The organism is Segatella oulorum F0390 (assembly GCF_000224615.1).
In the GTDB taxonomy this organism is placed as follows: domain Bacteria; phylum Bacteroidota; class Bacteroidia; order Bacteroidales; family Bacteroidaceae; genus Prevotella; species Prevotella oulorum.
Genome location: NZ_JH114215.1, coordinates 504,482 through 562,152, shown reverse-complemented (window position 1 = coordinate 562,152; position 57,671 = coordinate 504,482). Strand labels below are relative to the sequence as shown.

The 57,671-nt window shown below is 46.1% G+C and carries 46 protein-coding genes (1 of these 46 cut by a window edge); 17 read left to right on the top strand and 29 right to left on the bottom strand.

What is annotated here, in order from left to right; all coding sequences use genetic code 11:
• The 3 genes in view from metH to HMPREF9431_RS02370 are tightly spaced (at most 37 nt apart) and all read right to left on the bottom strand, a layout consistent with a single transcriptional unit that may run on beyond the window.
• Positions 1 to 2,369: the 5' portion of a methionine synthase gene (gene metH / locus HMPREF9431_RS02380; protein WP_004379483.1), read on the bottom strand. 397 nt of this gene lie to the left of the window's left edge; only the first 2,369 of its 2,766 coding nucleotides appear in the window; it begins with the start codon at positions 2,367 to 2,369; its stop codon lies off the left edge, out of view.
• A gap of 37 nt (positions 2,370 to 2,406) precedes the next feature.
• Positions 2,407 to 2,886 carry an SsrA-binding protein SmpB gene (gene smpB, locus HMPREF9431_RS02375; protein WP_004379482.1) on the bottom strand — a complete coding sequence of 160 codons (480 nt, stop codon included), beginning with the start codon at positions 2,884 to 2,886 and terminating at the stop codon, positions 2,407 to 2,409.
• Positions 2,879 to 3,388 (bottom strand): DMP19 family protein, encoded by a 510-nt coding sequence (locus HMPREF9431_RS02370; RefSeq protein WP_004379481.1) that lies wholly within the window; start codon positions 3,386 to 3,388, stop codon positions 2,879 to 2,881. Before HMPREF9431_RS02370 ends, smpB begins: the two co-directional genes overlap by 8 nt.
• A 230-nt stretch (positions 3,389 to 3,618) precedes the next feature.
• On the opposite strand from HMPREF9431_RS02370, the gene HMPREF9431_RS02365 reads away from it, so the two are divergent.
• From HMPREF9431_RS02365 to HMPREF9431_RS02350, 4 genes are read left to right on the top strand one after another with little or no spacing between them, the layout of a single operon-like run.
• The gene (locus HMPREF9431_RS02365) at positions 3,619 to 4,506 is read left to right on the top strand and encodes a glycosyltransferase family 2 protein (protein ID WP_040561056.1); all 888 of its coding nucleotides are present in this window, start codon (positions 3,619 to 3,621) and stop codon (positions 4,504 to 4,506) included.
• Positions 4,458 to 5,435 carry a glycosyltransferase family 2 protein gene (locus HMPREF9431_RS02360; RefSeq protein ID WP_004379479.1) on the top strand — a complete coding sequence of 326 codons (978 nt, stop codon included), beginning with the start codon at positions 4,458 to 4,460 and terminating at the stop codon, positions 5,433 to 5,435. Before HMPREF9431_RS02365 ends, HMPREF9431_RS02360 begins: the two co-directional genes overlap by 49 nt.
• Complete coding sequence (locus HMPREF9431_RS02355; protein WP_004379478.1) at positions 5,432 to 6,529, top strand: glycosyltransferase; 1,098 nt, start codon at positions 5,432 to 5,434, stop codon at positions 6,527 to 6,529. The genes HMPREF9431_RS02360 and HMPREF9431_RS02355 overlap by 4 nt, the downstream gene beginning before the upstream one ends.
• A complete protein-coding gene (locus HMPREF9431_RS02350; RefSeq protein ID WP_004379477.1) occupies positions 6,507 to 8,180 on the top strand; it encodes a bifunctional metallophosphatase/5'-nucleotidase in 1,674 nt (557 codons plus the stop codon). The genes HMPREF9431_RS02355 and HMPREF9431_RS02350 overlap by 23 nt, the downstream gene beginning before the upstream one ends.
• A gap of 109 nt (positions 8,181 to 8,289) precedes the next feature.
• On the opposite strand, the gene HMPREF9431_RS02345 is transcribed toward HMPREF9431_RS02350, so the two are convergent.
• Entirely contained in the window at positions 8,290 to 9,768 is a 1,479-nt protein-coding gene (locus HMPREF9431_RS02345; protein ID WP_004379476.1) for a Do family serine endopeptidase, read from the bottom strand.
• 80 nt (positions 9,769 to 9,848) lie between these two features.
• Here HMPREF9431_RS02345 and HMPREF9431_RS13355 point away from each other — a divergent pair, with 80 nt between their 5' ends.
• The 4 genes from HMPREF9431_RS13355 to HMPREF9431_RS02330 all read left to right on the top strand — a co-directional run bounded on the left by HMPREF9431_RS13355 (position 9,849) and on the right by HMPREF9431_RS02330 (position 14,849).
• Entirely contained in the window at positions 9,849 to 10,061 is a 213-nt protein-coding gene (locus HMPREF9431_RS13355) for a hypothetical protein (protein ID WP_155812916.1), read from the top strand.
• Between the two features lie 409 nt (positions 10,062 to 10,470).
• Positions 10,471 to 10,653 (top strand): hypothetical protein, encoded by a 183-nt coding sequence (locus HMPREF9431_RS02340; RefSeq protein ID WP_004379475.1) that lies wholly within the window; start codon positions 10,471 to 10,473, stop codon positions 10,651 to 10,653.
• Positions 10,654 to 10,704: 51 nt separating this feature from the next.
• Positions 10,705 to 13,494 (top strand): hypothetical protein, encoded by a 2,790-nt coding sequence (locus tag HMPREF9431_RS02335; RefSeq protein WP_004379474.1) that lies wholly within the window; start codon positions 10,705 to 10,707, stop codon positions 13,492 to 13,494.
• 431 nt (positions 13,495 to 13,925) lie between these two features.
• Positions 13,926 to 14,849 carry a DUF6261 family protein gene (locus tag HMPREF9431_RS02330; RefSeq protein WP_004379472.1) on the top strand — a complete coding sequence of 308 codons (924 nt, stop codon included), beginning with the start codon at positions 13,926 to 13,928 and terminating at the stop codon, positions 14,847 to 14,849.
• A 754-nt stretch (positions 14,850 to 15,603) separates the two neighbouring features.
• Here the strand turns inward: HMPREF9431_RS02330 and HMPREF9431_RS13135 are convergent.
• From HMPREF9431_RS13135 to HMPREF9431_RS02285, 9 genes are all read right to left on the bottom strand, one after another.
• Positions 15,604 to 15,960 carry a hypothetical protein gene (locus HMPREF9431_RS13135; RefSeq protein ID WP_196794574.1) on the bottom strand — a complete coding sequence of 119 codons (357 nt, stop codon included), beginning with the start codon at positions 15,958 to 15,960 and terminating at the stop codon, positions 15,604 to 15,606.
• Between the two features lie 694 nt (positions 15,961 to 16,654).
• Positions 16,655 to 19,225 (bottom strand): transglycosylase domain-containing protein, encoded by a 2,571-nt coding sequence (locus HMPREF9431_RS02325; RefSeq protein ID WP_004379471.1) that lies wholly within the window; start codon positions 19,223 to 19,225, stop codon positions 16,655 to 16,657.
• A gap of 50 nt (positions 19,226 to 19,275) precedes the next feature.
• Positions 19,276 to 20,175: a tRNA (adenosine(37)-N6)-dimethylallyltransferase MiaA gene (miaA, locus tag HMPREF9431_RS02320; RefSeq protein ID WP_004379470.1), complete on the bottom strand. Its 900-nt coding sequence runs from the start codon at positions 20,173 to 20,175 to the stop codon at positions 19,276 to 19,278.
• Positions 20,175 to 20,945, bottom strand: coding sequence for an acyl-ACP--UDP-N-acetylglucosamine O-acyltransferase (gene lpxA, locus HMPREF9431_RS02315; protein ID WP_004379469.1), 771 nt, complete (start codon positions 20,943 to 20,945; stop codon positions 20,175 to 20,177). The genes miaA and lpxA overlap by 1 nt, the downstream gene beginning before the upstream one ends.
• A 12-nt stretch (positions 20,946 to 20,957) precedes the next feature.
• Positions 20,958 to 22,349, bottom strand: a complete 1,392-nt coding sequence (locus tag HMPREF9431_RS02310; protein ID WP_004379468.1) for a bifunctional UDP-3-O-[3-hydroxymyristoyl] N-acetylglucosamine deacetylase/3-hydroxyacyl-ACP dehydratase — start codon at positions 22,347 to 22,349, stop codon at positions 20,958 to 20,960.
• Positions 22,350 to 22,352: 3 nt separating this feature from the next.
• Positions 22,353 to 23,396 carry a UDP-3-O-(3-hydroxymyristoyl)glucosamine N-acyltransferase gene (gene lpxD / locus HMPREF9431_RS02305; protein ID WP_004379467.1) on the bottom strand — a complete coding sequence of 348 codons (1,044 nt, stop codon included), beginning with the start codon at positions 23,394 to 23,396 and terminating at the stop codon, positions 22,353 to 22,355.
• Between the two features lie 388 nt (positions 23,397 to 23,784).
• Positions 23,785 to 25,140, bottom strand: coding sequence for a tRNA lysidine(34) synthetase TilS (tilS, locus tag HMPREF9431_RS02295; protein ID WP_004379465.1), 1,356 nt, complete (start codon positions 25,138 to 25,140; stop codon positions 23,785 to 23,787).
• Positions 25,130 to 26,311 (bottom strand): class I SAM-dependent rRNA methyltransferase, encoded by a 1,182-nt coding sequence (locus HMPREF9431_RS02290; protein ID WP_004379464.1) that lies wholly within the window; start codon positions 26,309 to 26,311, stop codon positions 25,130 to 25,132. The genes tilS and HMPREF9431_RS02290 overlap by 11 nt, the downstream gene beginning before the upstream one ends.
• A 37-nt stretch (positions 26,312 to 26,348) precedes the next feature.
• Positions 26,349 to 26,981 (bottom strand): 3'-5' exonuclease, encoded by a 633-nt coding sequence (locus tag HMPREF9431_RS02285; protein WP_004379463.1) that lies wholly within the window; start codon positions 26,979 to 26,981, stop codon positions 26,349 to 26,351.
• Positions 26,982 to 27,088: 107 nt separating this feature from the next.
• Here HMPREF9431_RS02285 and HMPREF9431_RS02280 point away from each other — a divergent pair, with 107 nt between their 5' ends.
• Positions 27,089 to 29,587 carry an FtsK/SpoIIIE family DNA translocase gene (locus HMPREF9431_RS02280; RefSeq protein ID WP_004379462.1) on the top strand — a complete coding sequence of 833 codons (2,499 nt, stop codon included), beginning with the start codon at positions 27,089 to 27,091 and terminating at the stop codon, positions 29,585 to 29,587.
• 220 nt (positions 29,588 to 29,807) lie between these two features.
• On the opposite strand, the gene HMPREF9431_RS02275 is transcribed toward HMPREF9431_RS02280, so the two are convergent.
• Positions 29,808 to 30,272 carry a MaoC family dehydratase gene (locus HMPREF9431_RS02275; protein ID WP_004379461.1) on the bottom strand — a complete coding sequence of 155 codons (465 nt, stop codon included), beginning with the start codon at positions 30,270 to 30,272 and terminating at the stop codon, positions 29,808 to 29,810.
• Between the two features lie 10 nt (positions 30,273 to 30,282).
• A complete protein-coding gene (locus tag HMPREF9431_RS02270; protein WP_004379460.1) occupies positions 30,283 to 32,034 on the bottom strand; it encodes a phospho-sugar mutase in 1,752 nt (583 codons plus the stop codon).
• A 111-nt stretch (positions 32,035 to 32,145) separates the two neighbouring features.
• Between HMPREF9431_RS02270 and HMPREF9431_RS02265 the strand changes: the two genes are divergently transcribed.
• Together HMPREF9431_RS02265 and rlmH are read left to right on the top strand one after the other, a co-directional pair.
• Positions 32,146 to 32,457 carry a DUF4491 family protein gene (locus HMPREF9431_RS02265; protein ID WP_004379459.1) on the top strand — a complete coding sequence of 104 codons (312 nt, stop codon included), beginning with the start codon at positions 32,146 to 32,148 and terminating at the stop codon, positions 32,455 to 32,457.
• Positions 32,457 to 32,927 (top strand): 23S rRNA (pseudouridine(1915)-N(3))-methyltransferase RlmH, encoded by a 471-nt coding sequence (rlmH, locus tag HMPREF9431_RS02260; protein WP_004379458.1) that lies wholly within the window; start codon positions 32,457 to 32,459, stop codon positions 32,925 to 32,927. Before HMPREF9431_RS02265 ends, rlmH begins: the two co-directional genes overlap by 1 nt.
• On the opposite strand, the gene HMPREF9431_RS02255 is transcribed toward rlmH, so the two are convergent.
• The 10 genes from HMPREF9431_RS02255 to thrA all read right to left on the bottom strand — a co-directional run bounded on the left by HMPREF9431_RS02255 (position 32,896) and on the right by thrA (position 44,942).
• On the bottom strand, positions 32,896 to 33,996 hold the full coding sequence (locus tag HMPREF9431_RS02255; protein WP_004379457.1) for a hypothetical protein: 1,101 nt from the start codon (positions 33,994 to 33,996) through the stop codon (positions 32,896 to 32,898). The two genes, rlmH and HMPREF9431_RS02255, sit on opposite strands and share 32 nt — an antisense overlap.
• Positions 33,997 to 34,920, bottom strand: a complete 924-nt coding sequence (locus HMPREF9431_RS02250) for a tRNA threonylcarbamoyladenosine dehydratase (RefSeq protein ID WP_004379456.1) — start codon at positions 34,918 to 34,920, stop codon at positions 33,997 to 33,999.
• Positions 34,921 to 35,226: 306 nt separating this feature from the next.
• On the bottom strand, positions 35,227 to 36,603 hold the full coding sequence (gene hisS / locus HMPREF9431_RS02245; RefSeq protein WP_004379455.1) for a histidine--tRNA ligase: 1,377 nt from the start codon (positions 36,601 to 36,603) through the stop codon (positions 35,227 to 35,229).
• 14 nt (positions 36,604 to 36,617) lie between these two features.
• Positions 36,618 to 37,895, bottom strand: coding sequence for an adenylosuccinate synthase (locus HMPREF9431_RS02240; protein WP_004379454.1), 1,278 nt, complete (start codon positions 37,893 to 37,895; stop codon positions 36,618 to 36,620).
• 211 nt (positions 37,896 to 38,106) lie between these two features.
• Positions 38,107 to 38,715 (bottom strand): DNA alkylation repair protein, encoded by a 609-nt coding sequence (locus HMPREF9431_RS02235; protein WP_004379453.1) that lies wholly within the window; start codon positions 38,713 to 38,715, stop codon positions 38,107 to 38,109.
• Between the two features lie 11 nt (positions 38,716 to 38,726).
• A complete protein-coding gene (locus HMPREF9431_RS02230; protein ID WP_004379452.1) occupies positions 38,727 to 40,661 on the bottom strand; it encodes a dipeptidyl-peptidase 3 family protein in 1,935 nt (644 codons plus the stop codon).
• An 82-nt stretch (positions 40,662 to 40,743) separates the two neighbouring features.
• Positions 40,744 to 41,244 carry a helix-turn-helix domain-containing protein gene (locus HMPREF9431_RS02225; protein ID WP_004379451.1) on the bottom strand — a complete coding sequence of 167 codons (501 nt, stop codon included), beginning with the start codon at positions 41,242 to 41,244 and terminating at the stop codon, positions 40,744 to 40,746.
• A 163-nt stretch (positions 41,245 to 41,407) separates the two neighbouring features.
• Positions 41,408 to 41,971 (bottom strand): hypothetical protein, encoded by a 564-nt coding sequence (locus tag HMPREF9431_RS02220; protein ID WP_004379450.1) that lies wholly within the window; start codon positions 41,969 to 41,971, stop codon positions 41,408 to 41,410.
• Positions 41,972 to 41,985: 14 nt separating this feature from the next.
• On the bottom strand, positions 41,986 to 42,465 hold the full coding sequence (locus tag HMPREF9431_RS02215; protein WP_040560702.1) for a hypothetical protein: 480 nt from the start codon (positions 42,463 to 42,465) through the stop codon (positions 41,986 to 41,988).
• Between the two features lie 41 nt (positions 42,466 to 42,506).
• The gene (gene thrA / locus HMPREF9431_RS02210; RefSeq protein WP_040561053.1) at positions 42,507 to 44,942 is read right to left on the bottom strand and encodes a bifunctional aspartate kinase/homoserine dehydrogenase I; all 2,436 of its coding nucleotides are present in this window, start codon (positions 44,940 to 44,942) and stop codon (positions 42,507 to 42,509) included.
• A gap of 134 nt (positions 44,943 to 45,076) precedes the next feature.
• Between thrA and HMPREF9431_RS02205 the strand changes: the two genes are divergently transcribed.
• The gene (locus HMPREF9431_RS02205; protein ID WP_004379447.1) at positions 45,077 to 46,663 is read left to right on the top strand and encodes an NAD(P)/FAD-dependent oxidoreductase; all 1,587 of its coding nucleotides are present in this window, start codon (positions 45,077 to 45,079) and stop codon (positions 46,661 to 46,663) included.
• Between the two features lie 259 nt (positions 46,664 to 46,922).
• Here HMPREF9431_RS02205 and glyA read toward each other — a convergent pair whose 3' ends face one another.
• From glyA to pyrB, 3 genes are read right to left on the bottom strand one after another with little or no spacing between them, the layout of a single operon-like run.
• Positions 46,923 to 48,203, bottom strand: a complete 1,281-nt coding sequence (glyA, locus tag HMPREF9431_RS02195; protein ID WP_004379446.1) for a serine hydroxymethyltransferase — start codon at positions 48,201 to 48,203, stop codon at positions 46,923 to 46,925.
• Positions 48,204 to 48,240: 37 nt separating this feature from the next.
• Positions 48,241 to 48,696, bottom strand: coding sequence for an aspartate carbamoyltransferase regulatory subunit (pyrI, locus tag HMPREF9431_RS02190; protein WP_004379445.1), 456 nt, complete (start codon positions 48,694 to 48,696; stop codon positions 48,241 to 48,243).
• Between the two features lie 4 nt (positions 48,697 to 48,700).
• The gene (pyrB, locus tag HMPREF9431_RS02185) at positions 48,701 to 49,651 is read right to left on the bottom strand and encodes an aspartate carbamoyltransferase (RefSeq protein WP_004379444.1); all 951 of its coding nucleotides are present in this window, start codon (positions 49,649 to 49,651) and stop codon (positions 48,701 to 48,703) included.
• Between the two features lie 106 nt (positions 49,652 to 49,757).
• On the opposite strand from pyrB, the gene HMPREF9431_RS02180 reads away from it, so the two are divergent.
• The 5 genes from HMPREF9431_RS02180 to HMPREF9431_RS13350 all read left to right on the top strand — a co-directional run bounded on the left by HMPREF9431_RS02180 (position 49,758) and on the right by HMPREF9431_RS13350 (position 56,804).
• Positions 49,758 to 52,070, top strand: coding sequence for a transglycosylase domain-containing protein (locus tag HMPREF9431_RS02180; protein WP_004379443.1), 2,313 nt, complete (start codon positions 49,758 to 49,760; stop codon positions 52,068 to 52,070).
• Positions 52,063 to 52,740, top strand: coding sequence for a tetratricopeptide repeat protein (locus tag HMPREF9431_RS02175; protein ID WP_040561051.1), 678 nt, complete (start codon positions 52,063 to 52,065; stop codon positions 52,738 to 52,740). Before HMPREF9431_RS02180 ends, HMPREF9431_RS02175 begins: the two co-directional genes overlap by 8 nt.
• A gap of 39 nt (positions 52,741 to 52,779) precedes the next feature.
• Complete coding sequence (locus HMPREF9431_RS02170; protein ID WP_004379441.1) at positions 52,780 to 53,667, top strand: FAD-dependent thymidylate synthase; 888 nt, start codon at positions 52,780 to 52,782, stop codon at positions 53,665 to 53,667.
• A 152-nt stretch (positions 53,668 to 53,819) separates the two neighbouring features.
• Positions 53,820 to 55,769 carry a threonine--tRNA ligase gene (gene thrS, locus HMPREF9431_RS02165; RefSeq protein WP_004379440.1) on the top strand — a complete coding sequence of 650 codons (1,950 nt, stop codon included), beginning with the start codon at positions 53,820 to 53,822 and terminating at the stop codon, positions 55,767 to 55,769.
• Positions 55,770 to 56,075: 306 nt separating this feature from the next.
• Positions 56,076 to 56,804, top strand: a complete 729-nt coding sequence (locus HMPREF9431_RS13350) for an IS256 family transposase, variant Zn-binding type (protein WP_458693803.1) — start codon at positions 56,076 to 56,078, stop codon at positions 56,802 to 56,804.
• Positions 56,805 to 57,317: 513 nt separating this feature from the next.
• Here HMPREF9431_RS13350 and HMPREF9431_RS02155 read toward each other — a convergent pair.
• Positions 57,318 to 57,671: IS256 family transposase (locus HMPREF9431_RS02155; protein ID WP_004379436.1), on the bottom strand; the 354-nt coding region annotated here is incomplete at its 5' end.

Sequence of the window (57,671 nt, the reverse complement as noted above, 5' to 3'; positions counted from 1 at the left end):
ATTTGTTCTGCAGGAACCATCACGCCCAAATCAATCACTTCGTAGTTGTTGCAAGCCATCACCACGCCTACAATATTCTTACCAATGTCGTGCACGTCGCCCTTGACGGTGGCCAACAAAATTTTGCCTGCCACATAGTTGCCTTCGGCTTTTTCGGCTTCAATGAAAGGTTGCAAAATGGCCACAGCCTGTTTCATGGTGCGAGCGGTCTTTACCACTTGGGGTAAGAACATCTTACCCGTACCAAAGAGTTCTCCCACTTCATTCATGCCAGCCATCAGTGGTCCCTCGATGATGTCTACAGCGTGTGGATATTGTTGGCGTGCTTCGGCCAAATCGACTTCTAAATAATCACTGATTCCTTTTCGCAAGGCATAGGCCAATCGCTGCGCTACGTCTGTCTCTCGCCATGCTTCATGCTGTTCAGCAACAGCCCGAGCACCATTTTTCCGTTGTTCTTGCTCTGCTTTCACTCGATTGGCCAAGTCAATCAAGCGTTCGCTAGCCTCTGCATCTTTATTGAGCACCACATCTTCGATGGTTGTAAGCCAATCTTTAGGCAGGTCAGCGTAAACCATTTTGGTAGCAGGATTAACGATACCGAAATCCATTCCTTGCTGGATGGCGTGGTAGAGAAACACGGCATGCATGGCCTCGCGGATATCATTATTGCCACGGAAAGAGAACGAAAGATTGCTTACACCACCACTGACGTGAGCTCCTGGAAGGTTCTTCTTTATCCAACCGACAGCTTTAATAAAATCTACAGCATAGTTGTTGTGTTCTTCAATGCCTGTAGCTATTGATAAAATATTAGGGTCGAAGATGATGTCTTGCGGATTAATACCAACTTTCTCCGTCAGCAAACGATAGGAACGTGCGGCAATTTCAATCTTGCGTTCATAGGATGTAGCTTGTCCCTGCTCGTCGAAACACATCACTACCACGGCAGCACCATAGCGTTTTACATCTCGTGCCTCACGAAGGAACACCTCTTCACCGTTTTTGAGTGAAATGGAATTCACGATGCTTTTGCCTTGAATGCATTTCAACCCTGCAAGGATTACATCCCATTTGCTGGAATCAATCATAATGGGCACGCGCGACACGTCGGGGTCAGAAGCCACTAAGTTTAGGAAGTTCACCATCTCGCTCTTTGCATCTAACAAGCCATCGTCCATGTTGACATCAATCACCATGGCACCATCGGCCACTTGCTTGCGCGCAATGGCAAGCGCCTCATCATATTGTTTGTTTTCAATGAGACGCAGAAACTTGCGACTGCCGGCAACATTGCATCGCTCGCCCACGTTTACAAAGCGTATATCGGGTGTGAGTTCCAACAGCTCTAAGCCACTCAACCACATCGCATCGGATTTCGCGTTTATCCGGTGAGGCTTCCTGCCTTTGGCTAATTGGGAAAACTTAGCAATGAATTCATCGGTTGTGCCGCAACATCCTCCCACAATGTTCACCAAGCCTTCGTCCAAGTACTCCTCAATTTGTTGTGCCATGCTGTCGGCCGATTCGTCATATTGTCCCAACGAATTGGGCAGACCGGCATTGGGATAAACCGAGATATAATAGGGAGCTTTGTGGGCTAATGAAGCTAAGAAAGGTTTCATTTGCCGCGCCCCAAACGAGCAGTTCAGTCCCACGGAGAAGATGGGATAGCCGCTGAGGCTGCCCAAGAAGCCTTCTAACGTTTGCCCGCTCAGCGTTCGACCGGCTAAATCGCTAATCGTAGCGCTAATCATAATGGGGAGCTCTCTTTTGTATTCGGCCATTATTGCGATAGCTGCATCAATAGCGACCTTTGCATTAAGCGTGTCGAAAATCGTTTCAATGAGAAAGGCATCCACACCGCCATTTAATAATCCTCGTATCTCTTCGGCGTAAGCTTCATATAATTCATCGTACGTGAGGTTGCGTGTGGCTGGACTATTGACATCTGGGCTCATCGAGCAGGTTTTGTTTGTCGGACCAATGGAGCCTGCGACAAAGCGCGGTTTCTCTTCGGTAGCGAATTCCATCGCAGCCGTTTTGGCTAAGCGAGCGCCTTCGAGTGCTATTTTATAGCTATCCGCTTCCAAGCCATAATCGGCTTGCGAAATACGTTGTGCTGAGAAAGTGTTGGTTTCAATGATGTCGGCTCCGGCCTTCAGATAGCGGCGGTGCACATCAAGTACCACATCAGGCCGGGTGAGGTTTAGCAAATCGTGATTGCCTTTTAACTGCTTTTGCGGGCAGTTTTGAAACAGCGTTCCGCGATAATCCTCCTCGGAAAGCGCATAGGTTTGGAACATTGTTCCCAAAGCGCCATCGAGGATTAAGATTCTATCCTGAATAACATCTTGTAATTTCTTCATAAATTTAAACGCATCGTGAACGGATAGTGCGAAATATTTAATAATGTTTCATCATACGATCCATTTCTCTTCGGTCTTGCTTTTCGCGCAAGGTCTGCCGTTTGTCAAATTCCTTTTTACCCTTTGCCACGGCAATATTGACTTTGGCGCGTCCGTGCTCATCGATAAAGAGCAGCGTGGGGACGATGGTAAAGCCTATTTGTGCCGCAGCATCGGCCAAGCGACGCAATTCTTGTTTGGTGAGCAACAATTTTCGGTCGCGTTTTGCTTCGTGGTTGCTATACGAACCATAAAAATAGGGGCTGATGTTCATGCCCTTCACCCATAACTCACCTTTGTAGACTACACAAAACGAATCTACCAGCGAAGCCTTGCCGGCCCGAATGCTTTTGATTTCGGTTCCCGTGAGCACGATGCCCGCAGTGTAGGTGTCGGTGAAAAAATATTCAAACGAAGCTTTCTTATTCCTTATCTGAATGGGGCCGCCTTTGCTGCCACCTTTATTTTGCTTACTCATGTGCTATCACTACAAAATGATCTAAATGATGGTCAACATAACGTGCAATTTGCCGCGTGAAAAGCTCTTCGTTTTCAACAAACTGTTCGTCGAATTCGTCGAACTCGGCAAATTGCTCATACATTGCCATAAACGTTTCGTCATCGCAATCGCGCTCTATCTCAGCGTGGTATTTTGAATAAAGGCGATGCGTTTTGCCCAAGATTTTAAAGAGTTCTTGCAAGCCCCATTCACGAAAGGCCTTGCCTGTGGGGTTGAGGAAGATGAAACTGCCCAAACCATTGTGAATGAGCTGCACAAAGCCGCCCTCCATCACTTCTTCGTACAAATAATGATAGGCCAGCAGGGTGATTTGGTCGGCGTTGAGTTGCGCCATGTTTTCACCATTCAGCTCGCCACCAATAGCATTTAATATGGCCTGTGTGATGGTTGAAACAAACTCGTCATAACCTTTTTCGGCGGCCATCTGCAACACCTTATCATCCATTTTCACCTCTTTCATATTTCTTTTTCTTTTGCTGCAAAAGTAGCAATTTTCAGGCAATAGACAAAACACTTGCTTTGTTTATTGCTTTCTTAATCTTTTTGCGGCAACAGGGTCGTTTGCATGCGAAAAAAAATCCCGTGCCACCGGAGGGTCGCAAGGCCACATTCCTTGTGCATTTGGGTTGGCAGCACAAAATATGCGGGCAAGCCTTTCCCCTTCATGGGTTTTTTATTACTTTTGCAACCATGTTACTCTCCGTCGTCATCCCGTTCTATCAGTCGGCCACCACGCTTCGTCAAAGTGTGGCCTCTGTGCTGGTGCAGCAGGTGGATGAGATGGAAATTATCTTGGTTGATGATGGTGCGCCGGCCGATGCGCGGCAGATTGCCTCTGACATCGTTGCGGGGCATGAGAATGTGCGCTGTATCAGCCAGGACAATCAGGGATTGAGCAGTGCTCGAAATGCGGGTGTTGCAGTGGCAAAAGGGCAATATATTACTTTTGTGGATAGCGATGACACCGTGGCGCCTGGTACTTATGCGGCAGCGTTTGCAATGTTGAAGCGGCATCCAGAGATAGCACTTTTAGAGTTCCCCGTCCTTGTGGGTGAGGGGAGTGTGCAGGCGCATCGGTTGGCTTTCGCACCACGGCTTTACACCGATTGGCGGCATTATTGGCTGCGCACGCGAGCCTATGCTCATGGCTATGCTTGGAATAAAATCTACCGCCGCGAGCAGGTGATGCATCATCCGTTTAAAATAGGTGCAGCATTCGAGGATATCGAATTTTTGATGCGCTTGCTCCCGTCTTGTCCATGCATCGCCACCATGAACGAGGGCTGCTATCACTACCAGCAAAACCCGCATGGTTTGTCGGCCAATGCATCATCTTTTCAGTTAGAAAGTCTGCTGCATTGGCATGTAAACACGATGAAAAAGGTTTGCGACAAAGTCTACTTTGCGTGCATCTTAAATGTGCAATTAGATGTTTATCGGCAAGGCGGTCCCATTCTCTTGCCCCATCGGCCGCCTTTTCGCGGCACGTTTAAACTCTACATTTATTCATTAATCGGAATACAAGGCCTATGCTTCATTCACAAAATCTACAAAACCCTGCAGCCAAACCGTTGGTGAGTTTCATCATTGTCACTTGCAACACCGACGCGCGGCAGCTGCGCGCATGTGTTGAAAGCGTTCTTAAACTCTCGTTGAGCCACAATGACCGTGAGCTGATAGTGATTGATGATGGAAGTCGCGAGCCTGCCATCAATGTGCTGCTCGACTTTTGCGATGAGTTGATTTATGTGCGGCAGCCCAACCTGCGGCTGAGCATGGCGCGTAATCGTGGCATCAGTATGGCGCAGGGCAAGTATTTGCAATTTGTTGATGGCGACGACTATTTGTTGCAATCCACCTATGAACATTGCTTGGATTTGGTGCGCTATCATCAGCCCGATTTGGTCTTGTTCCAGCTGTCGACTTCGCCTAAGGTGCCACTTGCTGATGACTATGAGGGGCCTTGCGCAGGTGTTGAATATATGCAGACGCACAATTTGCGAGGCACAGCTTGTGGCTATCTGTTTAGCAAGCATTTGTTGCATGGCCTTCGTTTCACAACCATGCGGCATTATGCTGAAGATGAAGAGTTCACGGCACAACTTATTTTGCAATCGAAGCATTTGTTTTCCACCTCGGCCAAAGCCTATTTCTATCGGCAACATACAGCCTCTGCTCTGCATCAAAAGCAGCCTAAAAATAAGTTGCTTCGATTGCAAGACACCGAGGAAGTGATTCTTGTGCTATTGGAGAAAAAGAAAACGCTTACGCATTCTGAACAAAAGGCGTTGGAGCGGCGTATCTTGCAACTCACGATGGATTATCTTTATCTCACAGCACGCCTCACCCATAGCTATGAACGGCTCACCGATGCTTGCGAACGGATGCGCAGATATGGACTTTTTCCGCTGCCCAATAAGCATTACACCAAGAAATATTCGCTTTTCAGAAACCTCATCAATTATAGTTGGGGGCGAAAGGTGATCCTTGCAACAATGTTGAAATGAAGATTTTATTATTGGGCGAATATAGCAATGTGCACCATACGCTGGCCTTAGGTTTGCGTGCTTTGGGGCATCGGGTGGTGGTGGTTTCGAATGGGGATTTCTGGAAAAACTATCCACGCGATGTGGATGTGAGCCGGCATCCCGGGACTTTGAGCGGCTTGCGACTTTATGCAAAACTTCTGAGATTGTTGCCTCAGTGGCGCGGATTTGACATAGTGCAGCTCATCAATCCCATGTTTTTTGAGTTAAAAGCCGAGCGTCTTTTTTTCTTCTATCGTTATTTGCGCCGCCACAATAGGTGTGTTATCTTGGGCGCATTTGGCATGGATTATTATTGGGTGCACGAGAATATCACGCGCTTTCCGCTGCGCTATAGCGATTTTAATATCGGGAATGCACTTCGCAAGGATGCTGAGGCGCAACGTCATATCGCGGAATGGAGCGGAACGGCGAAAGCTGCACTCAACCAATATATTGCCCAGGATTGCGACTTAATCATAGCAGGGCTTTATGAATATTGGGTGTGCTATCAATCGCTTTATCCTCAAAAAACCGTTTTCTGTCCGTTGCCCATCATCCCAAAAGCCGTTCGCCCAGCCCCTGTTTCGGGAGCTTTGAAGGCTTTTATCGGCATTAATCAGGCGCGCAGTGCTTACAAAGGAACCGACCGCATGTTGCGCGTAGCCGAGCAATTGCAGCGTGATTTTCCACAGCAATTCAGTCTGCGTGTGGCGCGTGATATGCCTTTTGCACAATATGTGGCAGCCATGCAGCCATGCGATTTGCTTTTCGACCAACTTTATAGCTACACACCTGCCATGAATGCCTTGGAGGCCATGAGTTATGGTGTGGTTTGCGTGGGCGGGGGCGAACCTGAAAGTTATGAGCTATTAGGTGAAAAGCTGTTGCGTCCGGTGATCAATGTGCAGCCCGACGAGGAAAATTGCTATCAGCAGCTCATGCCATTTATTCAGCATCCCGAACGACTCAATGCGTTGAAACAGCAAAGTATAGATTATGTAAAAGCTCACCATGATTATATAAAGGTGGCACAACAATATCTTCATTGTTATGAGCAGGCACTCCACAATTAAGATTCTCTACACAACCGACATTCACGGCAGCTTTTTTCCTTATGATTTTATTGAGCGAAAGCCGTGCACAGGCAGTCTTGCGCGGGCAGCAAGCTACATCAAAGCCCAACGTGTACATTACGGGGAACGGTTGTTGTTGCTTGATGGGGGAGATGTGTTGCAAGGTCAGCCCACCTGTTATTACAGCAATTTCGTGGCACCCGAGCAGCCCAACATGGCGGCGCGCGTGCTCAACGAATTGGGATATGATGCGCAGGCCATAGGCAATCACGACATTGAAACGGGCCATGCGGTTTACGATAAATATATCCGTGAGGCAAACTATGCTGTGTTGGCGGCTAATGTTGTGGATGCACAGACTGGCGAACCTTATTTTAAACCTTACGCACTATTTGTTGTCGATGGCGTGCGCATTGCGGTTATCGGTATGCTCACAGCTGCAATTCCCTATTGGTTACACGAGAGTTTGTGGCAGGGCATACAGTTCAAAAGCATTGCCTCATGTTTGCAAAAATGGGTTAATCATGTGCGCAGCTGCGAGCAGGCAGATTTTGTTATAGGACTATTTCATTCGGGATATGCGGGTGGAATAGCGGATGCACATTATCCTGAGAATGAAGTGAAAGCCGTTGCACAGCAGACGATGGGAATAGATCTCATCCTCTTCGGACACGACCACCAGCAAAAGCAGGAAGTAGTTGGTCATGCAGATGGTTCGTTCACCACGCTGCTCAACCCTTCGAGCAATGCTCATTTGATGGCTGAAGCCACGCTTGACATAGAAATTAGTGAAGGGAAAGTGCAGAAAGTTGATTGCACGGCGCAGCTTGTTTCGCTCGAAAAACAACCGCTCGACAATGACTTTATGCAACATTTTGCTGCCGATAAGCAGCAGGTGGAAAGCTATACGCAGCAAGTCGTTGGCCGCACCACCCATGCTTTGCGCACGCGAGACAGCTTCTTCTGTTCGTCGCGCTTCAGCGATTTTATTCACGATGTACAGCTGGCTGTCGCTCCGGCCACACTCTCATTCAATGCGCCGCTGAAGTTTGATGCAGTCATTGCGCCGGGTGACATTCATGTTTACGACCTGTTTAATCTTTACACTTACGAAAACCAACTGTATGTGTTTCGCTTGACGGGGCAAGAAATCAAGCAATTTTTGGAGTACAGTTACGCCCTTTGGACACAAACGATGCATGAACCTACAGACCATCTCATGCGCATGGAGCAGGGGAGTGATGGGCATTGGCGGTGGCAGAACTTAGCATTTAATTTCGACACGGTGGCCGGCATTGATTATGAAGTCGATGTGCGGCAACCTATCGGACGGAAAATCAACATCCTTCGGTTGAGCAATGGGGCTCCTTTCATGCTCAATCAAAGCTATCGTGTGGCGATGAACAGCTATCGCGGCAATGGTGGAGGCGAGTTGCTGACACGTGGTGCAGGCATTCCCTTCGAAGAACTTCCACGGCGCATTGTGTGGATGAGCAGTAAAGACCAGCGCCAAATCATTATGGATTACATCCACGCAAAAGGTACAATAGCGCCAGAACCCCACAACAACTGGCAATTTGTGCCCAAAGCATGGGCAGAACCAGCCATTGCAGCCGATAAACGATTGTTGTTTCCAGGCTGTCATGGGTGATGGTTGAGAGGAGGATAATCCCGTGACTAGAACCATGCCTACGCCAAGTATGCAAGAAAAAAGGCAGCCCAAGCGGACTGCCTTTTGATGTGGATAGCGCAAAATTGCGTTATTCCGAAATCTTCACTACTTTATAATCGCGTTTGCCCGTAGGCCAAATGCCTTTCACAATCAGCACGGGATCTTGGCTGGTCGACGCGCTCTTCACAAGCTCCTGCAAATCGTTGAGGGTTTTGAGGGGCGTGTCGTTGGCATATTGCATGATGAAACCGGTGTCGATGCCGCTGTCTTTGATGGCACCTTTGCCCACTTTCGTTACTTCCAAACCAACGTTGATGTTGAATTCTTTCTTCTGTTGCTCGGTCACGGGACGGAAACTTGCGCCTAACACATCGAGGTCGGCTGTCTTAATCACTTTGGTATTGCCTTGTGCATTTTTCAATACGACCGACTTGCTGTGCTTGGCCTTGTTGTGCAAGTAGGTGAGATTTACTTGTTCGCCCGGACGTTTCTTCGACAGCAGTTCCTGCAACTCAGACATCTTCGTCACTTTCTTGCCATCAACAGCCACAATCACGTCGCCTTTCTTGATGCCGGCAGCTTCGGCCGAACTGCCTTCGACCACTTCGGCCACATAAACTCCTTCGTTGGTACCCAAGTCAACCTCTTTCTTTTCTTCCTTCTGCGCGTTGATATAGTTCAGCACATCGCCGCCGCGGATGCCCAGCACAGCACGTTGTACGGTGCCATATTGCTTGAGGTCTTCCACCACTTTGGTCATGATGGTTGTGGGAATAGCGAAACCGTAGCCGCTGTAAGCGCCCGTTTGCGAATAGAGCATGGCATTGATGCCCACCAATTCGCCTTGCGCATTAACCAAGGCACCGCCCGAGTTGCCGGGATTGATGGCCGCATCGGTTTGAATGAAGCTCGAAATCTGCGGACCGTTGCTGCCGTCGCCACCCATGGAGCGTGCCTTGGCACTCACGATACCTGCTGTGACAGTAGAGCTGAGGTTGTAGGGATTGCCCACAGCCAGCACCCATTCGCCCACCTTCAGTTTGTCGCTGTCGCCAATGGGAAGCGTGGGCAGATTCTTGCCGTTGATTTTGATGAGCGCTAAATCGGTCTGCGGATCGGTGCCGATGATACGTGCCGAATATTCGCGGTTGTCGTTGAGCGTCACGGTGAGCTCGTCGGCACCATTCACCACGTGGTTATTGGTTACGATGTAGCCGTCGCTGCTGATAATGACACCGCTGCCCGTGGCCTCCTTTTTAGGTGTCTGCACTTTGCGACGCTGCGAACCTCCGCCTTGATTGGGATTACCAAAGAAGCCGAAGGGATCGAAGAAACCTCCAAAGGGGTCGTCGTCGGTCTCAACGGTTTGCACTTTCGAATTTTGCACAAACTTGATGTGCACCACTGCGGGAAGTGCTTTCTCGGCCGCATAAGTTAAATCGATGGGCTGCCCTTGGGCTACAGCTGCAACCTCGGGTGCTGCATTTGCTTTGATAAATGCACCTGCAGAGAGGCCTAAAGCCGCTACGCACAGGGCGCTGAAAAGATATTTACTATTCATTCTCATAACAATGTAAGTTTAATGTTTCAATATTTTGTTTTGTTTTTATTTGGTTGCAAATATACAACCAAAATCATTTATCAAAGTTGATTTCCTTAAATCTTTATTCGCATTTAACACTTTTCGTTAATGGTTTAACTCATCTTAAACGTAAAAATGTGCTGGCGACGGTCATTGGAGGCCATGCCACCGCATTTTCGGTCATCGTTGTTGTTGTTTTTATCGTCTTCCTCATTTTCTCCGATGGCGTAGTGCCGATGGTCACCGGTGTTTGGTTACATTCGTGCCAACCGGAGTAAGTGGCAGTAGCGATGAAATTGCAGCTATAATCACTTTTTCTATCCAAGATTTTGCACTTTCGTTAAAAGTTTATACCTTTGCGCCCGATGTTCGTTTTCAAAGCAACAAGAATGAATAGAATAGCAACAAAATATAGTGTAAGTTTTAACATCTTTTATTTGGCAGAACCAAATAAAAGTGTAACACACACACACACACACACACACACACACACACATATTCTAACAACGGTCTAAGTCTCTGTACTAAGGCGATAGCGGTGTGCCTGGCGCGGGTGTCGACTCACCGTTTCAAGCATCTGCAAGGAGCTTTCAAAGCTCTTTGCAGATGCTTTTTCGTGTGTGTAACTGAATATGTGAAGCAAGAAATCAATAGTAGTAAATATAATCATTTAAACAGAACAAGAAAATGAAGAAAAAATTGTATGAAACGCCTGTGTGCACGGTCATTCCGTTGGCAGCTGAGCATTTGTTATTAACAAAAAGTCCCGTGGCACGTCCAGGTGGCGGCGGTGAAACAGGTCACAAAGGCAGCGTCAGCGTAGGTGATTTTGAAGATGGCGGCAGCGAAGAAGTCGAAGACGAAGATTAAACGACGTGCGCAGTCCATCGCAAGTAGTAAACAACAAAACGAAAAAAGAAGATGAAACATACATTTCGAAAACAACACTTTAGCAGCTTGTTCAATGGCTGTCTGTTACTTGTCCTCGGTGCCACCCTTCTATTCGGTGCTTGTGCCGACGACGATTTGGCCAACGAACAGCCCGGCAAACACACAAGGACGACGGTAGCCTTCAATGTGAGCGACGCACAGATGGAAACCTTGGCACAAGCCGGCGCCAAGGGCATAACCCGCGGTTTGAGCCCACAGCCCCTTTCGTCGGCCGACCTTGCCCCGCGCAAATTTGAAGCTACGGGCGATAATCCCCACGACCTCTGCCTGATTGAGTCGACTGTCGAAGGCATCAACCCCGTGAAACCGGCCGAAGGAACACGCGCCGAAATCATCAAGACGGCCACCCTCGGCGATTTCTCATCTATTGGCTTTCGTGCCTCACAACCCAATGCACCGCTCGTTCCCGGTACCTCACTGCTGTGGTTCCACAACGAAAAGACCGACAAGGACGGCAACATCGTCAACCATCGCTACGATTGGGATTGGCCGGTCAACGTCTACGCCCGTTTCTATGCCGTTTATCCCGAAGCCACGGGCACCAATGGCGTCACCCTTTCACCGAGTAACTGGAACAACATTCCATACGTCTACTTCAAAGCTAATTTGGATGTGAGGCAGCAGGTCGATTTGATGACGGCCTGCTCAGGTTTGGTGCACTACATTCATGGCAACGACCCCACGAGCAATCTCAAGTTTCGTCATGCCTTAGCCGCCATCAAATTTTCCATTGGCAGCAATCTCTCGCCCATTCGCATTAAGAAAATTGAAATGCAGGGCATACGCACTGAAGGTCGCTATCAGTTGCCCACCAAGGCCGACGGAAGCGATGCGGATTGGGACTATGTGCAGAATAGTTTCAAAACCGTTTATCTTGACGGCATTGATTTGAATGCAGCCGAAATGCCCAACACGATGTTGGCCGGCGCACTCGATCCTGCCACCAACCCCAACAACCGAGATGGTCGCGATAAATACACTTTCCTGTTGCCCCCGCAGCAAGTTTTGGGTCGCCCCATCGTTATCCACTATGAGGAAGCTGGCATAGACAAGACTATTACTTTTAAGATAAAAAATTCTTATTGGAAAGCTGGCGTGACAACGGAATATAAACTTTCGCAGAAAAACTCCTCATGGGGCTATCAATTAACCCTTACAGATAATAACAAGACCTTCGACTATCAAGCTAACCCCATCAGCAGTGCGACTTTTACCGTCACGAGCTATCGCCAAGGTGGCGGAACGCAACAAGCCGTTCCTTGGAAGATTTCAAAATACGAAGAGTGGGATTACACCCTCAACGGCGGCACTGGCGGTTGGGTAGACCGTGGCACCACGAAGCCTACTTGGCTCGGCAATATCACCGACCATGGCAATGGTGGCACAGCAGCTGAAGCTTGTAACACCGCTGTGAAAGCCGCTCCTGTTACCGACCAACTCGCCGCTTACAACCAAGTGCTCAAGGATGCTACGCCCAAAGGCTCGTCCGGCCATCCCTACAACTTGGCCAATCCCAGTGGTGCAGCTGCCATTCAGAACACCGCCAATAGTTACCTCATTTCCGCTCCGGGCTACTATCGCATCCCGCTGGTCTATGGCAATGCCATCAAGAACGGTATAACCAATACCAAATCTTATCAGACCTCTAACAGTGGTACTTACATCCTCCAGCATTTCAAGGACCACGCCGGTGTGGACATCAACTCTCCCTACATCAACGTGCAGAACACCTCGGATCCTGCTACCAAGGCCGACATCGTCTGGACCGACCAAAGTGGCATCATAGAGGCAAGTAGCCTCGGCATCGAAGGCAGTGGAACGAACGCTTTCGTTCACTTCCGCGTACCGCAGGACAAGATTAAGAACGGCAATGCCGTCATCGCTGTCAAGAACGCCTCGGGTATCGTGATGTGGTCATGGCATCTGTGGTTCGACCACAGCGACGTATTGAACACCATCGCCTGCACCAATTATCAAGGGTACACCTACAACTTCACCAAGCAGACGCTCGGTTCTGCCTATCTCAAGTGGGAGGGTTCCGCCTACGACAAGCCGCGCGTGGCCCGCGTGAAGGTGGAACAGACCAGCGCCAACGGCGGCACAAAGCAGTCTGCCTACGTCACTATCACGCAGAATCCCCGCAGCGTCAAGGAGATTTCCTCCACATTCTATCAGTTCGGTCGCAAGGATGCCTTCCCCGGCACCGATGCTACAGCCGAAGGCTCATTTACCAAGAACGGCGGCGATAATATGTCCGTCACGAACGGTATCCAACATCCGGAGACTTTCTACAATTATGGGGAAAGTTGGTATAATAATCCTCCAACAGGTTACTCTTACAACAACCTCTGGTCGATGGACAACACCGATATCGGTTATAACGACAATTCTGTGGTCAAGACCATCTACGATCCCTGCCCCGCAGGCTTCCACATGCCTGCCTCCAATGCCTTCACCGGCTTCACGAAAAATGGGCAGAAAACAGGTACGAAGAATGTCAGCGGTGCTTGGGATTGGGGTTGGAATTTCAACAACAAAATCACTTCTCCCGATGCCACCGTATATTTCCCCGCTTCGGGTTTTCGCCGCTACGACGAAGGTTCGCTGATCAGCGTGGGCGACGTCAGCTACTATTGGTCGGCAGTCCCGTACAGCACGGGCTACGGTTGCAACCTGTACTTCGGCCAGTGGAACGTGTACCCGCAGTACACCGGCGCTCGGTCGGTCGGGTTCCCCGTCCGCCCCGTAGCCGACAATTAAACGAAGAATGATGTTGATGTGGAATCATGCTAATATGGAATTGACTGTACCGTGTTCCGGACAGGCATTTCCTGAACGGGATGGAGCTGTACCGTGTTCCGGACAGGCATTCCCAAAACAGGATGGCGCTGTACCGTGTTCCGGACAGGCATTCCCCAAATGGGATGGAGCCAGCCCGTGTTCCGGCCAGGCGTTCCCCGAACGGGATGGCGCTGTAACGTGTTCCGGACAGGCGTTCCCCGAACGGGATGGAGCTAACCCGTGTTCCGGACAGGCATTCCCCGAACAGGATGGCGCTAACCCGTGTTCCGGGCAGACGTTCCCCAAACGGGATAGGGCTGTCCTGTGTTCCGGACGGCCGTTCCCCAAAGAAGAACCTATGGGCCGAGGGTGGTTCGGCCTTCATTCATAATCAAAAAAAATTAATCACGATGAAGAAAATCAAAGGTTTTGACTTGCGAGGCCTGAACAACGGCGCGCATTTTCAGTTTATGAAAGCGGTGACCGAGCAGTTGGCCACGGAAACGGAAATCAACAAAAATGCGGTGGCCAAAGCGGCTGTCGAGGCGTTGGCGGCGAAGTTTAAGGCGGAAGACGAGTGTCTGTCGATTTCGCAGAAAAATGCGGAGAGCGATGCCATCGCCGAGAACGATGCGTTGCGCGATGCCCTGTTCATGGGCTACAAAAAGGCGGTGGGGAGCTACGTCAAGTTCCCCGTGGCCGAGAAGGCTAAAGCCTCGAAAACGCTGATGCAGCGCATCAAGGATTACAAGATTGACCCCGACATGCAGTTGGAGCGCGAGACGGGGCTCATCACCAACTTGGTGGCCGACTGCGAAGGCAAGGATGCGGCGGCGGTGGCATTGCTGAACCTGACGGACTATGTGGCGCAGCTCAAAGCGGCCAACGCGAAGGTGGAGTCGCTCATCAAGGCGCGCAGCATGGCCAAGGCTCCGCAGGTGGCTGGTGCGCTGAAACAGGCGCGGCGTGCGTCGGACGAGGCCTATCGGCGTGTGGCCGAGGTGATTAACGCATTGGTATCGTTGGGCATGGCCGAAGGTTTCGACACGTTTATCCTCTACCTCAACGAAACCATCACGCGCAATGAGCAGGAGGTGCTGCCGAAGAAAAAGCCTTCGGAGGATAAGAAGCCGGGCGACAGTAAACCTGGCGATGGGAAGAAACCGGGTGACAAGAAACCGGGCGACGGCGGGAAGACTCCCGATGGCAAGAAGCCGGGCGGTGATGCAGCAAAGCCGGGCGACGGTGGCGATGGCAAAGATAAACCCGGCGACGGTAAAGACAAGCCGGGCGGAAAAGGTCAGGGCGATGCCACGGTGACACCGAAAGAATAACTTGTTTTAAAACAAATGACGTCATCCACGGGGCACCCAAAGAATAATTTGTTTTAAAATAAATGACGTCATCTACGGTGACACCGAAATCATAACGATACACACACTTTTTTATTTTAAGAATGGGGGCGGGAGTGCGCGATGCATTTCCGCCCCCGATGTATGTGGGGGGGGGAGGACATTAAAAAGCAATGTGGTGGAAAAAGTACAACCCCCAAGGGGGTAGCCTCATCCCTTACATCATTACCCAGGGTAGGCTGCGTTGCACTTGCCAACCCTGCGCTTTAGAAAGTATAACCCCGATGGGGTAATGGCACACCGCGTGGTTTGGTGGAGTTTGGTAGGGACGGATTGCACATGGACGGTTGATTTCGTTTGAGTGGATTGCGCGTAAATGGTTATTTTATTTGTATGGGATTGCGTGGAAAAATATGATGGAGATGGGTAGGGGCGGTGCCTATGTGCCCGCCCGTGTCGCCCCATAAGGGCGCATCCATCGTTCATCCCCGCGTACAATGCGTGGTGCATAAACCTATTTTTTGTATGGAAACGCCGCTGTGCAGCCGTTCGGGCGGGCACATAGGCGCCGCCCCTACGGTTTCGTTTGGGTGGATTGTACGTGGGGCGGTTGGTTTCGTTTGAGTGGATTGCGTGTGGGTGGTTTTGTTTGTTGGTTGGTGAAAACGGTGCACATGAACCAACACCATCGGTGTTGTACTTTTGATAGCCCAGGGTTGATTGAGCGCAGCGAAATCTACCCTGGGTAAAGTCGTGGAGGGGAACCTATGCCATCGGCATTGTACTTTTTAAAATCAATTTGCATGCGGGAGATCATTCGCCGCGTGTGGTAATGATGTGCGATGAGAAAAAGTACAACCCCCAAGGGGGTAGTCTCCTCGCTTGCATTGTTACCCAGGGTAGGCTGCGTTGCACTTGCCAACCCTGCGCTTTCGAAAGTATAACCGCGATGCGGTAAGGGCACACCGCGTGGTTGGCGTGGGCTATCGAATGTGCAATATGATGGGGTAAGGGCACACCGTGCGGTTTGGTGGAGATTGGTGGGGGCGGCGCCTATGTGCCCGCCCGAGTCGCCCTGCAGGGGCGCATCCATCGTTCATCCCCGCGCACAATGCGTGTATTCTTTTGTATGGAAACGCCGCTACGCGGACGTTCGGGCGGGCACACAGGCACCGCCCCTACGGTTTCGTTTGGATGTTGCACGTGGACGGCTGATGTCGTTTGGGCAGGTTGCGCGTGGAATGGGTGATTTCGTTTGGGGTGGATTGTGCGTGGGCGGTTGATGTCGTTTGGGCAGGTTACGCGTGGAATGGGTGATTTCGTTTGGGGTGGATTGTGTGTGGGTGGTTTTGTTTGTTGGGAAAACGGTGCACAAGAACCAACACCATCGGTGTTGTACTTTTGTCAGCCCAGGGTTGCCGACGATAGGAGGCTACCCTGGGTAAAGTCGTCGGGCGGGAATCTATGCCATCGGCATTGTACTTTTTAAAATCAATTTTCGTATGGGGAAATCATTCGCGAATAATCCATTCGCCACCGTGTGGTAATGATGTGTGATGAGAAAAAGTACAACCCCAAGGGGGTAGCCTCCTCCCTCGCACCATTACCCAGGGTAGGCTGCGTTGCACTTGCCAACCCTGCGCTATCGAAAGTATAACCGCTACGCGGTAATGGCACACCGTATGGTTTGGTGGAGATTGGTCTCGCCTGATGGAGTTGGGGACAAAGCCAGCGGCGGGTGAGCCATTGGAGACCCACCCGCCGTAATGAATATTGAGATTTTGACCTTAAATGTCGTCTAAATTCACTTGTTGCTCTGTAGCTTTGCGTTTCTTTTCTTTCTTGCCTTCTTGCGGTTTAGTAGCCTCTTTGTTGGCCTTTTCGTGGCCATCTTTCGGTTCTCTGTTGGTTGCCTCACCCACTTCGGTTGCATTGCTGTTCACTGGGTTTCCATCTTCGTCGAGCATCACCTCCTCTTCCATAACAGTGCTATCGGCAGCCGTGGTGTCACGCTTCGCCGCCTGATAGTAGCTGGGGCAAAGGTACATATCGCTCGTGATGTCTGAGTCGTGGGGTTTGTCAAATTTGCCATGATACTGCTTGAAAGCCGGGTCTTTGAACAGTGCCTGCAAGAAGTAGCCGCAGATGGGCAATGCCGTGCGTGCACCCTGTCCGAGGGCACCTGTGCGGAAGTGAATGCTGCGATATTCGCCGCCGACCCATGCGCCGACAACCAACTTGGGACTCACGCCCATGAACCATGCATCGGAGTGGTTGTTGCTCGTTCCAGTCTTTCCGCCAAACTCGGTGTCGCGGTAGTTACCTATGTACCCCCACAGCGATTGCGAGGTTCCACCTGGCTCTTTCAATCCTCCTTGCAACATTTGCTGCATGAGGAAGGCGCTCTTGTAGGGGATGACTGTTTCGCTCTTCGTGGGGCCAACATACACCTCATTGCCGTCTTTGTCGACGATGCGCGTCACGAGCACGGGATCGTGGTGGTGGCCATTGTCGGCAATAACACAATAAGCGTTCACCATCTCTAACAGGCTGACGTCGCTTGAACCCAAAGCCAATGAGGGGGCATCGTCAAGTGGGCTGGTGATGCCCATGCGCTTGGCCGTCTCAATGATTCTCGGGATACCCATTTCTTGTCCCAACCGCACAGCAATGGAGTTGATACTTCGGGCGAAAGCCCCTTTTAACGGGATGGAGTCGCCGCTGAATGAGCCGTTGGCGTTGCCCGGTGTCCAGGTAACTTCTTTGTTCTTCTTCTTGTCGAATACTTGCATTGAAATATACTCGTCACGGCGCTTGTCGCAGGGAGTGAGCCCCTGGTTCATGGCTTCTGTGTAGACGAAGAGTTTAAAGGTTGAACCCGGCTGGCGCATGGCCGTGACCTTATCGTATTTCCACGATGCAAAATCAATGTCGCCTACCCATGCTTTTACGGCACCAGTCTGAGGCTCCATAGCAAGGAATGCACAGTGCATGAAGGTGGTCATATATTTAATGGAGTCTTCCGAAGTCATCTCCTTCACGATAGTTCCCTTGTCATAATCGAAGAGCTTTACAGGGTGCTTCCACTCTTTGTAATAGTAGTTGACCGAGTCAATGTTGTTGGGATATTTGGCGAGCAACGCTTTGTAGAATGGCTGTCGCTCGGCAATTTGCTGAATGAAGTTGGGAATGACCTTGTGATTTTCGTCTTGCCACGGCTCTTGTCGTAGCCAGTTGGTGGATTGATTGCGGTAGATGCTCCAATGGTTGTTGAAATTCTGCTGCACCTGTTTCATCTGTTTGCGCGCCGCCTCTTCAGCATATTTCTGCATGCGCGTGTCAATGGTGGTGTAGATTTTCAACCCACTCGAATACAAATCGTAGCCGTTGTCCTGACACCAATCCTTGAGATAGTTAGCCACGGCCTCGCGGAAATATTTTGCTTGCCCGTCATAGTTCTCTTCGACCTTGAAATCAAGCTTGATGGGAATATTCTTCAGCGAGTCGCACACCTGACGCGAGATGTCGCCATGATGGTAAAGGTTGTCTAAAACAACGTTGCGGCGTGCCAGCGAGTTCTTGGGATTATTCCTGGGATTGTAATAGGACGTGGCCTTCAGCATGCCCACCAAAACGGCGGCTTGCTCGGCTGTTAAATCGCGTGGGGTGGTGTTGAAATAGGTCTTGGCTGCCGTTTTGATGCCAAACGAATTGTTACCAAAATCTACCGTGTTGGCATACATTGTTATGATTTCTTTCTTCGAATAAACGGTTTCCAATTTGGTAGCAATAATCCATTCTTTGCTCTTCACAATCAAGATTTTCAACCCGGGAATCTTACCCAAGAGTCCGGTTGAATATTGTGAGCGCACGCGAAACATATTTTTGGCTAACTGTTGCGTGATGGTTGATGCGCCACGTCCACCGCGATGTACTACAGCATCTTTCATGGCGGCAAACAAGCCGATAGGATCAATGCCGAAATGCTTGTAAAAGCGTTCGTCCTCAGTGTCAATGAGTTCTTTGAAGAAGATGGGATTTACTTCTTCATATTTCACAGGCGTTCTGTTTTCATTAAAGAATTTACCAATCAACTTGCCGTCGGCACTGTAGATTTCTGAAGCCTCGCTGGTCTGTGGATCCATGATACCCGAGAAGTAGCCAGGCGATTTTCCGAAGAGCCAGAGGAAATTCATGTCGACCATTCCTAAATAAACGATAAACGAGATGAGGAATGAGCAAAAACCAATGAGTGCTTTCGTGTACCAAGCTTTGCCTTGATAGAGTGATTTATACCACGGCCAAAAACGGCGCAATTTCTTAATACACCATCTGAAAAACTGTTTTATCTTATCCATACGCCAATCTTTTCTTTTTGTTTATGCAAAAATAACGAATTTCTTGCTGCTTAGCTATTCTCGTCAATATATTTTAAAATTTCTTGTATGTTATCGGGGTGAAACCACTTGATATGCTCATCTTTCTTAAACCAGGTGAGTTGTTTACGCATATATTCACGTGTGTGGGACTGTATCTGTCGAATCGCTTCTTCGCGCGTGATAAGCCCATCGAGATAAAGAAAAGATTCCTTGTACCCAACGGTATTGAGGGCATTTTCGTCACGATGCGCGTAAACGGCGAGTGCCTCGTCGAAAAGCCCGTTTTGAACCATGTCCAAAACGCGCTGATTAATGCGAGTGTATATCTCTTCGCGGTCACGATTTAATCCAATCTTGAGGATGTTGAAAGGGCGTGCTTTCTTCGTTTGATTGCGGAAAGAGGTAAATGTACGACCGGTCATATAGCAAATTTCTAAGGCATGCATGACACGCCTTGGATTTTTCTTGTCCACAAGTTCATAATATTCGGGATCTAATTGTTGGAGTTCTTTTGTCAGTTCTGCTAAGCCTTGACGAGCTAATTTTTGTCGCAACAATTCACGGGTTTCCGCGTCAATGGTAGGAATGTCATCAATACCTTTACACAATGCGTCAATATAAAGCATGCTACCCCCCGAAGCAAGTAGCATTTTCCCGCCATTTTCAAAGTAAGTTTGCGCAACACGCAACGCTTCGGTCTCGAATTGGGCTGCACTATAGTAATCGGTAATGGTCTGCGTTCCCACAAAATAATGTCTCACCGTTCGCTGTTCTATCGCTGTAGGGGCAGCTGTACCAATGGGAATCTCTCGATAGAGCTGGCGTGAATCAACATTCATTATCGGAGAGTTCAGATGCTGGGCAATTTGAATACTTACTGCTGTTTTGCCTACACCTGTAGGGCCTACAAGAACAATCAGTGTAGACATTAACGTATAATTCCGCGCTTTGAATGCTCTACAAATTCTATGATGTATTGAATTTCGGGCGTTACTTCCAAGTTGTTTTTAATGGCCTCAATCCCTTCTTTCAAAACACCTTTTGAATAGAGTAAGCGATAGGCTTCATGAATGCGCTCAATGGTTTCGTTGCTAAAACCTCGTCGACGTAGCCCCACCAAATTGATTCCACAATAGCGTGTCGGTTCTTTTCCTGCAATAATATAAGGTGGAATGTCCTGACTAAATCGGCATCCACCTTGCACCATGACATAGCCTCCTATCTTACAAAATTGGTGGGTGAGCACAGCGGCGCTAATAATGGCATTGTCTTCAATGGTAACTTCGCCGGCAAATTTGGTGGAATTGCCGACGATGCAATTATTACCTACAACACAATCATGTGCAATGTGCATGTTTTCCATCAGCAAACAGTTACTCCCAACTATCGTTTTTCCTTTAGACGCCGTTCCGCGCGATATGGTAACATTCTCTCGGATACTGTTGTTATTTCCAATTTCGCAAGTTGAAGCTTCACCCTTAAATTTCAAATCTTGTGGCTTCGTCGAAATGCTTGCACCGGGAAAAATTTCGTTGTTGTCACCAATGCGCGCTCCAACATGAATCGTCACACTGTTTTGAAAGTTATTATTGTTGCCAATAACCGTATTCTTATCAATATAGCAGAAGGGACCTATGATGTTGTTATCGCCTAATTGTGCTTCTGGATGAACGAAAGCTAAGGGACTGATTTGATTCATATTCTTTATGCCTTATTTATTTTTTGCAATCTGCGCGGTGAATGTGGCTTCCGAAACAACCTGATCGCCCACGAATACATAGCCTTTCATCGAGCTGATGCCGTGACGTACAGGTCCCAACAATTCTACTTTAAATAGCAGCGTATCGCCAGGAACGACCTTCTGTCGGAACTTCACATCATCTATTTTCAAGAAATAGGTGGAATACTTTTCGGGCTCTTCTAATTGGCTCAACACCAACAAACCACCGCACTGCGCCATTGCTTCGATTTGCAAAACACCTGGCATTACAGGCTCTGTTGGGAAATGTCCCTGAAAGAAAGGTTCATTGGCTGTTACGTTTTTAATGCCGACAATGCTGGTTGGCCCCATTGCAGTGACTTTATCAACCAACTGCATAGGATAACGATGCGGAAGCAAATCTCTAATCCGTTTATTATCCAAAATAGGAGGATCGTTGGGATTATAATTAGGAGCTTGTACCTCGTGTTTGCGAATTTCCTTTCGCATGAGGCGTGCAAATTTGTTGTTGATGGTGTGCCCGGGACGAGTAGCAACAATCCTTCCTTTGATAGGACGACCGATTAAAGCCATGTCACCGATAATATCTAACAATTTATGCCGCGTACATTCGTTTTCCCACATGAGGGGTTTATGCTGAATATAACCGATCTTCTTTGCATCAATATGAGGCACTTTGAGGATGTCTGCTAATTGATTTAAATTCTCCTGACTCACTTCTTTCTCATAGATGACAATCGCGTTGTCTAAATCGCCACCCTTAATGAGATTGGCTTCCAACAGGGGCATGATGTCTCTGACAAAGACAAAGGTACGCGCTGCCGCAATCTCGGTGTCAAAAGTCGACATGTCCTCAAGCGTGGCGAATTGGCTATTGATGAATTTAGAATTGAACGAGCACATGGCCGTCAAGCTAAACTGGTCGTCGGGAAGTATGGTGATGACAGACCCCGTATTTTCATCTTTCACCTCAATCTTATGGCGAATGACATAATAATCTTTCGATGCGTTCTGCTCTTGAATACCCACCTTCTTAATATGGTCGATAAACATGGCCGCTGAACCGTCGAGAATAGGGAATTCGGGGCCATTAACTTGTATCAGACAGTTATCAATGCCCGATGCATAAAGCGCTGCCATTCCATGCTCAATCGTCGAAACCTTAACATCGCCTTTACCTAAAACAGTTCCACGTTGTGTGTCAACCACATTCTCGGCGATGGCATCAATCGTGGGCTGCCCTTCTAAATCTATACGCTGAATTTTATATCCTGTATTCTCTGGGGCAGGATTGAAAGTAACCGTTAGACTCAATCCTGTGTGCAATCCTTTCCCAAAGAGAGAAAAACTACCTTTGAGTGTTGTTTGCTTTTTAGCTTCCATATTTTATTTTCTATTTTCTTTTAATTGTGCAACTTCCTTTTTCAATGCGTTGAGTTCTTGGTAGATTTCAGGGAGCCGCTGAAATATTGCCTGTGATTTGAAGTAGGGTCGGCGCTCCATAGGAGGCGTACCGATTAGAACTTGATTAGACTTGATGCTGCCGGGTACACCGCTCTGTGCACCAAGAAACACTTTGTCGCCTATTTCTATGTGTCCTGCAACACCCACTTGGCCGCCAAACATGCACCATTGACCCACTTTCGTGCTGCCGGCAATGCCCACCTGCGCAGACATCACCGTGTTGGAACCCACTTCTACATTATGGCCGATTTGCACGAGGTTGTCCAATTTCACCCCTTGATGTATCTTAGTACTGCCCATGGTCGAGCGGTCAACACAAGTGTTTGCACCCACTTCCACGTCGTCTTCAAGCTCTACAATGCCTATTTGTGGTATCTTATCGTAACCATCGGTCCCATTGGGAGCAAATCCAAAGCCATCGGCTCCGATGACTGCTCCTGCGTGAAGGGTTACGCGGTTTCCTAACCGGCAGCCTGCATAGATGGTCGCATTGGGATAGATGGTGCAGGCATTACCGAGTGTGACGTTGTCGCCAATCGTTGCATTTGGATAAATCTGGCATTCATCACCAACGATTGTATTCTCACCAATAAAAGCGAAGGGGCCTATATAAACGTCTTTCCCAATTTTTGCCGAAGGCGCAACAAATGCCAATTCGCTAACACCTTGCTTTTTGGGGTGGGTAGCAGCATCATATAATTGCAACAGTTTTGCCACACAATCGCGCGCATTTTTCACCCTAATCAATACGGCTTTAACGGGCTTTTCAATAGCAATTGTTTCATCGACAAGAATGATTGTCGATTGCGTTTCGTATATGTAGTGTGTGTATTTTGGGCTGGCTAAAAAAGATATAGCGCCAGGAACACCTTCCTCTATTTTTGCAAATGTATTAACCTTAGCATTTTCATCGCCCTCAATCTTACCTTGAATAAACTGGGCAATTTGTTTCGCTGTAAACTCCATCATATAATTTATTAAATGTAAGAATGCGGCTGCAAATATAGTAAAATAAATTTAGAATGGGTGCATCTGCTCTAATATTTTCTGTCATGATACCCTGTAAAGGACACAAAAAACGTGTTCCCAACTTTGGGAACGACTGTTTTTCTCATTTTTGTGGTTTCCCAATGTCGGGAACAACCATTTTTGATGTTTTTGCGTGTTCCCAACATTGGGAACAGCTGTTTTTTTCATTTTTGGGCGTTCCCGACATCGGGAACGATGATTTTTGTCATTTTCAGCTGTTCCCGAGGTCGGGAACAACGTTTTTAAATCATTTTGTTCGTTCCCGAGGTCGGGAACGTCTGTTTTAGATTCGATATGGCGTGCGCAGGACACATTGAAGAGCACTTTAATCGGCATGGATGCAACAAATTCTCAGAACTTTGCGAGTCTGGTGATGGATGCATGCACATTGACTTGTGCGCAGTCCTACAATCCAAACCAACGTCCCGGCGCTGTCCTCTATGACTAATTGTTGTTGCTTTTTATTGAGCGAGAACTTTTTCTCGGTTAAAAAATCGCTGAGCAATTTGCTTCCTTGCATCCCAAATGGGGTAAAGCGGTCTCCTTGGCGTGCATAACGAATTTTTAGAGGGAACCTCACTTTGTCAGCATCGAGAGTGGCCTCGTTAGCCGCACGACTGGGTTGAAATGTTGGTGAGATTGGCTGTTGGGTGAATGTGAACTTCAAGTTTGCATTCCAAATATAATTCCCCTCCTCGGGGATTACCAGTGCTTGTTGCAAATCAGCAACACAACGTTTCTCAATCATTAAATAAGAGCGATTGATGCTGGCAACATGCGTTTTCGAAAGCCATCGTTTGCCGGTTGGAGCATGCAGATGCGAGGAGATTTGCGCGATGGTTTCGGGTGAGAAATTGAAATTGCGCAGCAGATAGAAGAGGGTGTACTCTTGGGCTGTGAGATGTTGTAATTGCTCAAGATCAAGTAGGGTAGCATCGTCGGTCTTTTCTTTTGTCACCGCTTCAATGTTTTGCAGAATAGCTTGATGAAATAGTTCTGAAACCTGCGACAATCGTTTGCTCGTGGCTATGATGTTTTGGCTTGCCGACGAATTAATTTCCTGTAGTAACGGAATGATGTTTAAGCGAATCCGATTGCGCACCACGTCATCGATGAGATTACTTTGGTCTAAAACGTAGGCTTGTCGCTTTGCCCTTAGATAATCGTAGATTTCATTCTGTGTCAGGCATAAAAGCGGACGGATGATGCGTCCCTTCTTGGCTTGTATGCCCAGCAATCCATCTATTCCTGTGCCACGAATGAGATTCATCAAAATTGTTTCTACACTATCATCTTGATGATGCCCCACTAAAATGCCTTCTGCGGCTACATCTTCACGCAAGTTTTCAAAATATTGATAGCGCAATTCCCGCGCTGCCATTTCAATGCTCACATGGTGGAGTTGCGAATAAGTCTGGGTGTCAAAATGAATGCGGTGGAAAGGAATATTGAATTGAGCACAAAGCGTTTCACAAAATCGTTCATCATTGTACGCTTCTTCTCCTCGTAATTGAAAATTACAATGAGCAGCAACGATGCGATAGCCTAATTCGCGCATCATACATAACAGTGCAACACTGTCGCTTCCGCCACTCAATGCAACGATATATAGCTTATCGCGTTGCAGTAGTTGTTGGCTTTCAATAAAGTCTTTTACGCGCAGAAGATAGCTATTCCACATACAACACGAGCCCCTTTAGATACTCACCCTCAGGATGGTAGATGTTGATGGGATGGTCTGCCGGCTGATGCAGCTGATGAAGTATCCTGACCTTTCGGCCAGCCTGTGCAGCAGCCGTGAAAACAGCATTGCGGAATTGCTCTTTCGTTACGACCTGCGAACAGCTGAATGTGAAAAGAATTCCGCCGCTTTTTATCTGCTGAAAGCCTTTCACATTCAAGCGAGTATAGCCCTTTAGCGCGTTTCTCAATGTGGATCGATGCTTGGCAAAGGCTGGTGGGTCGAGCACAATCAAATCGTATTTGCCATCATGCGTATCTAAATATTTGAATGCATCTTCACAAAAGGCCTCATGGCGTGTGTCCTGCGGAAAGTTCACCACAATATTCTGATTGGTAAGTTCAACAGCTTTAGCACTGCTATCAACTGAATGTACCAATTTTGCTTGCCCACGCATGGCATAGACAGAAAAGCCTCCTGTATAGCAAAACATGTTCAAAACACTGCGCCCTTTAGCGTAGTGCTCCAATAAACTCCTGTTTTCTCGCTGGTCGATAAAAAAGCCGGTCTTCTGGCCCTTTAGCCAATCGACATGGAACTTAAGCCCGTTTTCGATGGCAACATCCTCTTCTGTAGAACCATAGATAAACCCGTTTTCCTGTCCTAATTCGGCTTTATAGGGGAGGGTTGTTTCACTTTTATAATAGACCTGCTCGATTCTATCGTCCATAATCTTAATGAGTGCTTTACAGATGTCAAACCGATTGTTGTGCACGCCTACACTGTGCGCTTGCATGACAGCTGTTTTCCCATAACAATCGATAATCAGCCCTGGCAGATTATCGCCTTCACCATGAACGAGCCTATAAGTGTTGTTTTGTGGGTTGTCGGCCATACCAATGCCTCTTCGCATAGCTAAGGCGCTGCCTAAACGCGCTTCCCAGAATGTCTCATCAACATGAATGTCTTGGAAAGAGAGCACTCGCACTGCAATAGAACCAATCTGATAATGGCCGATAGCGATGAAATCGCCCATAAATGTAACTACGCGCACAATTTCGCCTTCTGAAATATCTTCGTCAAGATGGTGAATGGCACCCGAGAAAATCCAGGGATGAAACCGTTTGAGCGATTCCTCCTTTCCTTTTTTTAGATGGACTGTCTTATACATGTATCTGTGCTTCTGTTTTTATCCTTTTTATTGTTGTCTATTTAGTGATGCTCTCTGAATTGTCAATGAGCTGATAGGCTTTCGTTCGGGTGAGCCTAACGATTTCTTCATATAGATTGATGCACGTCCATGCATCTGTGGCAGCATATTGTTTTTGCTTTTCGTTGAGCACATCGGCTTCCCAATTAGTAAGACGTTGCCGCTTACTTATCTTCTGATGGAACAAGTTAGCATAAATCTTTTGTAAACTTAAATCTTTAATGCCAAGCGTACCAACAAGATTTTGCAAGTCAATAAAATAACCAGGTGTGAACTTTTCTCGCTTGCTGAGCGATAATAGGTCGTCGTGCCAAGAGAGTCCTACCTTAGGTATCTGTTTATCTTCTAACAGGCGGATAACGGACTTGGGTAAACCTATATCTGACAATCGAAACAAAAAGCATGTATCGTGTGTAGCAACCTGCAATAGTGCAACTTTATGTTGCTGTCCTTTTTTAAAGGTAGGACGTGTCTCCGTATCTACGCCTAAAATGTCACAAGAGAGCAAATAGTCTACGGCTTTGTCCGCATCGCTTTCGTTTATGATGGTAATAATCCTGCCAGGAAAGAGGACTTGTGGCAATTCTGTAATTGCTTTCTTGTCAAATCGACTGTATATCGTTTTCTTCATTTTGCCTTATTTGCTGCGCTGCAAAATTAGAAAAAAGTTGTGAAAAGAACACCCCATATCGGATTTTTACGCTAATTTTGCAAGAAATTTGAAGGTAACGAGTAGGTATGGGAAAGAAAAAATCTAACCGCAAATCCAATACGCTGGGTAAGGTGGTTGGCTTTCAAGATATTTTAAACAGTGAGAAAACAGACTTTCTTCTTGGGTTAATCCTTTTTTTCATTGCAGGTTATTTACTCATAGCAATGGTTTCATTCCTTTTTACAGGGCAGGCCGACCAAAGCATATTAGAGAGTCTGCGTGCGGGAGAATGGTTGAATTCAAACCGAATGTTTACAAATATATGTGGTTCCATCGGTGCTATCTTGTCGTATGAGCTTATCACATTAACTTTTGGTATCTCTGCATTCCTCATACCTGTGTTCGTTGTTTTAGCAGGACTAAAGCTGATGAGAATTTATCAGCCTAACCTTTGGAAATGGTTCTTCTACCTAATGATTGTCATGGAATGGTGCTCTATTTCGTTTGCCAAATTCCTAACCCCATTGTGTAGCAATCTATCATTCAATCCTGGTGGGGCACATGGACTATATTGCATGCAAACCATTGAAAATGTTGTTGGAGCACCAGGTCTAATCATTCTCTTGGCCTTCACGGCATTGACATTTCTCACTTATCTAAGTGCTAAGACGATTACCTATGTGCGATATGTTATGAATCCTGTGAAGTATGTTACTTCACGCGTGAAACTGACGGTTACGAATCATTTAAATGATGACGAAGCTGAAAATGATGCCTCATTGCAGCATGCAGATGACGAAGAAGACGTTGCAGAAGACGAGATAGTGCAAATGGACAATGGACTGCCAGAGGATTTACCTGCCCCGGTTGTGGATCTAACTAATTTTGATGCACCACCGGTTTCATCTCTTAAGGAAGACGTAATGACACCGATCCGTGTGCAAAATTCCGATGAAATCGACGGAAAAATGACTTCGGCTGAAGGCAAACTAACGGTGGTAGTGGCTAAGAACGAAGAAAAGGCTGATGGGAAAGTGGTGAATATTGACGAAATACTCCGCACACCAATAAACCCACTTGAGCCATTTACCCAATATAAGAAGCCAACCCTTGATTTATTGAAGAAGTATGATAATGGCGATAAGCCCACCGTTGATATGGATGAAATCAAGGCCAATAATGCCCGGATTGTCGAAGTGCTCAATAGTTTTGGAGTGTCAATACGCGAGATTAAAGCTACTGTCGGTCCTACTATCACACTATACGAAATAACTCCGGCAGAGGGCGTTCGCATCTCAAAAATCCGTAATTTAGAGGATGATATAGCCCTCAGTCTCTCAGCATTGGGCATTCGCATTATAGCTCCCATTCCTGGGAAAGGGACGATTGGTATTGAGGTGCCCAACAAGAAACCACAAATTGTGTCGATGGAGAGTATCTTGAATTCGAAGAAGTTCAAGGAAACAAAGATGGAGTTACCCTTAGCTTTAGGTAAAACCATCACCAATGAAGTATTTATGGTAGACTTGGCCAAGATACCTCATCTGTTGGTTGCTGGTGCTACAGGGCAAGGAAAATCAGTAGGATTAAATGCTATCATCACCTCCTTGCTCTATAAGAAGCATCCCAATGAGCTTAAGTTTGTATTGGTCGACCCCAAGAAAGTCGAGTTCAGTATCTATCATAAAATATCAGACCATTTTATGGCTTGCCTGCCCGAGAACGACGAAGAGCCAATCATTACCGATGTAACCAAGGTGGTGCGCACATTAAATAGTCTGTGTGCCTTGATGGATCATCGTTATGACTTGCTCAAAAATGCAGGTGCAAAGAATCTCAGGGAATATAACGATAAATTTATAAACCATCGGCTTGATATTACCAAAGGGCATGACTATATGCCTTATATTGTGGTTATCATCGATGAATTCGGCGATTTAATCATGACTGCTGGCAAAGAAATCGAGCTGCCCATCGCGCGCATTGCACAGTTGGCACGTGCCGTAGGTATTCACATGGTCATTGCCACACAGCGGCCAACGACAAAAATCATAACGGGAAATATCAAGGCCAACTTCCCAGGTAGAATGGCATTCAGAGTAAGTTCGCAAATCGATTCACGCACCATTCTCGATCGCTCGGGGGCAAATCAGTTGGTAGGACGAGGTGACCTACTCTTCCTGAATGGCAACGAGCCGGTGCGTGTGCAGTGTGCTTTTGTCGATACGCCTGAGATTGAGCGCATCAATGATTATATTGAAAACGAGCCAGGACCAATAGAGCCCTTGGAGCTTCCAGAACCGGTTGAAGACACGGGAGGTTGCGGTGTGGGCAATGCTACGGCCGATGTGGGCAGTTTAGACCCATTTTTTGAAGAGGCTGCCCATGCAGTTGTGCTCTCACAACAAGGCTCAACGAGCATGATACAGCGCCGTTTTTCGATTGGTTATAATCGCGCCGGGAGATTAATGGATCAGCTTGAGCAAGTAGGTGTTGTGGGCGCCGCGCAGGGAAGTAAACCGCGTGAGGTGCTCATTCAGGACGAAAATCAACTCAACAGCTTGCTTTTGAAATTGCGAAGCTAATAGATTTCACCTTTGTCTTCCTAACTTTTAGTGTAAAAAATGATTGGGCGCAAGCGATAACCTGAGCCACTGGGGGTGATGAAAGTGAGTATAAAAGATGGCTCGAATGGCTATACTATGTTACATAGTCGTTCGAGACCTTTAGTAAGAGAATTATAAAAACCAAAAGAAGGAGGCGGTTGATCCCGTCTCCTTCTTTCAATATGTGGCGCTGTATGCTTTACTCAAAATAGTAGAGGAATGTTGCCTCGCCTTCGAGCGCAGGCTTCCTTTCGTTTTCAATCTCTATCTTGAACCCGATGCGCGCACGGCATACGCCTCTGAGATTTTCAATTGCGTTAAGCGAGGTGACCAATCTGATGCTGCTACCAGTGATGACAGGCCGACCGAAGCGCATTTTGTCCATGCCATAATTAACCATCATCTTTAGATTTCTCACATCGATAATCTGGTTCCACATATAGGGCAGGAGCGAGAGGGTGAGATAGCCATGTGCAATGGTGCTCTTATAAGGACTCTCCTCTTTGGCACGCTGCACATCGATATGAATCCATTGATGGTCGAGAGTGGCATCAGCAAATTGATTAATACGGTCTTGATCTACTTTCAGCCATTCAGATGTTCCTAACTCTTTTCCCAAATGTGATGCGAATTCATCGTAGGAGTTGATTACTAATTTATTCATCAGATACAATTTATTGATTTAATCCGAGGCTCTTTTTGATGGCCTCTATCTTCATCATGGCTTTCTCCTCGAGCATGGGGAAGTCTTGTGCGCACTTCATCTCGCCTTTCACCTCTAAATAGAATTTAATCTTAGGCTCTGTTCCCGAGGGGCGGACACTCACTTTTGTACCATCTTCGCAGAACCATTGCAACACGTTGCTGGTGGTGGGCATGTTTAATTTTGTCTTTGTTCCATCCCATGTTGTTGCTTCTAAACTTTGATAATCCTTATAGAGTGTTACTTTACTGCCACCTAAATCTTTTGGAGGATGATTTCGATAGTTGGTCATCATCTGTTTGATTTCCTCTGCACCGGTTTTTCCCGGACGTACAACATTCACGGTAAACTCTTTGGAATAACCGTATTCGATATAAATGTCCATCAGCACGTCATAGAGGGTTTTACCTTGATCCTTTGCCCAAGCGCAGATCTCAGCAAGCAAACACATGGCCGAGACAGCATCTTTATCGCGCACAAAGTCTTGCGCCATAAAGCCGTAACTCTCTTCACCACCGCCAATATACTTTTGTTTGTCGCCCGTAATTCTAATTTCACGCGCAATCCATTTAAAGCCGGTGTAGCAGTCGCGCATCTCTATTCCTGCCTTATCTGCAACCTTTTTTATTACCTCTGTGGTAACTATTGTCTTTACGATATAGTCTGTGGGCTTGAGCAACCCCTTTGCTTTACGATTAGTGATGATATAGTATAGGAAGAGAAGACAAGTTTGATTGCCATTAATGAGCACCCATTCGCCTTTGTCATTCTTGCAAGCCATGCCCACGCGGTCGGCATCGGGGTCGGATGCCATCACAATGTCGGCATTGAGTGCTTTTGCATCTCGTATGGCCAAAGCCAAAGCCTCTCCATTCTCAGGATTGGGACTTTTCACGGTTGGGAAATCACCACTGCGCTGCATTTGCTCGGCAACACAATGCACATTGTCAAATCCCCATAGCTTCAGGCTTTGCGGAATAGCCATCATGCCTGTCCCGTGAAGTGGTGTATAAACAATTTTCAAATCGTGTTGTCGCTTTATCACTTCCGGATCAATGCTTAATGTATGAATCTCTTTAAGATAGGCCTCGTCAATGTCTTTTCCTATAAGTTGGATTAATTTTGCATCTCCAGCAAACTTAACATCGTCTATGGTCACTTTATTTACCTCATTGATAATTCCTTCATCGTGAGGCATGAGCACTTGCGCACCATCTTCCCAATATGCCTTATAACCATTATACTCTTTGGGATTGTGACTGGCTGTGATGTTAACACCAGCTTGACATCCTAAATGTCGAATGGCGTATGAGCATTCAGGGGTGGGGCGCATGTCTTCAAACAGATACACATGGATGCCATTTGCAGAGAAAACATTTGCCACCGTCTCTGCAAACTTGCGGCTGTTATTGCGGCAATCGTGACAAACAACAGCCGAAATAGTTGCCCGATCCTTAAAGTTCTTTTTAAGATAGTTAGCAAAGCCTTGTGTCGCCATCCCAACAGTGTAAACATTCATGCGGTTTGTTCCAGCACCCATGATGCCTCGCAACCCGCCAGTTCCAAACTCCAAGTCCTTGTAAAAACTTTCTATCAACTCTGTTTTGTCCGTAGATGCGAGCATTTGTTCTACTCCCCTACGCGTTTCTTCATCAAAAGCCGGTGTGAGCCACTGTTTTGCTTTTGCTTCGCATTGTGCGATAAGTTCTGCATTATGTGCCATATTATATTACTTTTGTTATTAGCTTACAAGGCAAAATTAATCATTTTCGTGGAAAAACGACATTAAATACTTTTTTTTTGTAATTTCGCCCGCAAATTATTAATTTCATTTATGTATTTTACAGGTATTATCATAGCCTTGTCAACCTTTCTCATTATAGGTATATTTCATCCCATTGTAATTAAGACGGAATATTATTTTGGTACACGTCCATGGTTTCTTTTTCTCACCTTTGGCATCATTTCGGTCATTGCGTCGCTTTGTGTTGAGGATATTATCGCATCTTCTATTTTGGGAGTTTTGGGTGCATCCCTCTTGTGGAGCATTGGTGAATTGTTCGAACAAAAGCAGCGCGTAGCAAAAGGCTGGTTTCCTAAGCGAAAGAAAAAATGTTCATCAGAGGATGCTGATAGGCAAAGGTAATGAAGAGTATACTTATTGTTGTTGGTAAAACCACTGACAAACACTTTATTGCAGGCATAGCTGATTACAGTTCACGTATCAATCACTACATGCCTTTTGAACTCTTAGTCATTCCCGAATTAAAGAATACCAAAAGTTTGAGCGAAAGCCAACAAAAGGAACGGGAGGGAGAATTAATCCTTAAAAGTCTACAACCTGCAGATACCGTTGTACTTTTAGATGAGCATGGCGAAGAATGGCGTTCCACAGCATTTGCTTCATGGCTACAAAAGAAGCAACAATTAACACGACGTTTAGTGTTTGTTGTTGGTGGCCCTTATGGCTTTTCTTCAGCTATTTATAATCGTGCCCAGGAAAAACTTTCCCTATCGAAGATGACTTTTAGCCATCAAATGATTCGTTTAATTTTCACCGAACAGCTCTATCGGGCTTGCACTATCATAAAAGGAGAACCTTATCATCATGAGTAATGTGCAGCGCATAGTGTCCGGATTGAAAGATAATACGCATCATCCCAGGTTCAGCTATCTTTTTACTGATGTTCAATGCCACATGCCCCATCGTTCTTCGCAAATTTAATTCTACACACGGATGAACTTTTCCATCAGGCAACGCCATCATATCCACACCAAATGGCCCTACATAGTTACCATGAAGTTGGATACGCATGACACTTTGAATTTGCTGACGAATAGTTTCTAAACATTCCACCCCGACATGTTTGGTGATCAGTTTTATTTTCTCTCGCTCTGAAGCTAAGCAATTTCCTGTGTAAATTCCATTTGTCGTATTAAAAAGCGAAAGCCCCATATAGCTAACATCACTATTGTTATGTGCATAAAACTCCATTCCAAAGTCGCACACCTTTTGATAAAAGGGTTCAAGCATCACACAGCCTTGCCGACGGATAACATTTTTAATCCAGCCTTTTAAGTGTTCTGTGATTCCTTCGCCATGCACATCTACGTAACGCAATCCTCGCCCACTACTGCTCCATGGTGCTTTTAACACAAACTGATAGGGAGAATTTTGAGAGGCATTATCCATCACCGCCAGTATATCTTGTACATGATCAAACGCATGTGCCCAACCTACTAAATTGTTATTTTGCATCACTATCGTTGGGAGCAAGTATCGTGCAGCCCACTGACGGCTACTCATTTTTCGTAACACATCAAGTGCATCTTCGCTTGGGAGTAGTCTTTCACTTTTTTCTGCAAGCAACAATATGAGCTGTTGACACAGAGGCTTATCCCATCCCCATGGCTCAAATTGCACATCATCGAGTGGGAGAGAGCTGATTTCTGATGGTGTAATGAAGTTACTACACTTTACATAAGGATGTAAATCGGAGGGGATTTGGGCATAATGCGCATGATTTACTAACACAAAATCATCTGCTTTTGCCCACAAAGCAGGCAGAAAGGCTAAGTCATTTTGTAATTGTTGAGCTGCCCGAGGTAGCGTAACATAAGATTTATTTTCAGCTAAGGCAAACTCGTGCCCAGGATTAAAGATGTGAATTGTTCGACGCCCCATTTAGAATCCTTCGGGAAGTTTCATCACAACTTTATCGTCAACCCATGTACCAGCTTTCTTTTCGGCAACAATCTTTCTATATTTTTCATGCGCTTGCTGTGCTCGTTGTGCAGCATACTGCGCTGCTGTGCTACTCTCTATATCTTGGGATTGAATACGCATTGTGCCAGCATGCGCGATTAAATCTTTCACTACCTCGCCACCAATAATCAAACCTGCAGCAGAAGGAACCCATGCATTGCTGGCAGGAATATCACGTCGGTCAGTACATTTACGCATATCTTTATCGGGACAGATGCAATGAAAGCGACAGCTAATCGTTGGGTCATCAATTTGTTTGAGTGGCACTTCTTCGCTATAAACAACCTTGAGATGTGGAATATTTAGTTTGCGCAGTTTTTTACGAATAACTTTTGCTAACGGATCCATCTTCGTTTTATTAATATCAGCAACACGAAAGGCCGTAGCATTAAGCTTATTAGCTGCACCCATCGATGAAATCATTGAAATATTGAGCTGATGACAACGTTTGATAAGTTCAATCTTGGCAGAGACAGTGTCGATACAATCCACTACGTAATCGTATTGTGAGAGATCGATGGAATCGGCGTTTTGAGGCAAATAAAACATTTGATATTTGTGTACAATGCACTGACGATTGATATCATGAATTCGGGCTTCGGCTACATCAACTTTATGTTTGCCTACGGTGGAAAGCACAGCATAAAGCTGGCGATTAACATTTGTGAGGCAGACACGATCATCATCAAAAATATCTAATTCGCCTACGCCACTGCGTGCCAATACTTCTACCACATAACTACCTACGCCACCCAAACCAAAAACAGCAACTCTGCTCCCCATTAAGGTCTCCATAGCCGGCTTTCCAATTAAAAGCTGTGTACGTGAAAATTGATTTTGCATTGTCTTATCCGCTGATTAAAAATAGTGCTCGAGATACCATCTGTTCATAAAATCACCCATTCCATCGTACTTTTTCATACACAATCTAAACAGAACGCATCCCTTTACACACTTTACTTCACCTCATCAATATGGAGAAGTTCTCATTATCCTTTTGATACATTAATTTTTAATAAGGTCTACTTTTAGATGTGTAGCGTTAAATACCTTCTCGTCCGTTACAAATACATTGAACGATAGATTAAACGTGATGAAATAGCTTTTGTCTTATTTCATGCCCTGCCAGTCAAAAGTACACTCATCATCTTAATGCTGTTGATGCATAGCTACGGTTTGAATAAGTGCTTCACTTGTGAGTGTGACTTGTTCACCTGTTTGCATGTTCTTGAGTGTGAATTTATTTGCAGCCATTTCTTCCTCACCAGCCAATGCAACAAAGGGGATTTCTTTTGCATTGGCATAACTCATCTGCTTTTTCATTTTTGCTGAATCAGGATAAATTTCCGTCCGTATACCTGCTTCACGCGCTTTAGCCACACATGGAAGGCTGTAGGCAGTTTCAGCTTCGCCAAAATTTATGAAAAGCAGTTGGGTTGTGGTTATGGCTTCCTTGGGATAGAGATCCAAGGTGTTGAGCACATCATAAATGCGGTCAGCACCAAATGAGATGCCAACTCCACTCAACCCCGACATGCCAAATATACCCGTAAGATTATCATAGCGTCCTCCGCCCGTGATACTTCCCATTGGGGTATCTAAGGCTTTTACTTCGAAAATGGCTCCCGTATAATAATTTAAACCACGCGCTAAGGATAAATCGAGCTGCACTTCATTTTTCAATCCTACAGCCTTCAGTGTATTGAGGATAAAGCGTGTCTCGTCAAGTCCCTTTTTCCCGATTTCAGAAACCTGCAAGAGCCCCTCCATGGTCTCCAATTTTTCTTCGTTACTTCCCGTGAGCATGAGGATTGGTCTGAGCTTATTGATAGCCGAATCAGAGATACCTAACGCCTGAAGCTCTTCTATTACTTTCTCAACCCCAATCTTCTCTATTTTGTCAATAGCTACTGTAATGTCAGTAATACGTTCTGCTTCATTTATAAGTTCGGCAATTCCTGTTAAGATTTTACGGTTGTTAATCTTTATCTGTACGCGGATTCCAAATTTAGTAAATACAGTGTCGATAATTTGAATTAACTCAACTTCGTTTAAAAGTGAATCAGACCCTACCACATCTGCATCACATTGATAGAATTCTCTATAGCGCCCTTTCTGAGGACGATCAGCTCTCCAGACAGGTTGTATTTGATAACGCTTAAATGGAAGTTGCAATTCCTCACGATGTTGTACTACATAGCGTGCAAATGGTACGGTCAGGTCATAGCGCAATCCTTTTTCGGCCAATAGCGTAGCCAAATGAATAGGCTGACGAGCCAATAACTCTTCATCGCTTATTTTCTTGAGATAATCGCCCGAATTCAAAATTTTAAAGAGCAGTTTATCACCTTCTTCGCCATATTTTCCCATTAAGGTTTGCAACGTTTCCATGGCAGGTGTCTCAATTTGCTGAAAGCCATAGCGTGCATAAACCTCTCGGATAGTGTTAAAAATATAATTTCGTTTTGCCATTTCCACAGGCCCAAAATCTCTTGTACCTTTTGGAATGGATGGTTTCTGTGCCATAATTGTCTTTATTTTTATAATATAATGGTTTGTGCTCTGTCGGGACCTAATGATATAATCTTGATTGGTGTAGAAAGAAAGTCCGACAAGAATGCAATATAATCTCTAAATGCTTTTGGAAATTCCGAGGAAGATGTGAGGTGGGTCAAATCTGTCTTCCAACCTTCGAACGTTTGATAAATGGGTGTAACATCGTCTATCTCGTATGGGAAATCGGTTGTCGTTGTTCCATCTTTCAGCCGATAGCCCACACACGCTTTAATGGTATCAAACGTGTCGAGCACATCACTTTTCATGAGGATAAGTTGGGTCACACCATTTAACATCACAGAATAACGTAATTGTACCAAGTCTACCCAGCCACAACGCCGTTCACGTCCCGTTACAGCACCATACTCATGGCCTAAATCACGCAACTTCTTTCCTGTTTCATCAAACAATTCTGTGGGGAAAGGACCTGATCCTACACGCGTGCAATAGGCTTTCATGATACCATAAACCTCGCCGATTTTGTTAGGAGCAACACCCAGTCCGATGCAGGCACCCGCACTAATCGTGTTAGAAGATGTAACAAAAGGGTAGGAGCCAAAGTCAACATCGAGCATCGTGCCTTGTGCCCCTTCACACAACACACGCTTCCCATGTTTGAGCATGCTATCTATTTCGTGCGAAGCATCGACTAACTGAAAACGACGAAGATACGCTATACCCTCCATCCACACTTTCTCTTCGGCCTCAAGGGTTGAGAAATCTGTCCAACCCAATGTGGCTAACATTTTTAAATGTTGTTGCTTGTGAGCCAGATACTTTTCCTGAAAACCAGAGAGAATATCGCCTACACGCAGGCCATTTCGACTCACTTTGTCTGTATAGGTAGGGCCGATTCCTTTTCCTGTAGTCCCCACTTTCTTATCACCTTTTTGTGCTTCATAGGCTCTGTCCAATAGTCTATGCGTAGGCATGATGAGGTGAGCTTTTTTCGAGATATGTAGCCGTGTTTCCAAAGGATGTCCACTCTTTTCTAACTCAATGGCTTCTTTCATAAATAAATCTGGCGCCAGCACGACACCATTGCCAATGATGTTGACCTTTCCGCCTTGGAAAATTCCTGATGGGATAGACCGGAGTACGTATTTTTGACCTTCAAACTCCAAAGTATGACCTGCATTGGGGCCACCTTGAAAGCGAGCAACGACATCATAGTTGGGGGTCAACACGTCAACGACCTTACCTTTTCCTTCGTCGCCCCATTGCAATCCCAGCAAGACGTCTATTTTACTTATCGTATTCATATCGTTTGATAGAAAATTAGTTATTCTCTTATTACTTTAATTTCACTTTGTGATGGTTTCTTGTGATAGTCTTAAGAAACCAACGTTCGGCACTAAAATGATGTACACTTGCTTCTATAAACATCCATCCTTGAAATACCATTGAATTTATCTTCGCACAAAGGTAAGCATTATAGTTTAAAGATAAAAATATAACGTCGTTTATTTGGCTCTACCATTCTACAATCTGTGGGAAGTGCCGACGCATTGTCTCTGCAAATTTTTCATCTGCTTCATATAGACTTAGAATGGCATTTGCCACCGTATGTTGCAGAGAAATATCGTTTGTTAAGAGTGCTTGCTGTGCTGCATGGATGAAACTTTCGCATTGCGCTTCTGTCGGCAGTACGCCTTGTGTAAACAACCTTCCTACAAGATTAAAACTGCATAGTAACGTCAATGGCCGGTTACTTTCCATCCAGTGCCAAGCCAGCGTGTTGGCGTATGGTTCATGCTGTAGTAGATGCAACACAAAAATCTCTGCCAATTCTTGCGTTTCTATCTGATTCATCCACACTTCTGCGGTATGCTCTTGCAAATCTTTAATGGGCATCAAGAGAATCGATAGTATTTTACATTCTCTGATTGGTTCTTGAAAAAGAGCCAGAGCTAATTCGGCATTTGGTGCATATTCCTTAGCAATCTCTTTTAAATCGGTCAGCGAAACGCCCCAAATTAGTTTATAATTCAGCCCTTTTTGCCGCATCGATTGCGCAGCAGGTCCATTCATATACAGTCGGAAAGATTGTTTTATCTCTCGCAATGCTTCTGTTGTGTTCATTTTTGTTCTCTTTAAAATTCGCTTGAATAGCGCATCATTTGGTGTGTATAACTTTCAGTATAGTCAATCGTGATGTCTACAACCTGCCCTGTTTCTCCATAGACAGGCTTCATCCAGGGATTAATAAAACCTTTATAGGGCGAAATGTTGAGCCGTTGATAACGTTCGAGCATTTCTTGATGGAGTGCCTTGTCAATATGAATAGCATATTGCTCAACAAGCCATCGCGCTTGTTCAAAATCTCCTTCGCTCTTTATGCGTTGTATTTCTTTGAGTTGGAAAGCAAAAATCTCGCGCAATTTTGTGTAGTCTTTTATGGCTATAAAATGTTTGTTTCCATGTTCTACGATGTCTACGATCTCGTGATTTGCATCTAAAGCGACAGCCCAATTCGCTATTAAAGCCCTGTTCCGCATGTGGTCTTCCTCAATGTCCTCGCCCAGCTTGATGCGCACGCACTGTGTGAGCAGCCCATTTTGCATATAAGTATAATACTGACTTTTATAAGCCTCTTGATTGGGAGTGAGCCCCAATTCCACCAACTTCTCATCGGCAATGTAGTATAAACCAAACAAATCGGCGCGCGCTTCTTCTATCGTATTGCCATAAGCTTTGAGGGCATTCGATGGCGTGGTGGGTAGCATTTGTCCGCTGCCATGCCCTAAACATTCGTGCAAATCGGTATGCAAATCGTCGCAGCAATCGCCATATTGCCGTATCAACTGCAACGTTGGCGCATCGATAACAAATTCCTCCATAAAACCACTATGCCGCGAGGCCTTGTTATAGGCATCTGTAATGTTGCTGATGGTGATGCTTTTCGAACCATATTCAGCCCTGATCCAGTCGGCATTCGGCAGGTTGATGCCAATGGCTGTCGATGGATATTCGTCGCCACCGAGCATCGCTGCACAAATGACCTGCGCGGTAATGCCCCTCACCGTTTTCTTTTTAAAGGCATCATCGACAGGCGAATGGTCTTCAAACCATTGCGCATTTTGACTGATAAGCTGCGTGCGTTGGGTTGCTTCGTGGTTTTTATATTCCACCAACCCTTCCCAGGAGCCTTTTAATCCCAAGGGATCGGCATAGACCTCAATAAAACCATTAATAAAATCGACATCGCCCGCCTGCGCCTTGAGCCACTCAATGGTATAGGCATTAAACACTTCTAAGTCGCCCGTCTGATAATACCGGATTAAAAGAGCTATCACCTTTCGTTGCCGATTATTCTCGGCACAGTCTTTGGCTAAGGTCAGCCAATGGATGATTTGGCTTATTTTATCGCCATAATACTCCCCCGCACGATAGCATTGCGCCACAATCTCGCCATCCTTCTTGATGAGCCGTGTGTTTAAGCCATACGAAATGCGATTGTTTCCCGTGCGCTTTTTCTCGGCAGCATAATAGGCTTCCACCTCTTGCTGCGTCAGGTTTTCATAAAAGTTGCACGCCGAAGTGCGGACAAGATCCACACCATCACGCTTGTTTACACGCTTGGGCATGAATGTTTTGTCGAAGAGCAACCGTCGCAATAGTGGCAGCGTCGCATCTTTCTCGTGCGCTGTCTGAAAGCCTAAGGTGGAGAAGGGGAGTGCTTCGTAGAGCGAAGTGAAAAACGACTCGCTAAACCGGGGTTCCATCTTGTCATAGCTGTAATGATGATAAATGCCACTCGAAAACCAAATGCGCTTAAGATAAACGACAAGCTGCTGAAACGCCTCGGTGTCGCGCGGCCCCGTGTAGTGCTCGAAAATGCGCTCAAGCACCCTCCTGACCATGAGATTGTAGCGCCCGAATTGGTCAAACGTGATGTCGCGGCCGGCCAAGGCTGCTTGCGACAGATAGTAAATATAAACTTTTTGTTGCGGTGTGAGCTGTTCAAATCCCGTCAGTTCATAGCGCAACATCTGTATGTCGGCAAATTTTTCGTCAATATAATTCATTGCTTTGTGTGTTGAGCATTAAAAAGTCCACAGCAAGATTTTTTTCATGTTCTTCTGTGGACATTCTTGTTTTGAATAGCGTTTACGCCTCAGGAGCATGCGTTTTGACTTTGTTTTTCGTTCCGGGCTTTCTGCCCCGTTTCTTCGGTTCGGCATTCAAGCGCGGATGGCTGCGAAAGTTGGCCAACTTATATTCCCGCGGCGTGCAACCATTGAATTTGAAAAAAGCCGCATAAAACGATTGACGATTGGCAAACCCCACCATGTCTGAGATTTCCTCCATGTTCAGGTGTTTGTAACGTCGGTCGACGAGCAAGGTCATCGCTTCTTCAATGCGATACTTGTTGACCAGCGACGTGTAGTTCATGTGAAACCTCACATTCACAACGGCAGAGACGTAGCGGGTGTTAGTGCCCAAATCGGTTGCTAATTGCTTGGCCGAATAGTCTCTGTCCTTATATTTCTTTTGAATAAGGATGATATCGAGGATTTTTTCTTTCAATTCGTCCATCAATTTCGGACTGACCAAAGTACGATAGGCAGCTTCTTTCTCCCGCTTCTCGGTAATATTATACTTCGCCATAATACTAAATTTAACTGATTTCTTATGTGTTCGCAAAAATAGGCAAAATAATCAACAAATCAAATGTTTTGTACATTTTTTTTGCTAAAAGCAGCCCTTTCCCAGCTGTTCGTTGCCTTTACGATGGTTTTGCTTTTGCAAGCACACCCTTTCTCGCGCGTTTTCACTCTATGATTCTGTATTTCCACAGGCGGTCGCGCTCGGCATTTTCGCGTTCTTGTGAAGGCGGATAGTTGTAGTCGCGTTGAAACATATAATAAAGGTTGGTGCGCGAGCCGGCCCCACTGCGCCGAGCCACTTCGCTCATGGGCATATCGGTGTAGCGCAGCAGCAGACTGGCTGTGCGCAAAATCCATCGCAGGCGGAATTGTTCCTGTGTGAGCCCGGTGAGCATAAACACCAAGCCGCTAAGGTCGGACGAGTGGGCATGATATTTCTGGCGGAAAGCATCATAACTAAAACAATTTTGATGCAGCATCTGCAAATATTCATCCATCACGTTGATGCCCGTGGGGTGGAGATTTTGTTCGAGCGGCACAAATCCGCCACGCCCTTGCTCGTCCTCCGAATATTGGTGCGTAAACGGCAGCAAATAAAGCTCGTCAAAGCTGAATTGTGCGGTGTTCTCTCCTGAGGAACGTCTGCTGTAGGGCGCACGGTCGCTCTCAAACTTGTGATAATAGTGCCGTTTCAGCACGTTGTGGCGATTTCCATCTGAATTTGTCATTTTATGAAAGATTTTTAAGTGTTCAATTCCATAGACGGGTCTGTCTCAGTGCGAATTGTTAACTCACTTTTAATTGGGTTATTTGCAGTAAAGAACATTGTTAACCCACTTTTAATTGGGTTATTTGCAGTAAAGAACATTGTTAACCCACTTTTAATTGGGTTATTTGCAGTAAACAACATTGTTAACCCATTTTTAATTGGGTTATTTGCAGCAAGGAACATTGTTAACCCACTTTTAATTGGGTTATTTGCAGCAAGCAACATTGTTAACCTACTTTTAATTGGGTTAACATCGCATCGATTTTTTGCCTTGTTCTGTTTCATTTCTTTTGAAAAGTGAGAGATTTTTGCTCTGTCCTGTTTCGCTTCCTTTGGAAAGTGGGAGGCTTTTGCTCTGTCCGGTTTCATTTCTTTTGAAAATTGGGAGGCTTTTGCTCTGCCCGGTTTCATTTCTTTTGAAAATTGGGAGGCTTTTGCTCTGTCCGGTTCCATTTCTTTTGAAAATTGGGAGGTGGAACGGGCGAAACGGCTCGTCAGATGTTGGCTATCGACATGATGTTGGCAAACACGCCGGCCGCCGTGACGCTGGCTCCTGCACCATAGCCCTGAATGAGCATGGGATACTCCTTGTAGCGCGCGGTGGTGAGCAGCACGATGTTGTTGCTGCCGGCCAGCTGATAGAACGGGTGACCACGGGGAACGGCCTTCAAGGCCACCGACGTTTTCTGCCCGTCCATCGTGGCCACGAAGCGCCAACGCTTGCCTTCGCGCTCGAGCTGCCGGCGACGGGTTTCAAATTCGGCATCCAACTGGGGCAGCAGCTGCCAAAATTCGTCGAGCGTGCCCTCAAAATAGCGCTGCGGAATGAAAAGTTGCTTGTCGACGTCGGCTTGTTCAACGGCGTAGCCGGCCTCGCGGGCGAGGATGACCAACTTGCGCACCACGTCGATGCCGCTGAGGTCGATGCGTGGGTCGGGCTCGCTGTAGCCCATTGCTTGGGCACGTCGCACGGCTTCAGAGAAGGGCACCTCGGCACTGATTTCGTTGAAAATGAAGTTGAGTGTGCCGCTCAGCACGGCCTCGATGCGCAGAATTTGGTCGCCCGAGTTGCGCAGGTCGTTGATGGTGCTGATGATGGGGAGGCCGGCGCCCACATTGGTTTCGTAGCGGAATTTCACGCCGCGTTGCAGCGCCGTCTTTTTGAGCGCGGCATACGCGTTGAATGGTCCGCTAGCTGCAATCTTGTTGGCTGCGATGATGCTGATGTTGTGGTCGAGAAATTGCTGATAGAGCGCGGCAATGTCTCGGCTGGCGGTGCAATCCACAAACACGCTGTTGAACATGTTCATCTCGGTGATGGTGCGGCGCAATATTTCGGGCGTGCTAAGTTGAGCTGTTTGCAATGCCTCTTGATAATGGGCAAGGTCGAGCCCCTCGCGGTTGAAGATGGCGCGCTTCGAACTGGCGATGCCCACCACATTTAATTGCAGTTGGTTGCGCGCTTTGAGCGTTTCGTGTTGCCGACGAATTTGCTCGATGAGCTTTCCGCCCACGGTTCCCACACCGCAGATAAACAGATTGAGCACCTTGTATTCGGAGAGGAAAAACGAGTCGTGGATGACGTTGAGCGCCTTGCGCAGGCTCTCGCTCTTCACCACAAACGAGATGTTGGTTTCGCTCGCCCCTTGTGCGCAGGCGATGACGCTGATACCGCTTCGCCCCAAAGTGCCGAACAGTTTGCCGGCGCTTCCAGGCAAGTCCTTCATGTTGGCTCCCACGATGGCCACGGTGGCCAAACCGCGCTTGATGTGCATGGGGAACATGGCACCATCTTCGATTTCGGCGGCAAAGGTTTCGTTGAGCACTTGTGCGGCTTTTTCTGCATCTTCGTCACGTACACCGATACTCGTAGAGTTCTCCGACGATGCCTGCGCCACCATGAACACGCTGATACCCCGATTGGCCAGGGCGGTGAAGATGCGGCGGTTGACGCCAATCACACCCACCATTGAGAGGCCGGTGACCGTGATGAGCGCCGTGCCGTTGATGGAGCTGATGCCTTTGATGGGCTTATGGTCGTTGGCAATCTCGGCCTTGATGGTGGTGCCGGGATTGGTGGGATTGAAGGTGTTTTTAACTTTGATGGGAATGTTTTTCACGCAAACGGGATAGATGGTGGGCGGATAGACCACCTTGGCGCCGAAGTTGCACAGCTCCATGGCCTCGATGTAGCTGAGCTCGGCAATGGTGTAGGCGCCTTTGATGACGCGTGGGTCGGCTGTCATAAAGCCGTTGACGTCGGTCCAAATCTCTAACACCTCAGCATCCAAAGCCGCTGCGATGATGGCGGCTGTGTAGTCGCTCCCTCCGCGTCCGAGGTTGGTAATCTCACCCGTGTCGCGGTCGGTGCTGATGAAGCCCGGCACCAAGGCAATGTGGGGCTGCCGAGCAAATGTCTGCTTCACCAATTGGTTGGTGAGTTCGTTGTCTAACAGGTTTTTGTGATTGGCGCGCTCGGTTTTGATAAACGTGCGGCTGTCAAACCATTGCGCGCCCTTGATGAGCGTGGCAACAATGAGGCTCGACAGACGTTCGCCATAGCTCACAATGGTGTTGGTGGTTTTCTCGCTGAGGTCGTGCACCAGATAAACGCCGAAATAGATGCTGCGCAGTTGCTCGAACAAGGTGTCTAATTGCTGCGCTAACTGTTGCCGAGCGTCTGCGTTGTCGATGATGCAATCAATCATCTTGTGGTGTCGCGCAACCATGGCGTCGAACGATGCTTTCCATTCGTCACGGTGCTGCTGCGCCAATAGCGAAGTGGCCAACAGCTGGTCGGTGATGCCACCCAAAGCACTCACCACCACGACAACATCGCCATGCTGCGCTTCATTTTCAACAATATGTTTTAGGCTCTGAATACTTTCTACAGAGCCTACGGATGTTCCACCAAATTTTAATACTTTCATGAAAAACACATTTAAATTGGGAATGATGTTACCCCCGAAGAGAGCGCTGCAAAAATACGAATTATTGCGCGCATACCCAACAAAAAGAACGAGAGATTGCGAGGGTGTAGCCATTTTTGGGTAACTTTGCACGCATGATTCAAGAATGGCAAATAAGAGTTACACCTGCCGTAGCATTTACGGAAGACAGCATCAAGGCCTATGTGGCAGAAACGCATGGCATTGATGTGCGCACCATTCAGCAGGTGCGTGTGTTGCGGCGCAGTATTGATGCACGGCAACGGCAGATTGTTGTCAATCTCAAAGTGCGCGTTTACATCAATGAGTTTCCGCAAGACGAGCCGTTTGCGCGTGTCGATTATCCCGATGTTTCGGGCAAACCGTCGGTTGTCGTAGTGGGTGCCGGCCCCGGAGGCTTGTTTGCAGCGCTTCGGCTGATTGAATTGGGGTTGCGTCCTATTGTGCTGGAACGTGGAAAGAATGTGCGCGACCGCAAGAAAGATTTGGCACTCATCACGAAGACGCAGCAGGTGGATGCCACGAGCAATTACAGTTTCGGTGAGGGTGGGGCAGGAGCCTACAGCGATGGCAAGCTCTACACGCGCAGCAAAAAGCGTGGCAGCGTGGAGAAAATCTTGCAAGTGTTTTGTCAGCACGGCGCCTCAGAAGCCATTCTCTCGGATGTGCACCCGCACATTGGCACCGACAAGTTGCCACGTGTAATTGAGGCCATGCGCAACACCATTTTGCAATGTGGTGGCGAAGTGCATTTCCTCACGCAAATGACGCAGCTACTAATACAAGGTGACGAAGTGGTGGGGGTGGAAGCTCATGACTTGCAAAACGATGCACAACGCACGTTCCGCGGACCGGTGATTTTGGCTACGGGACACAGCGCACGCGATGTCTACCGCTATTTGCACGATGCCAACATCGAAATCGAAGCCAAGGGCATTGCCGTGGGCGTGCGTTTGGAGCACCCCAGCCAGCTTATCGACCAAATTCAATATCACAACAAAAATGGTCGTGGCCGCTATCTCCCTGCAGCCGAATATTCGTTTGTGACCCAGGCGCAAGGCCGTGGCGTCTATAGTTTCTGCATGTGCCCGGGCGGTTTTGTTATTCCTGCCGCCACCGACAAACAGCAGATTGTGGTGAACGGCATGAGTCCCAGCAACCGCGGCACGGCATGGAGCAACAGTGGCATGGTGGTGCAGATGGAACCGCAAGATTGTCAGCAGGCCTTTGCCGAAGCTGGCGATGATGCCTTGTGCGTGATGCGCTTTCAAGAACATGTAGAACGGCTCTGCTGGCAACAAGGCAACATGCGGCAAACCGCACCGGCACAGCGCATGGCCGACTTTGTGAATGGTCGGCTGAGCTATGATTTGCCCAAAAGTTCTTATGCCCCCGGATTGGTGAGCAGTCCCCTGCATTTTTGGCTTCCACCATTCATCGTGCAACGCTTGCAAGAGGGTTTTAAAACCTTTGGGCGGCAAGCGCATGGCTTTCTCACCAACGAAGCGGTGATGATGGCCGTCGAGACCCGAACATCGAGCCCCGTCCGCATTTTACGCAGCCGCGAAACCTTGCAGCACGTGCGCCTGCGGGGACTTTTCCCTTGTGGCGAAGGAGCAGGCTATGCCGGTGGCATCGTTTCTGCGGGTATGGATGGCGAACGCTGTGCCGAGATGGCGCAACACTATGTCGACGGCTTGTAGCAGATACCGGTCGCCTCTTTTCCCCCATTTACAAATCCAATGCAATAAGAAGTCGTCGCATCCGCTTTTTTAAACAGATGCGATGCCGCTTCCCGACACCCAAAAACCATGCAGATACGGGGTGTAGTTGGGGTGTTTTCTTGAAAAAATATGCTGCTATGCTATCAAAAAAGGAAGAAGCCTTTGTGTGCTCCTTCCTTGTTTCTGCATCCCATTGTGCGGTGTCTACATGACTGCGCATGCAAACGCCACGGTGCCTTTAATCGGCAAACAGCGGATAGTTTTTCATCGTGGCATTCACCTTCTCGCGAACCTGAGCTATCACGCGGTCATCTTCAGGATGATTGAGCACGTCCTCAATGAGCGCGGCGATGAGATGCATCAGATCTTCTTTCGCGCCACGGGTGGTGATGGCTGCTGTGCCAAGGCGCAAGCCCGAGGTTAGGAACGCGCTGCGTGTGTCGAAAGGCACCATGTTTTTGTTGGCTGTGATGTCGGCCGCAACCAACGCTTTCTCAGCCATCTTACCCGTGAGCTCGGGATATTTGCTGCGCAAATCCACCAACATAGAGTGGTTGTCGGTTCCGCCACTGATGATGGTGAAGCCACGCTCTATAAGGTCGGCAGCCAATGTTGCAGCATTGGTTTTCACCTGCTGCGCATAGGTCTTCCAAGAGGGGAGCAGGTTCTCGCCAAAGCCCACAGCCTTAGCAGCGATGACATGTTCGAGCGGGCCGCCCTGTGTGCCGGGGAAAACGGCCGAATTGAGCAGGGCGCTCATCATTTTCACTTCGCCTTTCTTGGTGGTCAGCCCCCATGGGTTTTCAAAATCTTTGCCCATGAGGATGATGCCGCCGCGCGGACCACGCAATGTTTTGTGGGTGGTACTGGTGACGATGTGGGCATATTTTAAAGGATTGTCCAGCAAGCCGGCAGCGATGAGTCCTGCTGGATGCGCCATGTCAATCATCAGCAAAGCGCCCACTTCATCGGCGATTTTGCGCATGCGGGCATAGTCCCACTCGCGGCTGTAGGCTGAACCGCCACCGATGATGAGTTTGGGCTTGTGTTGGTGCGCTAATTGTTCCATTTCATCGTAATCTACGCGGCCTGTTTCGCGTTTGAGATTGTAACCCACCGGATGATAGAGTAGGCCGGAGGTGTTGACGCTGCTGCCATGTGAAAGGTGGCCGCCCTGTTCTAAATTCAGGCCTAAGAACGTGTCGCCGGGCTTCAGCACCGCCAGCAACACTGCTGCATTGGCCTGTGCGCCCGAGTGGGGTTGCACATTGGCATAAGCCGCATGAAATAGCTTCTTCACCCGCTCGATGGCCAAAGTTTCAACTTGGTCTACTACCTGACAACCGCCGTAATAGCGCTTTCCGGGAAGTCCCTCGGCATATTTATTAGTGAGGCATGACCCCATGGCCGCCATGACTTCATCACTGACAAAATTTTCAGAAGCAATAAGTTCAATGCCTTTGAGTTGTCGTTGATGCTCTTGTTCGATTAAATCGAAGATTTCTTGGTCTCTTCTCATATTTGTTACCTTATGTTTTACGGATAAATGACAATTCTTATACGAGCTTGATTTCATTCATATTTTGCTCTTTGTCGCAATAGTGGCATTTCACTACACCGTGCACTTTGTCGACAACATGGAAAAGCGTGGCCATCGGCTCATTGTTGGTGATGCACTTAGGATTGTTGCAGCGCACAATGCCTCGCAGCACTTGGGGCGTTTCAACCATTTTCTTTTCCACCACTTCATAGTCTTTAATGATGTTGAGCACCACGTTGGGCGCAACAACACTGAGGCGACTAATTTCTTCGTCGGTGAAAAATTTATTTGTAATTTTAATGATTCCTTTCTTCCCAATGCGGTTTGATGGAAGATTATAGCCGATGGTGACAGGCATCGTCGAAGCTTTTAAATCGAGGAGGTCGGCCACTAAATAGGTTTTCTCAGCCGGAATATGATCAATTACCGTGCCATTTTCAATGGCTGCCACCTGCATTTCTTTTTTCGCCATAATGTTAGAATTTTGACTGAATAATTGTTTTGTCGTTTTTGACATCTTCTAATGTGATTCCCAAACAATGGCAGAAGATGGCCTCGCGTGCATAAAGTCCATTCTGCGCCTGCTGGATGTAATAGGCATGTGGGTTGTCATCCACATCGTAAGCAATTTCGTTTACGCGCGGAAGGGGATGGAGTATCTTCATATTCTCTTTCACGTGTTGCAGCATGTCATTTCTCAAAATATACACGTTTTTCACACGTTCATATTCCATCAAATCGGAAAATCGTTCCTTCTGCACACGCGTCATATACAGAATATCGGCATCGGCAATGGTTTCTGCGTCGAATGTTGTATGCTCATGGTAAACAATGTGATGTTGTTTACAATAAAGTTTATATTCCTGTGGCATACTCAATTCTTTAGGTGCAATGAAATGGAATGTAGGATTAAAATGGCGCATTGCCGTGATAAGGGAATGCACCGTGCGCCCATATTTCAAGTCGCCGACAAGATAGATATTAAGATTCTCTAATTTTCCTTGCGTCTGATAAATGGTGTAGAGATCAAGCAAGCACTGTGAAGGGTGCATGTGCGCACCATCTCCTGCATTGATAATAGGCACTCGCGTCACTTCTGAAGCATATTGTGCCGCACCTTCTATGTAATGTCGCATGGCAATGACGTCGGCATAATTGCTCACCATGAGGATGGTGTCTTTCAGCGTTTCGCCCTTTGACACGCTCGAAGCCTTGGCATCGCTGAAACCAATAACACGAGCACCTAATCGGTTGGCCGCCGTTTCAAAGCTAAGCCGTGTTCGTGTGGATGGCTCATAAAACAATGTTGCTACGACCTTCCCTTTTAATAATTCTCGGTTAGGATTCTTTTCAAACTCGTGTGCCATTTGAATGAGATACAATATATCTTCTCTTGTCAAATCGGCAATGGTCACAAAATTGTGCATATTGTTATGTTATTGATGTTGAAAACCAGTCCAAAGGTAGGGATAAATTCTGATTATACTATGGTATTTCGGAGAAAAATTGTATTTTTGCCCAAAATTAAATGAGATGAGAAAAGTCTTTGTCCACGCATTGTGGACGATTTTGTTATGTGCAATAGCAGGAACAGCATTAGCTTTCACAGCCATTTGGAATGGCTGGATTGGCTATATGCCCGCTATTGAAGATTTACAAAACCCTATCAATCGTTTTGCAACGCAAGTTTATTCGGCGGATGGAAAAGTGATGGGAACCTATAATTTAAATAAAGAAAATCGCATTGTCGTTCCTTATAATAAAATATCGAAACATTTGGTTCATGCCTTAGTGGCAACAGAAGACGAACGTTTCTATGAACATAGCGGTATAGATTTCATTGCCTTAGGGCGCGCTTTGATAAAGCGAGGTCTATTTGGCCAGGCATCAGCTGGTGGAGGTTCAACCATTACCCAGCAATTGGCCAAACAATTATATTCTATACAGGTACATAGTTCTTTAGAGCGTCTCTTGCAAAAGCCTATAGAGTGGGTTATAGCGGTGAAATTAGAACGCTACTATACCAAAGAGGAAATTATTGCTTTATACCTCAATTACTTCGACTTTTTGCATAATGCTGTCGGGATTAAGACTGCAGCAAACACATACTTCAACAAAGAACCAGCCGACTTAACGACAACAGAGGCTGCTATGTTGGTGGGATTATGTAAGAATCCGTCATTGTTTAATCCGGTTCGTTTTCCTGAGCGCGCGCGTGATCGTAGGAATATTGTCTTGGGGCAAATGTTGAAAGCAGGTTATCTGAGTAATAGTGAGTACTCAGAATATTGCGCAATGCCTTTAGCATTAAATTTCCATCGCACAGATCACAAAGATGGAAATGCGACTTATTTTAGAGAGTTTTTACGCCAATATATGATGGCAGAAAAGCCCAAATTAGAAAGTTATCCAGCATGGAATCGCGTGCAATATGCATTAGATTCTTTAGCTTGGGAAACAGACCCACTTTATGGGTGGTGCAATAAGAATTTCAAGAAAGACGGAAGCCCCTATAATATTTATACGGATGGGCTGAAAGTCTTCACAACATTGGATAGCCGCATGCAACTTTATGCGGAGGAAGCTGTATATGGACATGTCGCAAAGTTCCTTCAACCGGCTTTTAATCGCGAGAATAAGAGTAAAAAAAACGCACCTTTTACGGAGAAGCTAACACCACAACAATTGCGTTCAATTCTCAATCGCAACATGTTTCAAAGTGAACGCTACCGCGATATGAAGGCATCAGGAGCAAGCGAGGCAGAAATTAAGGCCGCTTTTAATAGGCCTGTTGGCATGACAATCTTCACCTATCATGGCGATATTGATACAACAATGACTCCTATGGATTCCATCAAATACTATAAGAGCTTTTTGCGTGCAGGCTTCATGAGTATGGATCCTAAGACGGGATTTGTAAAAGCCTATGTAGGTGGATTAGACTATAATTATTTTATGTATGACATGGTAACAGGAGGACGTCGGCAGGTGGGGTCAACCATTAAACCTTTCCTTTATGCTTTGGCTATGGAAAATGGATTTTCACCTTGCGACGTTGCCCCAAATGTTCAAAAGACTTATACTGTAGCAGGTAGGCCTTGGACACCACGTAATGCCTCGCGTGCACGCTATGGCCAAATGGTTACGCTGAAATGGGGATTAGCAAACAGTAATAACTGGATTTCAGCTTATCTTATGAGCAAGCTGAATCCACGTCTATTTGTCTCCACACTACACGAATTTGGTATTAATACTCCCAATATCTATCCATCGATGTCGCTTTGTTTAGGCCCATGTGATGTGAGTGTTGCCGAGATGGTGAGCGCCTATTCTACTTTTGCCAATCATGGTATTCGGACGGCGCCTCTATTTGTTTCGCGTATTGAGGACAATGAAGGTAATGTTATTGCAACGTTTCAGCCACGCATGAACGAAGTTATCAGCGCAGAAAGTGCTAATAAAATGTTGGTGTTGTTGCAAGGTGTGGTTGATGGTGGTACGGCAGGCCGATTACGCTATAAGTACAACTTTGAAGGTGAAATTGGTGGGAAAACCGGAACAACCAATAACAATAGTGATGCTTGGTTCATCGGTTTTACACCCCAATTAGTCTCTGGCGTATGGGTAGGAGGTGAAGATCGGGATATTCACTTCGATAATATGGCCATGGGACAAGGTGCAACAATGGCATTACCCATTTGGGCCTATTTCATGCGTAAGGTTTATAATGATCGCACACTGGGTTATAGCAGTAAGGTTAAGTTTGACTTGCCTGATGGATTTGATCCTTGTAAGAATCAGGATAATGACTCAAGCAGTAATCAAATTGATGAGGTTTATGAATAAGAGTTTTATACTTCTTTTCATTTTAGCATATAACTTTTGCGCTTATGCACAACATACCCCCCTACGGGATAGTTTAAAAGTGGCAACAGAAGCTCTTAACTATCATCCGGATAGCCTTGATTTAAAGCTAAAGAAAGCCTCATGGAATGTTCAACTTGGCGAATGGGACTATGCCAAAGGTGAATACGATCAAGTGCTTGCGCGGGAGCCAAATAATTTGGCAGCGTTATATTTCCGTGCTTTTGTCAATGAACAGCTCCATCGTTATTCTTTCGCCCGCTTAGATTACGAGCACCTGCTCTATCTTGTTCCTGGAAATTTTGAAGCACAGTTAGGGCTAGCATTACTCAATGAAAGGGACAAGCATCATACAGAAGCTTTAGATGGGCTCAACCGCTTAGTGATGCAATTTCCTGATAGTTCACTTGCCTATGCTGCACGTGCAAATTTAGAGCGTGACCATCAACAATATGATTTGGCTGCGTTTGATTATACGGAAGCTATTCAGCGTGCGCCTGATAATACAGACTATCTGTTGGCTCGCGCAGACATTTGGATTACTTTAAGACAATATGAAAAGGCAAAGAACGATTTACAAAAATTAATAACTTTAGGTATTCCCAGAATGGCATTAAAGCCTTTTTTCGAAAGAATAAAGAGGAAATCATAACAACAATAACAGAATTGTAAAAAGATAAATAGATAAAACATGAAATTTCTACAACCCTCATTTGAAATATGGCAGCAAGAGGCTGGAATTGACGGTATCTACCGCATGATAGAACGAGCTGGGCGTGTGTGCTATAAAAGTGAAAATCACGTAGATAATCAGTCTGCACGTCCCTTTGTTGAGCGGCTCATAGCTTCAAAACACACAGCCATGCTCGAACATGGGACGGTATATTTGGTTACAGATCAAGCAAAATTGGCTGAACGGTATATCCAAAATCCATTCTCCGTTGTCCATACATTTAATACGAAAAATTATATTACAACCAACCTCCGTGTACTGGTAGAGCAGGGGTGGATGAACGATTTGAAATATCTTTATAAGCAACAACCTCAGCATGAACCACGCATCACAGTTCATTTTACCACGCAAGTTTCCATTACACGCGAATTTAATCGTCATCGCTCACACTCTATGGCAGAGCAGTCTACACGCTATTGTAATTATAGCAAAGATAAATTTGGGGGTGAAATTAATATTAACGTACCAGAATGGATTACCACCTGTGAGAAGTTTTCTGCGATAGAACAAGCAGGCAATTTCAATATGCAGTTTATAAACTACTGCCGTTCTATAGCCGATAGTAATGGTAACACAAATTGGACGGACTTCGATGCCTGGCTGTTTGCTAATCTTGCTGCCGAATTTGCCTACATGCAACTCATTGCATTGGGACGAAAGCCACAAGAGGCTCGCGCAGTATTGCCTTTAGATGTAAACACAGAGCTTATTCACACGGCATTCTTACATGACTGGCAACACTTTTTTAATTTACGAGCCTTAGGAACAACGGGTGCACCTCATCCAGATGCAAAGGCTATAGCTCAGCCGCTTTATGAGGTCTTTAAGCAAAATGGATGGTTATAATCGATTTCAAATAGATTTTTTTAATAGACGATAAAGGGAGATTGTAGATTAAGAATAGAGTAAAAAGTAGAATTTGTCAAGCACATGTTTCTCTATATCACCCTTTTTACGTAACTTTGCATGGTATAAAGATGGATAAAACAAATTTCAATATGATTAAAATTACTTTTCCTGATGGCTCTGTCCGCAATTATGAACAGGGTATAACGGGAATCCAAATTGCAGAGAGCATTTCACCAGCTCTTGCGCGTAGTGTAGTGTCATGTAGTGTTAATGGGGAAATAGTAGAATTAAATCGGCCTATCAATACAGATGCAACCATTGCACTCTATAAATTTGATGACGGAGAAGGGAAAAAGACTTTTTGGCATACATCTGCCCATTTGTTGGCCGAGGCTTTGCAAGAACTCTATCCTGGCATTCAGTTTGGCTTTGGGCCTTCGGTTGAGAATGGATTTTTCTATGATGTTATGCCTGCTGAAGGTCAGGTGATTTCTGAAAATGATCTTCCAAAAATCGAAGCTAAGATGCTGGAATTGGCTAAGAAAGATGAGCCTGTCATTCGTAAAGAGATTTCAAAGGCAGACGCGCTGAAAGCTTTTAAAGCCGATGGACAAGCATATAAGTACGAACACATCGACCAAGATTTGGAGGATGGCACTATAACAACCTATACGCAAGGACACTTTACAGACCTTTGTCGTGGACCACACTTGATGTCAACAGGGCTCATCAAAGCAGTGAAACTCACAAATGTTGCAGGTGCTTTTTGGCGGGGTGATGCAAAACGTGAGCAAATGACACGTATCTACGGCATATCTTTCCCCAAGAAGAAACTATTAGATGAATATCTACTTTTGCTGGAAGAGGCCAAAAAACGCGACCATCGCAAAATTGGAAAGGACATGGAATTGTTCATGTTCTCTGAACGCGTGGGCAAGGGACTTCCTATTTGGTTGCCCAAAGGCACTCAATTACGCCTTCGTTTGCAAGAGTTATTACGTGGGCTACTTCGTCCTTACAATTATCAAGAAGTGATTACACCAGGTATCGGTAGCAAGAGTCTTTATGTTACATCAGGACACTATGCTCATTATGGGAAGGATGCTTTCCAACCAATTCATACTCCAGAAGAGGATGAAGAGTACATGCTTAAGCCTATGAATTGTCCTCACCATTGTGAAGTATATGCACGTAAACCTCGCTCTTACAAAGATTTACCATTGCGAATAGCAGAGTTTGGTACTGTTTTCCGTTATGAGAAGAGTGGTGAGTTACATGGTTTAACACGTGTACGTACGTTTACACAAGATGATGCACACATCTTTGTACGTCCAGATCAGGTGAGAAGCGAATTCGAGAATAATATTGATATTATTCTCAAAGTGTTTAAGACGTTCAAATTCGACAACTACGAAGTACAGATATCGCTACGAGATCCTAAAGATAAAGAGAAATATATTGGTTCTGATGAGATTTGGGACGAGAGTGAAAATGCAATTCGAGAAGCCTGCAAAGAAAAAGGCTTACAAGCACATGAAGAAGTTGGGGAAGCTGCTTTCTACGGTCCAAAATTAGACTTTATGGTAAAAGATGCTATTGGCCGTAAATGGCAGTTGGGCACTATCCAAGTAGATTATAATCTACCAGCGCGCTTTGAATTGGAATATACGGCCGACGACAACAGCAAGAAGACACCCGTTATGCTTCATCGCGCACCATTTGGTTCGCTTGAACGTTTCGTAGCTGTGCTGATTGAGCATACGGCAGGACATTTTCCTTTATGGCTAACGCCTGACCAAGTGGTTATACTTCCCATCTCTGAAAAGTATAATGATTATGCGCATGAGGTAGAACAGCAACTCCACACAGTAAATGTTCGTGCTATCATTGATGATCGTAATGAAAAAATTGGTCGTAAAATACGAGATAGTGAGTTGAAGCGTATCCCTTACATGTTGGTTGTCGGCGAGAAAGAAGCAGCCGAAGGTTTGGTTTCTATGCGTCAACAAGGTGGCGGTGAGCAAGCTACAATGACTATCAAAGACTTTGCACAACGTATCAATGATGAGGTCGGAAATCAGCTTAAGGATTTAAGATAATGGTAAACATTTTCTTAACATCGGGAGCGTGAAATTAAAAGACAACGATATACGCTATTATTACCGTACCTCTTGCGTATAAATTTCTTATCAAAAGATTAAGGTGTATCAAGATTTTGATACACCTTTTTTCATATGGACTACCGGAATAATGGGTATTGTCCTAAAAAGTGGCGTAATGGACATTTGGTAGGCTGAGACCTCTGCAAAACCCACCACCCTCTCAATTTCCCCTATATACTCTTAAAAGAATGAATATTTTGGCTTATATGACAAAAGTGTGCTTAAAACCCTTGTAACTCACTAATAGTCATTATCTTTGTTCTATTTATATTTTTATGGCAAAAAATCTGCTTTTATTGTGGCTCAAAATCGACTATAAAGCGCGGCCATCTCAATGGTAGTCAACGCTGGTATTGTAAGTCCTGTAAGAGAACTTTTGTTGGACATAAGCGACTCACTAATGCTATGGTTAACATCCGTTATTCTAAAGGTAATCTTACTATCAAAGATCTTTCAGAAGAATATGGAGTATCAACCAGGACTATTTATCGGAAGCTTACCAAATCTTATAAAGAAGAACTACCCAGCCTTCTCATTCGTCCGGTAGTGGTTCTAATGGATGTTACATATTGGGGACGTAATTTTGGTGTTGTTATTATGAAGGATTCTTTGTCTGGTAACGTGCTTTGGTATAAGTTTATCAACAGGCATGAACAGCTTGAAGATTACAAAGAGGACATAATCTATTTGGATTCACTTGGATATACAATTCAAGCCATTGTATGCGATGGTTTTAAGGTACTTAGGCAAGCATTCCCTAATTATAAATCCCAATTATGCCAGTTTCATCAAGTAATGACTATAAAGACAAAACTAACCTCAAGACCAAAACTTGAGGCTTCTAAAGAACTACTTGCAATATCCAGGATGTTATGCCATACAAACAAAGATTCTTTTATCGAGGCTTTAGAAGAGTGGTACACTAAATGGGAGGGATTCCTTAAGGAATGCACAATAACAGAAGATGGCTAATCTCACTATACTCATAAAACTCTGCGTAGTGCTTTTTTGAGTCTTAAAAGAAATATGCCATGGTTGTGGACTTTCTACGATCACCCTGAGTTGGACATACCAAATACCAACAATGGAATTGAATCACTTAATGCAGATTTAAAGACAAAATTGAACCTACATAAGGGGATTAGTACGGAAAGAAGAAAGGTCTTCATTCAAGACTTTATAAAGTCCCATTCCCCTAATAGATAAAAGGGGAATGAAACTTTTTAAGCACACTTTTGTCATATAAAACAAAACGTCTCTAAAATAAGCACACTTTTGTCATATAAGCCAAAAAACAACAAAAATATGGAACTTACACAAGGACAAATTTCGGAAATTATTTCGAATTACACAAGTAGCAGTGAAGGTTTTGTCACACTTCAATCGTTGATTATGAATTCTTTGATGGCCCACGAGCGCGAATTATTGGTATTGTCCTAAAAAGTGTGTAACCATAATTTCCCATATCTTCCATTTTGTTCAAAATTATTCACTCTTTTTCCAGCATCTCCATTGATAGACTTTCCTTCGATATGTCGTCTGTGTTTCTTCCATTGCAACAGATGCCAATAGAAATAAAACCGATTGACTTGACGGCATTGCAGCTCTCATCTTGATGGTTCTTTTATACTTTCTGTTGAGCCGCTCAATCCAATTCGTCGTATAAATGCATCTCTGTACTTCTACAGGGAAGTCCATATAGGTGAAATAAGCAATATTACGCTCGGCTTTATATTTGCGTAACACGGGGTATTTCTTTTCCCATCGGTTTACAAAAGTAATAAAATGTTCATAACCTTGCAAAGATTTGCGCTCTTTGTTCTCCAAGGTGAATACTTC

Coding starts and splice junctions, on each gene's coding strand:
- smpB (WP_004379482.1), bottom strand. CDS start 2,886: ATGAGTAAGCAAAATAAAGGTGGCAGCAAAGGCGGCCCCATTCAGATA.
- HMPREF9431_RS02370 (WP_004379481.1), bottom strand. CDS start 3,388: ATGAAAGAGGTGAAAATGGATGATAAGGTGTTGCAGATGGCCGCCGAA.
- HMPREF9431_RS02365 (WP_040561056.1), top strand. CDS start 3,619: ATGTTACTCTCCGTCGTCATCCCGTTCTATCAGTCGGCCACCACGCTT.
- HMPREF9431_RS02360 (WP_004379479.1), top strand. CDS start 4,458: ATGCTTCATTCACAAAATCTACAAAACCCTGCAGCCAAACCGTTGGTG.
- HMPREF9431_RS02355 (WP_004379478.1), top strand. CDS start 5,432: ATGAAGATTTTATTATTGGGCGAATATAGCAATGTGCACCATACGCTG.
- HMPREF9431_RS02350 (WP_004379477.1), top strand. CDS start 6,507: ATGAGCAGGCACTCCACAATTAAGATTCTCTACACAACCGACATTCAC.
- HMPREF9431_RS02345 (WP_004379476.1), bottom strand. CDS start 9,768: ATGAGAATGAATAGTAAATATCTTTTCAGCGCCCTGTGCGTAGCGGCT.
- HMPREF9431_RS02340 (WP_004379475.1), top strand. CDS start 10,471: ATGAAGAAAAAATTGTATGAAACGCCTGTGTGCACGGTCATTCCGTTG.
- HMPREF9431_RS02335 (WP_004379474.1), top strand. CDS start 10,705: ATGAAACATACATTTCGAAAACAACACTTTAGCAGCTTGTTCAATGGC.
- HMPREF9431_RS02330 (WP_004379472.1), top strand. CDS start 13,926: ATGAAGAAAATCAAAGGTTTTGACTTGCGAGGCCTGAACAACGGCGCG.
- HMPREF9431_RS13135 (WP_196794574.1), bottom strand. CDS start 15,960: ATGGATGCGCCCCTGCAGGGCGACTCGGGCGGGCACATAGGCGCCGCC.
- HMPREF9431_RS02325 (WP_004379471.1), bottom strand. CDS start 19,225: ATGGATAAGATAAAACAGTTTTTCAGATGGTGTATTAAGAAATTGCGC.
- miaA (WP_004379470.1), bottom strand. CDS start 20,175: ATGTCTACACTGATTGTTCTTGTAGGCCCTACAGGTGTAGGCAAAACA.
- lpxA (WP_004379469.1), bottom strand. CDS start 20,945: ATGAATCAAATCAGTCCCTTAGCTTTCGTTCATCCAGAAGCACAATTA.
- HMPREF9431_RS02310 (WP_004379468.1), bottom strand. CDS start 22,349: ATGGAAGCTAAAAAGCAAACAACACTCAAAGGTAGTTTTTCTCTCTTT.
- lpxD (WP_004379467.1), bottom strand. CDS start 23,396: ATGGAGTTTACAGCGAAACAAATTGCCCAGTTTATTCAAGGTAAGATT.
- tilS (WP_004379465.1), bottom strand. CDS start 25,140: ATGTGGAATAGCTATCTTCTGCGCGTAAAAGACTTTATTGAAAGCCAA.
- HMPREF9431_RS02290 (WP_004379464.1), bottom strand. CDS start 26,311: ATGTATAAGACAGTCCATCTAAAAAAAGGAAAGGAGGAATCGCTCAAA.
- HMPREF9431_RS02285 (WP_004379463.1), bottom strand. CDS start 26,981: ATGAAGAAAACGATATACAGTCGATTTGACAAGAAAGCAATTACAGAA.
- HMPREF9431_RS02280 (WP_004379462.1), top strand. CDS start 27,089: ATGGGAAAGAAAAAATCTAACCGCAAATCCAATACGCTGGGTAAGGTG.
- HMPREF9431_RS02275 (WP_004379461.1), bottom strand. CDS start 30,272: ATGAATAAATTAGTAATCAACTCCTACGATGAATTCGCATCACATTTG.
- HMPREF9431_RS02270 (WP_004379460.1), bottom strand. CDS start 32,034: ATGGCACATAATGCAGAACTTATCGCACAATGCGAAGCAAAAGCAAAA.
- HMPREF9431_RS02265 (WP_004379459.1), top strand. CDS start 32,146: ATGTATTTTACAGGTATTATCATAGCCTTGTCAACCTTTCTCATTATA.
- rlmH (WP_004379458.1), top strand. CDS start 32,457: ATGAAGAGTATACTTATTGTTGTTGGTAAAACCACTGACAAACACTTT.
- HMPREF9431_RS02255 (WP_004379457.1), bottom strand. CDS start 33,996: ATGGGGCGTCGAACAATTCACATCTTTAATCCTGGGCACGAGTTTGCC.
- HMPREF9431_RS02250 (WP_004379456.1), bottom strand. CDS start 34,920: ATGCAAAATCAATTTTCACGTACACAGCTTTTAATTGGAAAGCCGGCT.
- hisS (WP_004379455.1), bottom strand. CDS start 36,603: ATGGCACAGAAACCATCCATTCCAAAAGGTACAAGAGATTTTGGGCCT.
- HMPREF9431_RS02240 (WP_004379454.1), bottom strand. CDS start 37,895: ATGAATACGATAAGTAAAATAGACGTCTTGCTGGGATTGCAATGGGGC.
- HMPREF9431_RS02235 (WP_004379453.1), bottom strand. CDS start 38,715: ATGAACACAACAGAAGCATTGCGAGAGATAAAACAATCTTTCCGACTG.
- HMPREF9431_RS02230 (WP_004379452.1), bottom strand. CDS start 40,661: ATGAATTATATTGACGAAAAATTTGCCGACATACAGATGTTGCGCTAT.
- HMPREF9431_RS02225 (WP_004379451.1), bottom strand. CDS start 41,244: ATGGCGAAGTATAATATTACCGAGAAGCGGGAGAAAGAAGCTGCCTAT.
- HMPREF9431_RS02220 (WP_004379450.1), bottom strand. CDS start 41,971: ATGACAAATTCAGATGGAAATCGCCACAACGTGCTGAAACGGCACTAT.
- HMPREF9431_RS02215 (WP_040560702.1), bottom strand. CDS start 42,465: ATGGAACCGGACAGAGCAAAAGCCTCCCAATTTTCAAAAGAAATGAAA.
- thrA (WP_040561053.1), bottom strand. CDS start 44,942: ATGAAAGTATTAAAATTTGGTGGAACATCCGTAGGCTCTGTAGAAAGT.
- HMPREF9431_RS02205 (WP_004379447.1), top strand. CDS start 45,077: ATGATTCAAGAATGGCAAATAAGAGTTACACCTGCCGTAGCATTTACG.
- glyA (WP_004379446.1), bottom strand. CDS start 48,203: ATGAGAAGAGACCAAGAAATCTTCGATTTAATCGAACAAGAGCATCAA.
- pyrI (WP_004379445.1), bottom strand. CDS start 48,696: ATGGCGAAAAAAGAAATGCAGGTGGCAGCCATTGAAAATGGCACGGTA.
- pyrB (WP_004379444.1), bottom strand. CDS start 49,651: ATGCACAATTTTGTGACCATTGCCGATTTGACAAGAGAAGATATATTG.
- HMPREF9431_RS02180 (WP_004379443.1), top strand. CDS start 49,758: ATGAGAAAAGTCTTTGTCCACGCATTGTGGACGATTTTGTTATGTGCA.
- HMPREF9431_RS02175 (WP_040561051.1), top strand. CDS start 52,063: ATGAATAAGAGTTTTATACTTCTTTTCATTTTAGCATATAACTTTTGC.
- HMPREF9431_RS02170 (WP_004379441.1), top strand. CDS start 52,780: ATGAAATTTCTACAACCCTCATTTGAAATATGGCAGCAAGAGGCTGGA.
- thrS (WP_004379440.1), top strand. CDS start 53,820: ATGATTAAAATTACTTTTCCTGATGGCTCTGTCCGCAATTATGAACAG.